The organism is Shewanella sp. NKUCC06_TVS, assembly GCF_019345515.1.
GTDB lineage: Bacteria > Pseudomonadota > Gammaproteobacteria > Enterobacterales > Shewanellaceae > Shewanella > Shewanella oncorhynchi.
In genome coordinates this window covers 1-57,671 of sequence record NZ_JAHKQX010000006.1, presented here as the reverse complement: position 1 = coordinate 57,671, position 57,671 = coordinate 1, and the positions used below count along the sequence as shown (strand labels likewise).

42 protein-coding genes, 6 tRNA genes and 1 riboswitch (1 of these 49 running past the window's edge) are annotated in these 57,671 nt (G+C 45.4%); of the genes, 17 read left to right on the top strand and 31 right to left on the bottom strand.

All coding sequences use genetic code 11. From position 1 onward, the window contains the following. Positions 1-1,253 carry the start of an amidohydrolase family protein gene (locus KO531_RS08395; RefSeq protein WP_219250896.1) on the bottom strand. Its footprint begins 1,837 nt before the window's first position, so only the first 1,253 of its 3,090 coding nucleotides appear in the window; its start codon is at positions 1,251-1,253; its stop codon lies off the left edge, out of view. Between the two features lie 215 nt (positions 1,254-1,468). Further along, a complete protein-coding gene (locus KO531_RS08390) occupies positions 1,469-1,861 on the bottom strand; it encodes an H-NS family nucleoid-associated regulatory protein (RefSeq protein WP_028761125.1) in 393 nt (130 codons plus the stop codon). A gap of 310 nt (positions 1,862-2,171) precedes the next feature. Between KO531_RS08390 and KO531_RS08385 the strand changes: the two genes are divergently transcribed. The 3 genes from KO531_RS08385 (at position 2,172) to KO531_RS08375 (ending at position 5,788) form a co-directional block, all read left to right on the top strand. Then, positions 2,172-2,921: an electron transfer flavoprotein subunit beta/FixA family protein gene (locus KO531_RS08385; RefSeq protein WP_028761124.1), complete on the top strand. Its 750-nt coding sequence runs from the start codon at positions 2,172-2,174 to the stop codon at positions 2,919-2,921. Further along, the gene (locus tag KO531_RS08380; RefSeq protein ID WP_028761123.1) at positions 2,922-3,848 is read left to right on the top strand and encodes an FAD-binding protein; all 927 of its coding nucleotides are present in this window, start codon (positions 2,922-2,924) and stop codon (positions 3,846-3,848) included. A gap of 95 nt (positions 3,849-3,943) precedes the next feature. Beyond that, a riboswitch (Lysine riboswitch) is annotated at positions 3,944-4,140 on the top strand. A gap of 79 nt (positions 4,141-4,219) precedes the next feature. Then, positions 4,220-5,788 carry a Na+/H+ antiporter NhaC family protein gene (locus KO531_RS08375; protein WP_028761122.1) on the top strand — a complete coding sequence of 523 codons (1,569 nt, stop codon included), beginning with the start codon at positions 4,220-4,222 and terminating at the stop codon, positions 5,786-5,788. Between the two features lie 144 nt (positions 5,789-5,932). On the opposite strand, the gene KO531_RS08370 is transcribed toward KO531_RS08375, so the two are convergent. Next, a complete protein-coding gene (locus tag KO531_RS08370; protein WP_219250895.1) occupies positions 5,933-8,083 on the bottom strand; it encodes a M3 family metallopeptidase in 2,151 nt (716 codons plus the stop codon). Positions 8,084-8,287: 204 nt separating this feature from the next. Continuing rightward, complete coding sequence (locus KO531_RS08365) at positions 8,288-10,387, bottom strand: cytochrome c3 family protein (RefSeq protein WP_219250894.1); 2,100 nt, start codon at positions 10,385-10,387, stop codon at positions 8,288-8,290. 541 nt (positions 10,388-10,928) lie between these two features. Between KO531_RS08365 and KO531_RS08360 the strand changes: the two genes are divergently transcribed. Beyond that, on the top strand, positions 10,929-11,525 hold the full coding sequence (locus KO531_RS08360) for a thymidine kinase (protein WP_028761119.1): 597 nt from the start codon (positions 10,929-10,931) through the stop codon (positions 11,523-11,525). Positions 11,526-11,894: 369 nt separating this feature from the next. After that, entirely contained in the window at positions 11,895-14,972 is a 3,078-nt protein-coding gene (locus KO531_RS08355) for a transglycosylase domain-containing protein (protein WP_219250893.1), read from the top strand. A gap of 154 nt (positions 14,973-15,126) precedes the next feature. On the opposite strand, the gene KO531_RS08350 is transcribed toward KO531_RS08355, so the two are convergent. The 12 genes from KO531_RS08350 to KO531_RS08295 form a co-directional block, all read right to left on the bottom strand. After that, a complete protein-coding gene (locus tag KO531_RS08350; protein ID WP_219250892.1) occupies positions 15,127-16,293 on the bottom strand; it encodes a PQQ-dependent sugar dehydrogenase in 1,167 nt (388 codons plus the stop codon). A 170-nt stretch (positions 16,294-16,463) separates the two neighbouring features. Beyond that, the gene (locus KO531_RS08345; RefSeq protein WP_219250891.1) at positions 16,464-17,222 is read right to left on the bottom strand and encodes a sulfite exporter TauE/SafE family protein; all 759 of its coding nucleotides are present in this window, start codon (positions 17,220-17,222) and stop codon (positions 16,464-16,466) included. 179 nt (positions 17,223-17,401) lie between these two features. Continuing rightward, positions 17,402-17,719, bottom strand: coding sequence for a cytoplasmic protein (locus KO531_RS08340; RefSeq protein WP_219250890.1), 318 nt, complete (start codon positions 17,717-17,719; stop codon positions 17,402-17,404). Positions 17,720-17,757: 38 nt separating this feature from the next. After that, positions 17,758-18,360, bottom strand: coding sequence for a DJ-1/PfpI family protein (locus KO531_RS08335; protein ID WP_219250889.1), 603 nt, complete (start codon positions 18,358-18,360; stop codon positions 17,758-17,760). Positions 18,361-18,724: 364 nt separating this feature from the next. Next, the gene (locus KO531_RS08330; RefSeq protein ID WP_006082325.1) at positions 18,725-19,381 is read right to left on the bottom strand and encodes a 3-oxoacid CoA-transferase subunit B; all 657 of its coding nucleotides are present in this window, start codon (positions 19,379-19,381) and stop codon (positions 18,725-18,727) included. 127 nt (positions 19,382-19,508) lie between these two features. After that, entirely contained in the window at positions 19,509-20,213 is a 705-nt protein-coding gene (locus tag KO531_RS08325; protein WP_006082324.1) for a CoA transferase subunit A, read from the bottom strand. 84 nt (positions 20,214-20,297) lie between these two features. Continuing rightward, a complete protein-coding gene (locus KO531_RS08320) occupies positions 20,298-21,221 on the bottom strand; it encodes a hydroxymethylglutaryl-CoA lyase (RefSeq protein WP_219250887.1) in 924 nt (307 codons plus the stop codon). Between the two features lies 1 nt (position 21,222). After that, complete coding sequence (locus KO531_RS08315) at positions 21,223-23,283, bottom strand: acetyl/propionyl/methylcrotonyl-CoA carboxylase subunit alpha (protein WP_219250886.1); 2,061 nt, start codon at positions 23,281-23,283, stop codon at positions 21,223-21,225. Next, positions 23,283-24,161, bottom strand: a complete 879-nt coding sequence (locus KO531_RS08310; RefSeq protein WP_219250885.1) for an enoyl-CoA hydratase-related protein — start codon at positions 24,159-24,161, stop codon at positions 23,283-23,285. Before KO531_RS08310 ends, KO531_RS08315 begins: the two co-directional genes overlap by 1 nt. Positions 24,162-24,210: 49 nt before the next feature. Beyond that, positions 24,211-25,818, bottom strand: coding sequence for a carboxyl transferase domain-containing protein (locus KO531_RS08305; RefSeq protein WP_105252050.1), 1,608 nt, complete (start codon positions 25,816-25,818; stop codon positions 24,211-24,213). 116 nt (positions 25,819-25,934) lie between these two features. Then, positions 25,935-27,104 (bottom strand): isovaleryl-CoA dehydrogenase, encoded by a 1,170-nt coding sequence (locus KO531_RS08300; RefSeq protein WP_028761106.1) that lies wholly within the window; start codon positions 27,102-27,104, stop codon positions 25,935-25,937. Positions 27,105-27,244: 140 nt separating this feature from the next. Beyond that, positions 27,245-27,652, bottom strand: a complete 408-nt coding sequence (locus KO531_RS08295) for a MerR family DNA-binding transcriptional regulator (RefSeq protein ID WP_006082318.1) — start codon at positions 27,650-27,652, stop codon at positions 27,245-27,247. 291 nt (positions 27,653-27,943) lie between these two features. On the opposite strand from KO531_RS08295, the gene KO531_RS08290 reads away from it, so the two are divergent. From KO531_RS08290 to KO531_RS08270, 5 genes are all read left to right on the top strand, one after another. Beyond that, positions 27,944-29,902, top strand: a complete 1,959-nt coding sequence (locus KO531_RS08290; RefSeq protein WP_219250884.1) for a propionyl-CoA synthetase — start codon at positions 27,944-27,946, stop codon at positions 29,900-29,902. Positions 29,903-30,212: 310 nt separating this feature from the next. Next, positions 30,213-30,527 (top strand): quaternary ammonium compound efflux SMR transporter SugE, encoded by a 315-nt coding sequence (gene sugE / locus KO531_RS08285; RefSeq protein ID WP_219250883.1) that lies wholly within the window; start codon positions 30,213-30,215, stop codon positions 30,525-30,527. Between the two features lie 426 nt (positions 30,528-30,953). Next, positions 30,954-32,480: an NADP-dependent phosphogluconate dehydrogenase gene (gene gndA, locus KO531_RS08280; protein WP_173243955.1), complete on the top strand. Its 1,527-nt coding sequence runs from the start codon at positions 30,954-30,956 to the stop codon at positions 32,478-32,480. Positions 32,481-33,311: 831 nt separating this feature from the next. Then, the gene (locus KO531_RS08275; RefSeq protein ID WP_168824331.1) at positions 33,312-35,438 is read left to right on the top strand and encodes a S8 family serine peptidase; all 2,127 of its coding nucleotides are present in this window, start codon (positions 33,312-33,314) and stop codon (positions 35,436-35,438) included. Positions 35,439-35,448: 10 nt separating this feature from the next. Further along, the gene (locus KO531_RS08270) at positions 35,449-35,916 is read left to right on the top strand and encodes a hypothetical protein (protein WP_168824329.1); all 468 of its coding nucleotides are present in this window, start codon (positions 35,449-35,451) and stop codon (positions 35,914-35,916) included. A gap of 46 nt (positions 35,917-35,962) precedes the next feature. On the opposite strand, the gene KO531_RS08265 is transcribed toward KO531_RS08270, so the two are convergent. Further along, a complete protein-coding gene (locus KO531_RS08265) occupies positions 35,963-36,862 on the bottom strand; it encodes a LysR family transcriptional regulator (protein WP_168824327.1) in 900 nt (299 codons plus the stop codon). 162 nt (positions 36,863-37,024) lie between these two features. Between KO531_RS08265 and KO531_RS08260 the strand changes: the two genes are divergently transcribed. Then, positions 37,025-37,501, top strand: coding sequence for a DoxX family protein (locus KO531_RS08260; protein ID WP_219250882.1), 477 nt, complete (start codon positions 37,025-37,027; stop codon positions 37,499-37,501). A 97-nt stretch (positions 37,502-37,598) separates the two neighbouring features. Beyond that, positions 37,599-38,414 (top strand): class III extradiol ring-cleavage dioxygenase, encoded by an 816-nt coding sequence (locus tag KO531_RS08255; RefSeq protein WP_219250881.1) that lies wholly within the window; start codon positions 37,599-37,601, stop codon positions 38,412-38,414. 135 nt (positions 38,415-38,549) lie between these two features. On the opposite strand, the gene KO531_RS08250 is transcribed toward KO531_RS08255, so the two are convergent. Further along, a complete protein-coding gene (locus KO531_RS08250) occupies positions 38,550-39,425 on the bottom strand; it encodes a 1,4-dihydroxy-2-naphthoate polyprenyltransferase (protein WP_028761099.1) in 876 nt (291 codons plus the stop codon). 342 nt (positions 39,426-39,767) lie between these two features. Between KO531_RS08250 and KO531_RS08245 the strand changes: the two genes are divergently transcribed. The 4 genes from KO531_RS08245 to KO531_RS08230 all read left to right on the top strand — a co-directional run bounded on the left by KO531_RS08245 (position 39,768) and on the right by KO531_RS08230 (position 46,850). After that, positions 39,768-40,706, top strand: a complete 939-nt coding sequence (locus KO531_RS08245) for an SDR family NAD(P)-dependent oxidoreductase (protein ID WP_173243966.1) — start codon at positions 39,768-39,770, stop codon at positions 40,704-40,706. Positions 40,707-40,943: 237 nt separating this feature from the next. Next, complete coding sequence (gene tesB, locus KO531_RS08240) at positions 40,944-41,810, top strand: acyl-CoA thioesterase II (protein ID WP_028761097.1); 867 nt, start codon at positions 40,944-40,946, stop codon at positions 41,808-41,810. Between the two features lies 1 nt (position 41,811). Further along, positions 41,812-42,213 carry a YbaY family lipoprotein gene (locus KO531_RS08235; RefSeq protein WP_028761096.1) on the top strand — a complete coding sequence of 134 codons (402 nt, stop codon included), beginning with the start codon at positions 41,812-41,814 and terminating at the stop codon, positions 42,211-42,213. Positions 42,214-42,953: 740 nt separating this feature from the next. Then, positions 42,954-46,850, top strand: coding sequence for a S8 family serine peptidase (locus KO531_RS08230; protein WP_219250880.1), 3,897 nt, complete (start codon positions 42,954-42,956; stop codon positions 46,848-46,850). 84 nt (positions 46,851-46,934) lie between these two features. Here the strand turns inward: KO531_RS08230 and KO531_RS08225 are convergent, their stop codons facing one another. Further along, positions 46,935-47,816 carry a LysR family transcriptional regulator gene (locus KO531_RS08225; RefSeq protein WP_028761094.1) on the bottom strand — a complete coding sequence of 294 codons (882 nt, stop codon included), beginning with the start codon at positions 47,814-47,816 and terminating at the stop codon, positions 46,935-46,937. A 162-nt stretch (positions 47,817-47,978) separates the two neighbouring features. Between KO531_RS08225 and KO531_RS08220 the strand changes: the two genes are divergently transcribed. Then, the gene (locus KO531_RS08220; protein ID WP_219234031.1) at positions 47,979-49,226 is read left to right on the top strand and encodes an MFS transporter; all 1,248 of its coding nucleotides are present in this window, start codon (positions 47,979-47,981) and stop codon (positions 49,224-49,226) included. A 16-nt stretch (positions 49,227-49,242) separates the two neighbouring features. Here KO531_RS08220 and KO531_RS08215 read toward each other — a convergent pair whose 3' ends face one another. The 12 genes from KO531_RS08215 to KO531_RS08160 form a co-directional block, all read right to left on the bottom strand. Then, positions 49,243-50,622 (bottom strand): sigma-54 dependent transcriptional regulator, encoded by a 1,380-nt coding sequence (locus KO531_RS08215; protein WP_028761092.1) that lies wholly within the window; start codon positions 50,620-50,622, stop codon positions 49,243-49,245. Positions 50,623-50,626: 4 nt separating this feature from the next. Then, entirely contained in the window at positions 50,627-52,423 is a 1,797-nt protein-coding gene (locus KO531_RS08210; protein WP_219250879.1) for an ATP-binding protein, read from the bottom strand. Between the two features lie 129 nt (positions 52,424-52,552). After that, on the bottom strand, positions 52,553-53,950 hold the full coding sequence (locus tag KO531_RS08205) for a TRAP transporter large permease subunit (protein WP_219250878.1): 1,398 nt from the start codon (positions 53,948-53,950) through the stop codon (positions 52,553-52,555). Then, positions 53,950-54,606 (bottom strand): TRAP transporter small permease, encoded by a 657-nt coding sequence (locus KO531_RS08200; RefSeq protein WP_173497702.1) that lies wholly within the window; start codon positions 54,604-54,606, stop codon positions 53,950-53,952. Before KO531_RS08200 ends, KO531_RS08205 begins: the two co-directional genes overlap by 1 nt. 59 nt (positions 54,607-54,665) lie before the next feature. Further along, positions 54,666-55,685, bottom strand: a complete 1,020-nt coding sequence (locus KO531_RS08195) for a TRAP transporter substrate-binding protein (protein ID WP_173497703.1) — start codon at positions 55,683-55,685, stop codon at positions 54,666-54,668. A gap of 473 nt (positions 55,686-56,158) precedes the next feature. Next, a complete protein-coding gene (locus KO531_RS08190) occupies positions 56,159-56,389 on the bottom strand; it encodes a hypothetical protein (protein WP_105252063.1) in 231 nt (76 codons plus the stop codon). Positions 56,390-56,555: 166 nt separating this feature from the next. Further along, positions 56,556-56,631 (bottom strand) — tRNA-Val (locus KO531_RS08185). 26 nt (positions 56,632-56,657) lie between these two features. Beyond that, positions 56,658-56,733, bottom strand: a tRNA-Val gene (locus KO531_RS08180). Between the two features lie 28 nt (positions 56,734-56,761). Next, positions 56,762-56,837 (bottom strand) — tRNA-Val (locus KO531_RS08175). A 48-nt stretch (positions 56,838-56,885) separates the two neighbouring features. Continuing rightward, positions 56,886-56,961: transfer RNA gene (locus tag KO531_RS08170), tRNA-Val, on the bottom strand. A gap of 37 nt (positions 56,962-56,998) precedes the next feature. Continuing rightward, positions 56,999-57,074 (bottom strand) — tRNA-Val (locus KO531_RS08165). A gap of 44 nt (positions 57,075-57,118) precedes the next feature. Further along, positions 57,119-57,194, bottom strand: a tRNA-Val gene (locus KO531_RS08160). Positions 57,195-57,671 lie beyond the last annotated feature (477 nt).

The following is a 57,671-nucleotide window of genomic DNA, read 5'->3' as shown; positions in this document are numbered from 1 at the left end:
TGGCCATCTTTAAAGATATTGCCTTTAGTGATAACAAAGTCAGCTATATAACCGGGCGCGAGTTTACCGGTAAAGTCGGCGGTGCCTGTCATCTCTGCGGCTTGGGTGGTGAGTGCCGCGAGAGCGTTTTCTTCACTTAAACCTTGGGCAATAGCCTGGCGTAGGCGTGGCCAAAAGGCATCTGTCTTAATCCCAAACTGCGTTAACGCAAAGGGGATACCCGCGTTAGCTACTGCTGCAGGGTTGGTTGGTGCACGTTCCCACTGTCTTAAATCCGCCAGTGATACTTCACGATCAGCGTCATCTGTGCCGACATCGGGTGCCTGCGGATAGTTTAAAGGCAAGATCAACGGATAGTTTAGCGCCTTTAACTCATTGATGCGTGAGTATTCTTGACCATTACCAAGTAGGTTGGCTGGCAGTTTATGTTCTTTAAGTAAATGGGCTGCACGTAATTGGTCGTTGAGATTTTTGGTTTCAAAGATAATTTGCTTATCGGCTAAATTATCTAAACGCTCAAAGGCGATATTAAATTCGACTTGATTGTTTATTGCGCCATTGGCAGGTTTGTTTTTATTTTGGTTATACCAATTTGCATCGGCAAAGGTTTGCCTAATAAGTGCAATGCTGCCCATTAATGATGAGGGATAATCTTGTTCAGACGAACCTTTATCAAATGCCATAAAAGGTTGACTGCGGGCGCGATAAATCACTTCATTAGCCGTTTTGTCTGCTAATGAAAGGCTGACACCCGTCCCACGGAAGATACCGTCGAGTTTGCTACTTTGCACACTGGTGAAACCATTATTAATCCACTCTTTTGCGCGTTCTTTATTGGGGTAAACGTAATTAAACCATTCTTTTTCAGAATGAATTGCACCATTTTCCGCATTACCACCGATACGCTTTATATCATAGACGGGGCGAGTGAGCTTAAGTTTGGGATATTCGAACTCAATCCCATAATCAGTAAAAGGATCGATAAATCCGGGATAAATTGTATAACCACTCAAATCGATTCTAAATGCGCCAGCGGGAATGTCGTTGTGCTCAATAATGGCTTTAATTCGATTATTTTCAATTAATAAAGTGGCATCGCTTAAACGCTTTCCAGGGGCAATAATTAATTCAGCATGGGTAAATGCAGTGAGTTTACTGGATGTTGTTCCAGTATTGAGCTGGGCAAATGTTGTTTGTGATACTAAGCTAGCGATTATGCTGCAGCTTATCATTATCTTATTGTTTATCTGCATTATTTTATTCAATCGAGTGAGGATGAACAAAGAGTAACTGAAAGCAGATGTAAATACTAAGGCTGAATTGTAACGTAATTTGAGCGGGAGTGAGGTGCGGAATTAACGGCTGTCGTTTAAGTTTGAAACGGTTGATGGATATAAAAAAGCTCGCAACTAATGCGAGCTTTTATGCAAACTTGTGTTGGCAATTAGCGCCATCACACTTGGTTGGATTAGATTAAGAAATCTTCCATAGAACGACCTTTGTTGATCTCGTTCTTAAATACGGTAGGCATACGGCCTTGGCCAGTCCATTGAACCATTTCACCGTCAACTTCAATTTGGTATTTGGCTGGACGAGGAGCGCGTTTCTTCGCAGCAGCTTTAACAGCTACGCCACCTAAGTCATCAATTGATAAACCAACGGCTTCCATTTGTTGACGGATTTCTTCAATCTTAGCATTACGAGCTGCCATGGCTTGTTCTTCTTCCTCAGCCATAGACTCGCGTTCTACTAAAATTTTATCTAATTTGTCGGCTAAATCACGTAACTCTTCAACGCTAAGTTCTTTTACTGCAGCTTTAAAACGACGGCCGTGAGTTAATATCTCTAAAAATTCGCTCATATCTATTTTCGTCCCACTCTATTTTTAATACAGGATAATGGTGAACAACACCTAAATGATAGAAACTAATATAGCTCGAATCAAATAAAATTATGCGTTTTAAGGAAATTAAATATTATTTATTTTTTGAACTTTTCTTATTCCCTCAAATAAGTGTCCAAAAAAGTGGCCGTTGCAGCGGATTAAAAAATACAAACAGGCGTTTGACTTTGGTTGACGTTAACGTTAACAGGACGTAAAGTTGCTCTATCCTGCATTGGTATTAACCAATGTTTTGTCCATGTACATGAAAGTGTAGGAAGGAAACCCTATGAAAGTATTGGTGCCCGTTAAGCGCGTTGTTGATGCCAATGTGAAGGTCAGGGTCAAAGCTGACAATACAAGTGTTGACACTGCAAACCTAAAAATGGCGTTGAACCCTTTTTGTGAAATCGCAGTAGAAGAAGCGGTTCGTTTAAAAGAAGCGGGTAGCGCTACTGAAGTGGTTGTTGTCAGTATTGGTAATAAAGCCGTGCAAGAACAACTGCGTACCGCGCTTGCATTAGGCGCAGATCGTGCAATTCATATCGATACTGAAGAAGAGCTCGTGCCAGTGTCTATCGCCAAATTGCTCAAAGCGGTACAAGACAAAGAACAAGCAGAGCTGGTGATTTTTGGTAAGCAATCCATCGATGGTGATAATAACCAAACTGGCCAAATGTTTGCCGCGTTAATGGATATGCCACAGGCAACCTTTGCTTCAGAAATCAAATTAGAAGCGAATACATTACAAGTCACCCGTGAAATTGACGGCGGCATGCAAACTCTTAAACTGCCTTTACCTGCTGTTGTGACCGCCGATTTACGTTTGAACGAACCCCGTTACGCTTCATTGCCTAACATAATGAAAGCTAAGCGTAAGCCATTAGAAGTATTTACTGTGGCAGACTTAGGCGTGACGTTAAAGAGTCACCAAACGATTGTGAAGGTCACTCCGCCAGCTGAACGTAAAGCGGGCATCATGGTAGCGTCGGTAGCTGAGCTAGTTGAAAAGTTAAAAAATGAAGCGAAGGTGATCTAAATGGCCATTTTAGTATTAGCTGAACATGATAATGCTGCACTGAAACTCGATACGGCAAAAATTGTTACCGCCGCCCGTGCCATAGGCGATGAAGTACATGTCTTAGTTGCGGGTCACCAATGTGGCGCGGTTGTCCAAGCGGCACAGGCACTACAAGGCGTTAGCCAAGTACTCGTTGCCGATGCCAGCGTGTATGAAGCGCATTTAGCAGAAAATTTTGCCAAATTGCTGGTGGACTTAGCGCCAAACTATGGTCACATTCTGGCCTCGGCTTCAAGTTTAGGTAAGGACACGCTTCCGCGCGTTGCGGCATTATTAGATGTCGCGCAAATCTCAGAAGTCATTACTGTTGTCAATGCAGATACCTTTGTGCGCCCTGTGTATGCGGGTAACGCCTTAGCGACAGTGCAAAGCCATGATGCCATTAAAGTGATGACAGTGCGCGCCAGTGCGTTTGACGCTGCGCCAGAAGGTAACAGTGCGGCTGTGACGACACTCGATAAAGTGTTTGAAGCGAGAACTCAGTTTGTTTCTCAATCGCTGACAGTTTCTGCCCGTCCAGAGTTAGGCAATGCTGGCATTATCGTATCTGGTGGCCGAGGCATGGGCAGTGGTGAAAACTTCGGCATGTTGGAGCAACTTGCTGATAAGCTCGGCGCAGCAGTTGGCGCATCACGCGCTGCAGTTGACGCAGGTTTTGTGCCTAACGATTTACAAGTGGGTCAAACCGGTAAAATCGTTGCGCCAAACTTGTATATTGCCGTCGGTATTTCTGGCGCGATTCAACATTTAGCCGGCATGAAAGACGCTAAAGTCATCGTTGCAATCAACAAAGATCCTGAAGCGCCTATTTTTCAAGTAGCCGATTATGGACTCGTTGCAGATCTGTTTGAGGCGGTTCCTGAGCTGATTACAAGTCTCAGTTGATTTTATCTGTGATCTAGGTCACATTAAGTGGCTTTGCGGTAGCATCTGCTAAGCCGCTTATGTTTTTATGTGCCTCACGCCCGTGCAAGGGCGTTCTTAGAAGTAGAGGCGCGCCAAATATTAGTAGTGATCAGTAGGGTGATTCCGTTGATCGATTGCGAAAGGATTTGGTGCCGAAGTGGTTCGATTTATCACGATCAACTGCTGGGGTTGTACCTAATAGGTGCAGCACTGCCATAGTATTTTCCGATATGGATATTGGGAATAGTTACTATGGAGCGCTACTGATAGGACAGGTGACCTTGGGTATCTATTGCCTTTTCCCACCAGTTCAGTCGCCCTCCATTCGTATTTAACGAAGATAATAATCAATGACTGTTATGAATTATGCCGATTCGGCACTTTCCTTGTTGCCGCCTGCGGTGGCTATCGTGTTGGCGATCTTGACTCGCCGTGTACTGCTTTCTTTGGGGTTAGGTATTTTAATTGGTGCTTTATTGCTCAATCAGTTTTCACCTTTAGCAACGGGTGAGTTTGTATTTAATGGCGTTAAAGGGCTTTTTTGGACTGATAAAGGTCTAAATTCGTGGAACTTATATATTCTCGGTTTCTTAATTGTACTGGGAATGATTACAGCGTTAATTACCGTAAGTGGCAGCGCGCGGGCTTTTGCCGATTGGGCTCGTTTACATATACGTAATAAACGTGACGCTAAACTATTGACCATGTTTTTAGGTTGCGTAGTTTTTATTGATGATTATTTCAATAGTTTAGTTGTTGGTTCGGTCGCTCGACCTGTTACCGATCGTTATTATGTTTCCCGCGCTAAGTTAGCTTATTTATTAGATTCTACTGCGGCGCCTGTGTGCGTTATTTCTCCAGTTTCGAGCTGGGGCGCTTATATTATCGCACTCATTGGCGGGATATTAACTGCCCATGGTTTTGCTGATACGGGTCATTTGAGTATTTTTATTCAAATGATCCCAATGAACTTTTACGCAATCTTCTCCTTGTTATTATTACTTTTTGTTGTCTTTATGGGATTAGATGTTGGGCCAATGCGTGAGCATGAGCTCAATGCCCAACGTGGTAATTTATACGATGAGTCTAAAGGATTACCGCCTGGGGCGAACGCGGATTTACCTGAAGCCGAAACCGGTAAGATTTTAGGTCTGTTCCTGCCGATTACCGTGTTGGTATTTGCAACCCTCTATTTTATGATTAACAGTGGCGCTCAAGTACTCGCGGCGGAAGGGATTGAATTTAATATTATTTCTGCTTTTGAGAAAACCGATGTCAGTTCATCACTTTTCTTTGGTGCATTAATTGGTCTAGCGGTTTCGCTGATATTGAATTTAGTGCAAGGCGTTGAGAAATTGATGATAGTCAAAGGTATAGTGCAGGGCGCTCGCTCTATGCTGCCGGCGATTTACATCCTGTTATTTGCTTGGACAATCGCAGGGGTGATTGGTCAACTCGAAACCGGTAAGTTTATGGCGAGTTTAGCAACAGGAAATATTCCGTTCGCGTTTTTACCCGCCTTAATGTTTGTGCTAGCAGGTATTACTGCGTTCTCAACCGGTACTAGCTGGGGGACGTTCGGGATCATGTTGCCGATTGCTGCTGATATGGCGATGGGAAGTCACACAGGCATGATGTTGCCTATGCTTGCCTCTGTGCTGGCGGGGGCTGTATTTGGCGATCACTGTTCACCAATTTCCGACACGACTATCTTGTCGTCTACGGGCGCTAGTTGCCACCACATCGACCATGTGGTGACTCAGCTACCTTATGCACTCATTGCGGCGTTTATTAGCTTAGTGGGTTATGTGGCACTTGGATTTACCGAGTCTGTTGTCGCGGGTTTAGTGGCTTGTAGTGTGGCATTTGTGATTAGTATTATCGTACTTAAAATCAAATCTAAAGGCGCAATTAGCTAGACGTTAATTGAAACCTTTCACTGCAAACGTTCACGACAAATAAGTCAAAATAAATCAGCCAGCATTATGCTGGCTGATTTTTTTGGTTAAGGCTGAGTTTGTCTTTATCTCTAGCCTATCGCATTAAGGCTATCAACTCTTAGCTTAGCGTGCTTGATCTAGACCGCGGCGTTTAAGTAAGCCTTCTGTGGTTGGCTCTTGTCCGCGGAAGTTTTTGTAGGCGTCCATTGGCGCTATGCTATTACCCACTTCACGGATCGTTTTGCGGTACTTCATGCCGATTTCACGATTGAGCCCGCCTTGGGTTTGTACATAGGCAAACGCATCCGCCGCTAAAATCTCACTCCACATATAAGCGTAATAACTTGCCGAGTAACCGCCGGGGAAGGCGTGGGCAAAATAGGTCGACTTATAACGCGGAGGTACGGCACTAATGTTTAAGCCGTGCTTTTTCAAGGCATTGGCTTCAAAGGTTGGTACATCTTGCAACGGCGTATCTGGGCTTAATGAATGCCATTCCATGTCTACTAATGCGGCGGCCATGTATTCCAGAGTGTCAAAGCCTTGGTTGAAGCTGCCAGATTTCAGCAGTTTTTGCAGCAGTTCATCGGGAATGGGTTTGCCCGTTTCGTAGTGTTTCGCGTAGTTCGCTAACACTTTTGGATGGGCGGCCCAATCTTCTTCAAACGTCGATGGGAATTCGACAAAGTCGCGTGAAACCGAGGTGCCCGCCAGACTTGGATAAGTCACTTTAGAGAACATGCCGTGGGTGCCGTGACCCATTTCATGGAACATAGTGGTGACTTCGTTATAGCTGACGAATGTGGGTTGACCTTCGGGCGCTTTCTTTATGTTCATCACGTTGACGACCACAGGTTTAGTGCCTTCGAGGAAGGATTGACCGACGAACGAACTCATCCAAGCGCCACCACGTTTACCTTCACGGGCAAAATAGTCAGCGTAGAAAATGGCCATGCTTGAGCCATCGGCATCAAACATTTCGTAGGCTTTCACATCGGGATGGTAAACCGGTAAATCTGGGCGTGGTTTTAAGGTGACGCCATAGAGTTCTTTGAGTGTGTAGAATACGCCGTCTTCGAGAACGCGGTTAAATTCGAAGTATGGGCGAATGCTATTGGCATCGAGAGCGTATTTTTCTTGGCGGACTTTTTCTGCGTAAAACTCCCAGTCCCACGGTGCCAGTTCAAATTTCCCACCGGTTTTAGTGATCATCGCTTGAATGTCGGCCGCTTCTTTCTCTGTGTTAGCAACTACCGCAGGCACCATTGAACCAAACATGCTGTAAACCGCTTCGGGTGTTTTGGCCATTTGCGGTGCTAATCGATAACTTGCCCAGTTTTCATAGCCTAATAGTGTTGCGCGCTCGGCTCTGAGTTTCGCTAAACGAGATACGAGTGACGCAGTTTCGTTTTCACCAGTTAAGCCACGGTTCGCTGAGGCTTCCCAAATACGCTGGCGTAGCTCACGGTTTTCCAGTGATGCCAACACAGGTTGGCGAGTGGTGTTGGTTATGTTAATCAGATACTTGCCATCGTGACCGGCCGCTTTGGCATCGTTCGCGGCCGAAGCTATTTCACCGTCGGTTAATCCAGCAAGTTCACTTTTTGAATCCACCACAACGGCGATTTCTTTGGTTAAGCGTAATAAACGCTGAGAGAACTCATTCGTTAGTGTTGATTGTTCTTCATTTAACGCGCGGATTTTAACTTTTTGTTCATCGGTAAGTTTAGCGCCAGCCATGATAAAGCGTTGGTGATATACCTCAACCAAACGTACGGCTTCTGGGGTTAACCCTAAGTTGGTGCGGTCGTTATAGATGGCTTCGATACGGGCAAATAGCGCTGGGTTTAAGTTGATATTATCTGAGTGGGCCGCCATTTTGGGCGCCATTTCGCCTTGGATTTTACGCAGTTCTGGATTGCTGTTTGACCCTGCTAAATTATAAAACACGCTTGATGCACGGTTGAGTAGGGTGCCGCTTTTCTCCATAGCCACAATCGTATTATCGAAGGTTGCTGCTGCCGGATTATTGGCTATTGCGAGAATTTCTTGGTACTGCTCTGCCATGCCTTGCTCTAGGGCTGGCGCGAAGTGCTCATTCTTGATGAGGCTAAAATCAGGGGCTTGATATTGCAGGTTACTGGCTTGGAACAGCGGGTTTTGGGTTTGTACCGAGATAACGTTAGGTGCTTTAGTTTCTGTGCTGCTGCAACCTGCCATGAATCCGGCGGTGAGAGTGGCGCCGATGGCGATGGCAATAAAACTTTTATGCATAATTGAGTGACTTCCTTTGAATTGTTGTTTTTTTAGGACTGTAACGTTAGTAACTTAAATAGGACTGAAAATGGCTTGTTATCGGGTAATGTCTAAGTAAAAAAGGAGCCTCGCATTAGCGAGACTCCTTTGGCTATTTCCTTGCAGGGAAAATAGGTACCGCTTTTTACTTACTTCTTAATCACGCGATGATGAGATGATTAATTAGCGAGTAAACTTGTGGTATTTATCAATACCAGAACTTCTACCTGTGTCATGACATACTGCACAGGATTCAGAGGTCGGTTGTTTAAACCAATCAGCCACACTTGGTACGCTGATTTCACCACCGTTGCTTGCCATATGCGCCTTAGCAGAATCGCTAGTGTGGCAGGCATAACAGTTAGCGGTGACAGGACTGGTCATTTTGTTACCTGGCTCAAGAATGTATTGATTGGGCACTTTGCCTAAATCAATCGCTTTTTCGTGACAGGCAACACAGCTAGTAGAGGCTTCAATTGCGCCTGCACCGTTTGCGGTTTGCGCTTGAGTTCCATCAGCTTTAACTTCACCGACTTTAGCGCCATTACCCCAGTGCCAGCTGTGTACCATAGGACCAAAACCTGCGCCTAAGGCTGCTGAAGTACGTGCCATGCCGTTGTCATGGCAGGCGATACAAGCATTACCACCTTCATCGAAGGCACCATTTTTGTGGAACGCAGTGGCATCATTGTGACAAGTAGTACAGCTGTTAGTGCTCGCTATCTCACGACGTTCGAAGCCAGAGACCTTTTGAGTGGTGACAGGGTTAACGACATCTGAGTAAGCCGTAAAGGATATACCCATAGAACCATCATAACCTGTCGCTCTTAGGCTACCATTACTTTGGTAACGTTGATTGCCATCATATTCCATCCAACCAGCGGTACTGAATGTCACGCGGGCAGAATAAACATAGTTAGCATTCACTGCGCTGATATCTGTCAGTAAATGACAGATATTTTTAGTGCCGTCAGTGTTGTAACCATAGTAGTAGTTAGTACGGTTACCTGGGCGACCCACTAAGCTGCCATTTTCATAGGAATGTAAATAAGCGCCCGCATAAACTACGGGTTTCTTAGCGTCATATACTAGCGGGCTAGAATAGTTAAAGTTGTCTTTAATGCTAAAGACGTTACCATCGGTGTCTTTCACTGTCAGTGTTGTACACCAGCCTGGGGCGGTTACTGCTGCCGCAGCACCTGTTGGCGCATAGTGGTCTGTCTTGGTAGAAATATCATCTACTTTAACAGGTGTTGATAGACTCAATTTATACTTAGCGCGAATCGCTTGGCGTTCGGTTATACCCGCTTTGCTTTCGTGCATAATGCGCAGATCCGCACCATTACTTGGGATAATAGCCCCTGGTACGCCACCACTGTCATGGCAATCAATACAACCGGGTCCGGCTACGTTGATGTTTTTAGGTGCTTCAACGTGACAAGATGTACAGTTTTGTACTGAAAAGTCTTTAGTAAAATCTTGGTGATTGATATGACCAATTTTAGATAGGGTGTTTGTCGCATAGCCACCCGTAGAGAAACCTTCAGCATTGACAACTGCGCGGCTGACTGAACCGTGACACACTAAACAGCCTTCCACGAAGGTGACTTCGCTGTCCATGCCAGTAGCGACATAGCTTGCATGACGACGAGGGCTTGTTGAGTAGTCAATATGGCAAGAGTAACAACTATCAGTTGTAGTTGAATGGGTGCCTTCAGGTTTGTTAACGACCAGAGGTTTAGAGGTCGCAATACCATTATTACCACCGACACGTAACCAAACGATACCTTCAGTGCTTGGATTAACCCCTTTCATTGGTACTTTAAATTGGTAATGACCATCAGCTAAAGCGGTCAATTCAGCGCCGACGGTTGCTTGAGTTGCTTCACCGCCAATATGGACGTTATCTGCAACACCATTTTTATCAGCTTCGGTGCGGTTAGTGATGAAGCCTTTATCTGTTAGTGCAGCCACTTTGGCTTGAGCATTTAACAGTCCGTTGATTAGGTTATTGTTTTCATCTGTAATTTCAAATTCGTAAGTGATACTGCCTTCGCCAAAGCTATAGTTGATCACTTTGACGTTAGTCATAGTAGAACTGGTGACAGGGGGCGGTGTTCCAGGCTCACCGGGTGTTCCAGGTTCACCGGGTGTTCCAGGGATACCGGGCGTTCCTGGTGCTCCATCTACACCATTTTTACCATCATCGCCACAGCCAACAAGGGCGCCAGTTAGTGCTAAGGCAACTAAATATGCCAGTTTTCTAGAGGTGAAAATTCTCATCATAATCTCCATTTGATCCAATATGCGAATAAAGGACGGAGTGGAGCACTAAAGTTTGCAGGGTAGATTAGTGCTTTGACCGTTGGTCTCAATTTGCAAGCTATCGAATACTTTTCTTTTTTTAATTGAGCACGTTTTGTCTCGAATGAAATATTACTGTTAACGCTATGTTTATTTTTTGAGCGCAAGCCCATTTATACCTATTACTTTGGAGGTAGATCGCACTTTTTAAATTTAACTTTTACTAATTTTTCCTTATGAAACAACATTTAAGTTTCAGTTAAGCTTTCATTAACAATTGAACGGCATCGGGACGTTTTTTATGTTTTTTGCAGGGAAGAGTATTAAATGAAGTGGACTAGAAATATTTCAGGAGGCGATTGGGGATTAAAATGATTGATAAGTTGGTGTCATTGCAGAATTTCATGATAAAAGCTTAGCGGCTGCTAGTGTTCTGATGTGAAGCGCAATGTTAGACTAGCGCTCAATTTGGCTCTGGTAGCAGACGCGTAAGCGCTAACGTTTTTAAAGGGTATAAGTCTTGGCTCAATTGTATTTTTATTATTCGGCAATGAACGCGGGTAAATCCACTTCCCTATTACAGTCATCCTATAACTACCGTGAACGCGGTATGAATACTTTGGTCATGACAGCTTCCATAGATGACAGGTATGGCAAAGGTAAAGTGGCCTCGCGTATTGGCATTGAAACCGAAGCACAGGTATTTAGTAGCCAAGATGATTTAACTCAAATGATTAGCGATGTGCATCAAGCTACGCCATTAAGTTGTGTGCTGGTGGATGAGTGTCAGTTTTTGAGTAAAGAACAGGTTAAGCAACTGACGCATGTGGTCGATAATATTGATATTCCTGTACTCTGCTATGGCCTAAGAACGGACTTTCAAGGCGAACTTTTTAGCGGCAGTCATTATTTATTAGCTTGGGCCGATAAATTAGTTGAGTTGAAGACTATTTGCCATTGTGGCCGTAAGGCTAACATGGTGGTGCGTCTTGATGGTGAAGGCAAGGTGATGCGCGAGGGTGAGCAAGTGGCTATTGGCGGTAATGAAAGTTACGAGTCTGTCTGTCGCAAGCATTTTCGTGAATTTATCTGGGATGCGCATGAATATGTGGGATGAGGCTTCGTTAATCACGTGTGATTATTGAGCGACTCATTCTTTTTATGCGACTTAAATTAGCTCGTTTTGTTTTTAAGTCATACTGTCTGTTGCCTTAATCGCTGAAAATACCTTGATATCAACAAATTAATATTTGGCAAAATGTACTATCAGCTTAACATAAGTATTGATTAGTGGCGGTTGTGGGTCACAGGCACCCTTCTTTACAGTGAAGTTAGGTTTGATAAAGTGTGGAACATAATGGGTACTAAGACTAATTAATAGAGCCGGATAATGGCTAGATGAGTTTGATATCTTGCTTTACTGAGTGGCAACGGATTTGCTGAGTTGCATGAAAGATGAATATTTTAGTGTTTTTTTGGAGCTGTTTTGCCTAATTCCACATCAGAGATGAAGTTCGAAAATTATCGTCCTCGTCCACCACAACCTGAGCCTAAAGCTAAGGTTAAGCCGCCGCGTAAAGCCAGATCAAAGGGCAGGGTCTGGTTCTTATTTTTCATTCTGATTTGCTGCGCTGCATTGCTGATTGGACTTGAGGTTAAAACTTCGTTTTATCAAGCAAAATTCATCAATCAATATGCTAAGACGCTCACCTATGAATTAGAAAGCTCACCGAGCCAAGCGGTTATTTATCCTAGTTATGGTCCTTTTGATGAGCGCCATGGCTACAGTAAGTTACCTCAGTATATTGATAGGTTATTGCAACGGAATTTTCAGGTAACGCAACAAGTGGCGTTTTCGCCAGCGTTGCAGGAATACGCTCAACTTGGATTTTTTCCGCCTTACCATGAAAAGGCCCAATCTGGATTGACGCTGCTCGATTGCCGCAATACCGATTTATACGAATTTGCCTATCCTAAACGGGTTTATCAGGACGACGATAAGATCCCCAATGAAATCGTTAATACTTTACTGTTTATTGAAAACCGCGAGTTATGGACGACGGAAGAGAAACTCAATCCTGTGATCGACTGGCCACGCTTTGTGGTGGCAGGTATGAGTCAAATTGCTGAAATGGTTGGTATGAATGTCTCTACCGCAGGTGGCAGTACACTCGCGACTCAGATTGAGAAATTCCGCCATTCTTCCCAAGGTTTAACCTTGAGCATTAAAGATAAGTTACTGCAAATTGGCTCGGCCAGTGTGCGCGTGTACCAACAAGGTGAAAACACTGAACCTGCTCGTAAGCGCATCGTTCAAGATTATCTGAATACCGTGCCATTATCTTCGGCGCCAAATCATGGCGAAGTTCATGGTATTGGTGATGGATTGTGGGCGTGGTTTGGTACCGATTTCGATACTGCAAATAAGCTGTTAGCATCGCCGCAGATCAAAGGTAATGCCACCAAGCGCGGACAAGTATTCCGGCAAGTAGTTGCCTTGATGATCGCCCAACGTCGTCCGTCCTACTATCTATTACAAGGTCATGAAGATCTTGAAAACTTAGTCGATAGCCATATCCGTTTACTCGGCCAGTATTATTTGATTGATCGTGGTCTACGTGATGCTGCACTCGCGCAGAAATTGCAGTTTAAGGTCGCTAAGCCGCAACGTAATACCCAATCTGGCGCAGATAAGGGCGTGAACACAGTTCGCATTCGCACCGCAGGCATGTTAAATGTGGGGCTGTATGATTTAGACAGGCTCGATTTGACGGTCAATAGTAGCTTACACAGTGACTTACAGCAGAAAGTCAGTCACTACTTACGCAGTCTGGCGCAAGTGCCTACCGCGGAGCAAGTGGGTCTGTTGGGTGAACGGTTACTCGACCCAAGCCAACTGCAAAACGTACTGTATAGCTTTACGCTTTATGAGCGCACTGAGACCGCCAACCGAGTTAGAGTGCAGACGGATAGTACCGATCAGCCTTTTGATATTAACGAAGGCAGCAAGTTGGAATTGGGCTCAACCGCTAAATTGCGGGTGATGGCGACCTACTTAGAAATCATTGCCGAGATCCACGACAAGTATTCCAAGAAACATGGGATTGAATTGGAATCCATCATTATCGAACCTAGGGATCATTTAACCCGTTGGGCGATTGATTACTTGATTTTAAATCCCGACAGACGTTTAGACCGCATGTTAGATGCGGCGTTACAGCGAGAATATTCGGCCTCAACCAGTGAACAGTTTTTTACTGGTGGTGGGTTGCATGTGTTTAATAACTTTAAAAAAACAGAAGATTTAAAAACGCCAACACTTTACCAAGCCCTGCAGGATTCGGTTAACTTGCCGTTTGTGCGCCTCATGCGCGATATCGTGAATTACAGCAGTAGTATGCAAAACGAGGGCAATATGGCCCAGTTGCTGCGTAATGATAAAGATCCGCGCCGTGACGAATATCTGCGGGTATTTGCTGATAGAGAAGGTAATACCTTCGTTACTAAGTTTTATCGCAAGTACAAAAAAGTGGCTGCGAATGAGCGTTTCGACATGTTTTTTGACGGTTTGTCCCAGTCGGAGCAGCAGTTGACGGCGGCGTATCGCTATTTACTGCCCGATGAACCTATGGCGGCATTTAAGGCTTTCTTGAAGCAAAGATTGCCGCAGGTGAGCTATACCGATGGTCGTATTAAGAGCTTATATAACAAGTATGGTCCGGATAAATATAATTTGCCAGATCAAGGCTATATCGCACGGGTGCATCCCTTGGAATTGTGGGTGCTGGATTACCTTAATCATAATCCTGATGCCAACTTGAACGATGTTAAGCAGGCGAGTGAAGCACAACGTCAAGAGGTTTACCGTTGGTTGTTTAGGACACGGCATAAAAACGCCCGTGACGTACGAGTGCAAGTGATGCTTGAAGTTGAAGCCTTCCTCGACATACATCAACGTTGGGCGCGTTTAGGTTATCCCTTTGATTCTATGGTGCCATCCTTAGGCTCAGCACTGGGTAGCTCGGGTGACCGACCCGCAGCCTTAGCCGAGCTGATGGGCATTATTCAAAACGACGGCTATCGTTTGCCCACAGTGCGTATCAATCAGCTGCATTTCGCCGCAGATACGCCCTATGAAGTGAGATTGCAGAATCAGAACACCCAAGGTGAGCGGGTAATGCGCCATGAAGTAGCACAAGCCTTAAAAGCAGCGCTGGCGAACGTAGTGCAAAACGGCACCGCACGTCGTTTAAAGGGCATTTTTACCGATGAAAAAGGTGGCATGTTAGCCATAGGCGGGAAAACCGGCACCGGTGATAACCGTATTGTGACTCAGATGCAGCAAGGTAAAAAAGTGGCGACTACGGCGATGAACCGCACTGCGACCTTCGTGTTTTATCTAGGTGACAAATACTTCGGTACTTTGACCGCCTTCGTGCCAGGCAGTAAATCCGATGATTTTAGTTTTACTTCGGCGCTGCCATTGCAGGTGATGAAGGGCATGATGCCTATTTTAGCTCCCTATGTACAAACCGAGCAGGGCATGTGTGTGGTGAACGAATAAAGGCATGAATTAATAAGTGCCACGCCAACGACAAAGAGTGTTCCAGATGAACACTCTTTGTCGTTTTAAGGCTTAAATTCTCTATCGATTGAGTTTATTGCTGTGGTTAACATGGTTTAGTTAAAGCACTGTGATAAAAGTGCAGCGATTAAGATTACTGCGGCGATAACTGGTAAATTTTTGATTTAGCTTCATCGGTTACGAGATAAATCAGTCCATCTGGCCCTTGCACGACTGAGCGCAATCTTTGCCCTAATTCAGTTTTCAGTAGCCGCTCTTCTTTAATAATCTTGTCGCCATCAAGTACTAAACGCACCAGTGTTTTTTCCTTTAGGCTGGCGAGTAACAGATTGTTTTGCCACTGTGGAAATTTGTCACCTGTGTAAAACATAAAGCCTGCGGTGGCAATCGAGGGCACCCATTTGTAGACGGGTTGCTCCATTCCCGTTTTATGGGTACCTTCGCCGATGTTGCCGCCGCCATAATTCTCACCATAGGTAATCACTGGCCAGCCATAGTTTTTGCCCGCCTCATCAATATTGAGTTCATCGCCGCCCTGGGGCCCATGCTCGCCAGTCCACAATACTTTGCTGATGGGATTAATCGCCGCGCCCTGCATATTGCGATGACCAATAGACCAGATCTCGGGTAAGGCGCCAGCCGTATTGACGAAGGGGTTATTCTTAGGCACTGAGCCATCGGCATGAATACGCACGACTTTGCCCAGATGATTGTCCAATGTTTGTGCGCTATCTTTTTCGCTATAGCGATCGCCGAGTGTGATAAACAGTGTGCCATCAGGCGCCCACACTAAACGAGATCCAAAATGGTGGCCGCTGTTGACTTTAGGTTGTTGACTAAAAACGCGGGTGAGATTTTCAAGCTTGTTACCATTGAGCGTGGCAAAACTGACCGCTGTGCTATTGAGCTCGCTTGCATCACCTTCAGCGGGTTCTGAATAACTGAAATAGATTTTTTTGCTGCTGGCAAAATCTGGCGCAAGCACGACATCAAGTAAACCACCTTGACCTTTGGCATACATCGGCGGTAAACCCGTTAAGGGTTCACCCACTTTGCCTGCCGTGCTGACAATGCGCATTCTGCCAGCGCGTTCAGTCACGAGCATACTGCCATCGGGTAAGAATGCCATACCCCAGACATTCTCTAACCCTTGGGCTATGGTTTTTACCTGAATATTACCCGTTTCCGTTTTGACGCTAATGGTTGCTGCGCTAGCGGTTTCGGTGTAAATAGCCGGTGAGCATGCAATAAGACACAGGGCAAGATTTAAGGTGCTTAGCTTCAAGGTCATCAGTTTCATCGCTATCCTTAATCACAGTGTTCTCCTATAGGATGGATCAGAGTAACAAGTCAGTCACATAAGGGCAATTTATCGGTGAGACCTTGTATCGAAAACTCGCCTGTCCAGCTTTTATGAGTTTAAGCTTCACAAATCAAAAGCCTAACGTATGAAAACTAACGCATGAAAAACTAGCGCATGAAAAAGCCTAAAGCCATCGCTAAACCGACGATCACAATAAAGCCGCGTAGCAAGGGCTGTGAAATACGGTAGGCCAGCGCCGCCCCCACATAACCACCGATAATCGCCATAACGGCAAGCAGCAACAGATATTGCCCATCGATAACATTACCCGCGGCATAAACCACAACGGCGATGGCGGTGAGCAGGGCTGAAATCAGACTTTTAAGTCCGTTCATCCCATGTAGATTGGTTTGCCCCATCAGGCCAAAGCTTGCGAGTAGTATGATGCCTAAGCCACCATTAAAATAACCGCCATAGATACACACAGCCGACAACATTATCAGTGCCGTTATCGGACTTAACATTGGCGTAGAGGTGTTTTCGCCTTGCTCAGCGATTCTTCGTTTGAGTAACCAAGGGCCAACAATAAAGGCCGCGGTGGCCAGTAGAATCAGCCAAGGGATCAGCTTTGCGAAGACTTGCTCGCTGGTGGTCAGCAAAATACCCGCGCCAATACTCCCGCCAATTAAAGCAATTAAGATCAGATTCTTAAGGCTAAGACTCGCCGTATATTCGATATCCTTTCTAAAACGCCATGCGCTGGCGATATAACCAGGCAGCAGCGCGGCTGTCCCCGTGGCATTCGCCGCAATCGGTGGAACCCCGACAAACACTAACGCTAAAAGGGTAATAAAACTGCCACCACCGGCAACCGCATTGAGCATGCCGCCTAAAAAGCCAGCGAGTGCAATAATAAGCCAGTCCATAGATACCGCTCCTTTGGGCAATAAGAGAGTTAAACAGAGCGCTAAAAATGTGTCTGTTATTATGCACTCACCCTAACAGGATGATTTCGATATTGAAAGTCGCGTAATGATTCGTTACATATCGCCATTTGTGAAGGTGAAGATATAGGATGAGTGAGCAGGCTTTTATTTGCTTAGTGCTAAGGGGCTTGCTCCCAAATGCCAGACATAAAAATAACCGCTGCTATGGCTGCACTTTGCTCGGTAAAAACATCTTCTCCCCAGCAGTTTTGTCCACGTTCTTGGTAATAAACATGAAAGGTACTGAGCATAGGTGTTCGAATGCAATACCAACCATCGAAGGTATTCTTAGCAAAATTGACCCAATACTGCGCATTAGCAGCTTGGATTTGCTGAATGAGTAATTCATTTTGCGATAGCAAGGCCACAAGCTCATTCTGGGTGGTTATTTGATGCTCGGCTTTTATAGCCTCGAGAAGATTTTTAAGTTTTATCATGGGATCTTTTTCATTCATCGAGAGTATCTACATCACTTTTAACGAATGGCCGCGGAGATGGAGGATTGGATTAATGCTTCAAAAATATCTGTTTGCCCGGCAGGAATAAGCTGCCTGTGAATTTCGCGGCGTTTCGCACTGTCGAATAAACGCTCCGCAACCCAACCCGTTAAATAGATTGAGGAAAGGCAGCCGCCCGCAGTGGCAATATTGCCATTAATCACGAGGGCGCAGTCTTCTACATCGACGCCCATGGCAACTAGGGCAGGTTTTGCATCGGGGTGAGTCGTTGCCGAGAGATTGTCGAGTAGCCCTAATTTGGCAAAGAAGAATGACCCCGCGCAGATACTGCCAAGCAATTGTCGTGTGGGATCTAATTTAAGGGCGGACATAAACTCAGTATCAGCAAGTGCCGCAGGTACGCCTTTGTAACCACTGCTGAATAATACCACGTCGGCATCAGCGACTTCGGCCACATGACCATCGGTTGCAACCGTCATCCCCAAGCTTGATATGTGGCTAGGTTTGGTCCCGAGTACTTTTACTGTCCAATCGGTTTTTGTACGGCCGAGAATATCGCGCATTAAGAAGAAATCGATATCGGTAAATTCATCAAATATAACAATCGCAATCTGGTACATAAGCTTTCCTCTGGCTTTGTGCGGATAGTTTTTAGGTGTTATTTTGGCATTGTTTAATATATACAATTAGTTAGTGTTTTATAGGACTTAAGGTATTCGTTCCGCATCCTTATCACGAACTGCAATGAGCTATAGCCTACAATTTGGCGCGTATTATCGCTTTTTCAAGAGGTCATTTGCTCAACTCTAATGAGTTAATCAGGTAATTCATATCTAATGAATGAGTTGTGCAATTGACTAGGATTAGCTCTCAAGTCGCAGCGTTAACTAATTGCTAGATAAACAAAAAGCTCAGAATTATCTTCTGAGCTTTAATATATAAAACTTGAGCAGTGATGTTAAGAAGCAAAGCTAAACTGAACGCTTAAAACACCATTTCTGGTACATGCTCTGGCACGATTAATTTGCCGGCGGTTTTGCTGACGATTTCTTCTACGCTCACGCCTGGGGCGCGCTCTAGTAGATGGAAAGCGCCATCTTTGATTTCGATAAAGGCTAAATCTGTGACGACGCGTTTAATGCAGCCGTAACCTGTTAGCGGCAATTCGCATACGGGCAGTAGCTTAGAATTACCGTATTTATCGGCGTGCATCATAGTCACGATAATGTTTTCGGCGCCCGCGACTAAATCCATCGCACCGCCCATGCCTTTGATGAGTTTGCCGGGGATCATCCATGAGGCGATTGAGCCATTCACATCGACCTCAAAGGCGCCGAGTACGGTTAAATCCACATGGCCGCCACGGATCATGGCAAAGCTTTCCGCCGAGGAGAAAAATGACGCACCTTTCACGGCAGTAACGGTTTGTTTGCCCGCGTTGATTAAATCCGGATCTATGGTGTCTTCGGTGGGGAATTCGCCCATGCCGAGTAGACCATTTTCCGATTGCAGCATGACTTCCATGCCGCTGGGAATATAGTTAGCGACCAGTGTTGGAATACCTATGCCGAGGTTGACGTAGTAGCCATCTTTTAATTCTTTGGCGACGCGCTGAGCCAGTTGTTCTCTTGATAATGCCATGATATCTATCCTTTCTATTTGGCTTTGACGCTTTGGCCTTTACTCTTAGGTTTTTACCCTTAGTTTTTACTTTAGGGAGCTAAGTGCCAATTGCGTTAACTGTGTTTCAAGGTTTTGCCAGCGCCTTTTATTTCGCGGCTTTTACCGTGCGCTGCTCGATACGTTTCTCGAACGTGCCTTGAATAACGCGGTCAACATAGATGCCCGGCGTGTGGATATGATCTGGGTCTAGCTCGCCTGGCTCAACAATAAACTCGGCTTCTACTACAGTGATTTTGCCCGCGGTCGCCATCATAGGGTTAAAGTTGGCGGCTGTTTTACGGAACACCAAATTACCCATGGTATCGGCTTTCCATGCGCGCACTAAGGCAAAATCTGCGGTCAGCGACTCTTCTAACACGTAATGGCGACCTTTGATTTCGCGGGTTTCTTTGCCATCAGCTACCGGCGTGCCGTAACCTGTTGCAGTGAAAAAAGCCGGAATGCCTGCGCCACCTGCGCGGATTTTTTCCGCTAATGTGCCTTGGGGCGTTAAAATTACGTTCAGTTCGCCAGAGAGCATTTGTTGCTCGAAAGTGGCGTTTTCGCCCACGTAAGAGGCGATCATAGTGGCGATTTGGCGATGTTTTAACAGTAAGCCAAGGCCAAAGTCGTCAACGCCAGCGTTGTTTGATATCGCCGTTAAACCGTTAACGCCCATCTTAACCATTTGATTGATTAAGCCTTCGGGAATGCCGCACAGGCCAAAGCCGCCGACCATAATGGTCATGTCGTTTGATAAGCCGTTTAACGCTTCTTCATAGCTGCTGACGACTTTATTGAGTCCTGCCATTGTGATGTCCTTTTATGCTGTATAAAACGCGCGGGAAATAACGCGCGTTTTCAATAACGGTTGTTGTCGTTAATTATTGTTGTTCTATTTTGCTAACAGGGCCGTGGCCACTTTCGAGCCGTTGTTGCGATTCAGCTGTGTGCTGATAGCTTGCCCTGCCAACGCTAGCTTGTTGAGATCGATACCTGTCTCTAATCCCATGCCGTGCAGCATATACACTAAGTCTTCGGTGGCAAGATTGCCCGACGCGCCTTTGGCATAGGGGCAGCCGCCAAGACCCGCAACCGAGGAGTCAAACACCCGCACACCTAAGTCTAAGCAGGCCAAAATGTTAGCTAATGCTTGGCCATAGGTGTCGTGAAAGTGTAGCGCCAGTTTCTCAATAGGCACTCGTTCACCCACAGTCTGCAGCATTCTACGGGCTTTTTGCGGCGTGCCGATACCGATAGTGTCACCGAGCGATATTTCGTAACAGCCCATTTTGTAAAGGATTTCAGACACGCGGGCCACTTCACTGACCGCTATCTCACCTTCGTAGGGGCAGCCGAGCACGCAGGACACATAGCCGCGCACCGGAATATTGTGTTTTTTTGCTAATTCCATCAAAGGGATAAAGCGTTCAATCGACTCTTCTATCGAGCAGTTTATATTGCGCTGACTAAAGCTTTGTGAGGCGGCGCCAAATATCGCTACTTCGGAAGCTTTTGCATCCAGTGCCAGTTCAAAGCCTTTGACGTTGGGCGTGAGCGCGCTATACACCACGCCGCTTTGACGCTGTATTTGCTTGAGCACATCGGCAGAATCGGCCATTTGTGGCACCCATTTAGGTGATACAAAGCTGCCCGCTTCGATGCGCTTAAGCCCTGCATCAGCCAGCGATTCAATCAAGGCGATTTTAGCTGCCGTCGGCACAGCGACTTCGTTTTGCAGGCCGTCGCGCGCGCCCATCTCGAAGATGCTGACCCTATCTTTGGCGTCCGCTGCTTGGCTTAGATTGACTAAAGACATCTTAGGCTTCCTTAGTCGCGGTTGGCTCGTCGTCAGATACGAGCGGCGCTTCACTTAGCGGCTCAACGTTGAGCAAGGTTGCGCCATCGGTCACTAGCTCGCCCGCCTTAAAGTAGAACTCAGTGACGATACCGTCAAAGGGGGCTTCGATGGTGTATTCCATCTTCATGGCTTCCATCACCAGCAAACCTTGGCCCGCTTTAACTTGTGTGCCGATATCGACTAAATGGGTCACTACCGTGCCGTTCATGGGCGCTTTTAACTTGTCAGCATTGCTGGCTTGTTCTTCGACCACGAGTGTTTGCACCGCTTTAAAGTGGTAACTGCCAGAGGATAAAAACAGCGTAAAGTCATCACCTTGGGCACTAACGGGCACTTTACTCTTATGGCCGTTGATTTCTGCGAGCAGTAAATCTTGTTTCAGCTCGCCATTTAGCAACCAATCTTGTCCGTGCAGCGGTAGCTGATACATGCCGCCTAAATCGAGCATCACTAACTGCTGCAATTCATGGGCATCATCGAGCAGGGCAATATTGTGCTGGCTGCAGCTGTTGAGTCTAAAGCCGCTGACTTGACCCCAAGGCGAGTAAGGATCGGCGCTGTTGACAGCTTGCGCTTTGGCGGCTTCTTTACGGGCAAGCACTTGATACAGCGCGGCAAAGGCAAGGGCAGTGTCAGCTTCGCTTGAAGCTGTGCCAATTAAGGTATCGCCATAACGGCCAATAAAGTCAGTGCTAAAGTCGGCATTGGCAAACGCTGGGTGTTCGGCAATGTTCGCTAAAAACTCAATGTTGTGCTTAAGACCGCTGATTTGATACGACTCTAAGGCATGCACTAAACGTTGCAGGGCGCGCGGGCGCGATTCATCCCAGACGATAAGCTTGGCAATCATAGGATCGTAGAAGTTACTGATCACATCGTTTTCACGAATGCCCGAATCGATACGCACGTATTTGCTTTGTTCGGGTTCACGTAAAAAGTTGAGCTTACCGCTGGCGGGTAAAAACTCATTTTGCGGATCTTCGGCGTAGATACGTACTTCAAAAGAATGACCGTGAATACGCACTTCATCTTGCTTAAGGGGGAGTGGCTGACCACTGGCGACCATTAACTGCCATTTTACTAAGTCTTGGCCTGTGACCATTTCGGTGACGGGATGCTCAACCTGCAGACGAGTGTTCATCTCCATAAAATAGAAGCTATTGTCTGTGTCGAGCAGAAACTCCACAGTCCCTGCGCCAACATAATCGATGGCTTTGGCTGCCGCGACGGCCGCTTCACCCATTTGGGCACGCAGTGCATCGCTTAAACCGGGGGCTGGCGCTTCTTCGACCACTTTTTGGTGGCGACGTTGAATCGAGCAATCGCGATCCGATAAATAAATCGCGTTGCCAAAGGTGTCGGCAAACACTTGCACTTCGACATGGCGCGGTTGGCGTAAATAACGCTCCATCAATAACTTATCGTTACCAAAAGAAGAGGCCGCTTCACGGCGTGCCGAGTTTACGGCTTCCATGATTTCCCCTTCATTCTCGACGATACGCATGCCTTTACCGCCGCCGCCATAAGCCGCTTTAATCAGCATAGGGAAGCCGATTTTCAGTGCCTCCGCTTTTAAGGTCGCATCGGTTTGGTCATCGCCGTGATAACCCGGCACTAAGGGCACGTTTGCCGCAGTCATAATAGATTTAGCGGCGCTTTTGCTGCCCATGGCATCGATAGCATCACTGCCTGGGCCAACAAAGGCGATGCCTGCTGCTTCACATTTACGGGCAAAGTCGGCATTTTCAGACAAGAAACCATAACCTGGGTGAATCGCTTGTGCGCCCGCTTTTTTGGCGATATCGATAATCAAATCGCCCTTTAAATAGGAGTCTGCCGGCGCGCTGCCGCCTAAATAGAAGGATTCGTCGGCCATGGCGACATGGCGCGCTTCTTTATCGGCATCGGAATATAGGGCAACGGTGCGAACACCCATGGCATGGGCCGTTTTGATGATCCGACAGGCGATTTCACCGCGGTTAGCAATCAATAGTTTGGTAAACATGTGCTTGGTCAACATCAAAGGGCTCCTTGGGTATCACTTGGCTTTTGCATGGGCTTGGAGGGCGTTGAGTGTGCTTGTTGCCAGTTAGGCTGACGTTTCTCAAAAAAGGCGTTTAAGCCCTCTTGGCCCTCGGTCGATACCCGAATGCGGGCAATACGCTCGCTAGTGTAATCAATGGTGTTTTGGTCTATCACGCCGTCTTCAAGATGCGACAGCAGTGTTTTTACCCACGCCATGCCTTGCGGGCTATTGGCTAGCAACGCGTCAATCATAGGCGTTGCGGCGGCGTCTAAGTCATCGCTGATCTCATGAATGACATTTAGCTTAAGGGCGGTTTCTGCACTAAAACGCTCGGCGGTCAGCATGTAGCGGCGCGATGCACGATTACCCATAGCGCGGGCAACGTAAGGGCTAATTACCGCTGGAATTAATCCGAGTTTCACTTCGCTCAAGCAAAAACTGGCGCGTGTTGTGGCGATAGCGATATCGCAGGTGCAGATTAACCCCAGTGCGCCGCCAAAGGCTGCGCCTTGCACTAATGCAATGGTGGGTTTTGGAAAAGTATCTAAATCTTGCATCAGTTTTGCTAAGGCTTTGGCATCATTTAGATTTTGCTCAAAGTCCATTTTGGCTTGTTTGCGCATCCAATTGAGATCGGCGCCGGCGCTGAAGTTTTTGCCGTTCGCTTTAAGCACCAGCAGTTGGCAATCCTTGTGCTCAGCAAAATAGCCAAGGACGCTAATCATCTCGCTAATCATCACTTCATCGAAGGCGTTGTGCACTTCTGCACGGTTAAGGATTAACTCGGCAACACCGTTATTGAGCGTGTAACTCACGTGCTGCAAGTTGCTTAAATCCTTTTTACCGCTAGCGCTGTTTAATGTGTCTGTCATTATTATTTTCCTATCTTCTTGTGTGACATATGCTTTTCACATGTGCCTTTTACATACGGAACACACCAAAGCGGGTGTCTTCGATAGGAGCATTTAATGCTGCCGATAGGGCAAGGCCGACCACATCGCGGGTTTGCGCTGGGTCAATAATGCCGTCATCCCATAAACGGGCGCTGGCATGATACGGATGACCTTCTTTATCGTACTGGGCGACAATTGGCGCTTTAAAGGCTTTTTCATCCTCAAGCGACCATTCTTCACCTTTACGGGCTAAACCGTCGCGGCGCACTGTGGCGAGAACGCCAGCCGCTTGCTCGCCACCCATCACAGAAATACGGGCGTTAGGCCACATCCACATCATGGTCGGTTCGAACGCACGGCCACACATGCCGTAGTTACCCGCGCCGTAGCTGCCGCCAATAATCACAGTGAATTTAGGTACATTGGCACAAGAAACCGCGGTCACCATCTTAGCGCCGTGTTTGGCTATACCTTCGTGTTCGTACTTTTTACCCACCATAAAGCCGGTGATATTTTGCAGGAACAGCAGTGGAATTTTGCGCTGGCAGCACAGTTCGATAAAGTGCGCGCCTTTTTGCGCCGACTCAGAGAAAAGAATGCCGTTGTTGGCGACAATGCCGACAGGATAGCCGTGAATACGGGCAAAACCGCATACTAAGGTTGCGCCATAGTTGGCTTTAAACTCATCAAAATCAGAATCATCGACGATACGGGCGATCACTTCTTTAACATCAAAGGGCTTTTTCAAGTCGGTGCCGACAATGCCGTACAGTTCGCTAATGTCGAACTTCGGTGGTTTGACAGGACTTAAGAGTGATTTGATTTCTTTTTGATGATTCAGGCGTGATACCGCGCGGCGTGCAAGCTCTAACGCATGCTCATCGTTTTGGGCTAAATGATCCGCTACGCCGGAAATTTTAGTGTGCACTTCGGCGCCGCCGAGTTCTTCGGCGCTGACTTCTTCACCTGTGGCCGCTTTCACTAATGGCGGACCGGCTAAGAAGATAGTGCCTTGATCTTTTACGATAATCGATTCATCCGCCATGGCCGGCACATAGGCGCCGCCTGCGGTACATAAGCCCATCACCACTGCAATTTGGGGAATGCCCTTAGCGGACATTTGCGCTTGATTGTAAAAGATGCGGCCGAAATGGTCGCGGTCGGGGAAGACTTCATCTTGGCGGGGCAGGTTAGCGCCGCCTGAGTCGACTAAATAGATACAAGGCAAGTGACAACGGCTGGCAATATCTTGGGCGCGAAGGTGTTTTTTAACGGTAATCGGGTAGTAAGTGCCGCCTTTAACTGTAGCGTCGTTGGCGATGATCATGCACTCAACACCGCTCACACGGCCGATACCAGCGATAATGCCCGCTGCGGGCACTTCTTCGTCATAAACTTCAAACGCCGCAAATTGCGATAGCTCTAAAAAGGGTGAGCCTGCATCAAGTAGCTTTTCAACCCGTTGACGTGGCAGCAATTTACCGCGGGATAAATGACGCTCTAGCGCCACAGGGCCGCCGCCGAGTTCGATTTTATTGAGTTTAGTTTTAAGATCGGCCACTAGGGCGGCCATATCGTCGGATTTTGCTTTAAATTCATCGCTACGGGCGTTGATACGACTGCTTAATTGCGTCACTTTGATTGTCCTTATAAAGCGGAAACTCGGTATCACCTTGCTCGAATGGGTGGCGCAAACTGTAAGTTACAGTGAGGTGCTACCCATTCACTTGTGAGAGATTATTTGAACACGCGTTATTTCGACTCATTGAACAGTTCGCGGCCAATCAGCATGCGGCGAATTTCTGAGGTGCCGGCGCCGATTTCATACAGCTTGGCATCACGCAGTAAGCGGCCAGTGGCGTATTCGTTGACATAGCCATTGCCGCCTAGCAGTTGAATGGCATCCAGTGCCATTTTGGTGGCGAGTTCTGCGCTATAAAGAATGGCGCCTGCAGCATCTTTACGGGTGGTTTCACCGCGATCGCAGGATTTTGCCACGTTATAAACATAGGATTTGGCGGCATTCATACCTGTGTACATGTCGGCTAACTTGCCTTGCACTAGTTGGAATTCACCAATCGATTTACCAAATTGCTCACGCTCATGGATGTAAGGCACAACGATATCCATACAGGCGTTCATGATCCCTAGCGGGCCGCCAGAAAGTACGACGCGCTCGTAATCTAGGCCGCTCATCAGCACTTTTACGCCGTTATTGAGGCCGCCTAAAATGTTTTCTTCTGGTACTTCTACATCTTCAAACACCAGTTCGCAGGTGTTAGAGCCGCGCATGCCGAGTTTGTCGAGCTTTTGCGCTTGGCTAAAACCTTTCGAATCACGTTCAACGATAAAGGCGGTAATACCGTGTGCGCCTTTGGTTAAGTCGGTTTTCGCGTAAATGACATAGGTGTGTGCATCTGGACCGTTAGTGATCCACATTTTGTTGCCGTTTAAGATGAATCGGTCGCCTTCTTTACGGGCATGTAGCTTCATCGAAACCACGTCAGAACCAGCGTTTGGCTCACTCATGGCCAGCGCGCCAATATGCTCACCGCTCACCAGTTTTGGCAGGTACTTGGCTTTTTGCGCTGAATTACCGTTACGGTTGATTTGATTGACACACAGGTTTGAGTGGGCGCCGTAACTTAGGCCGATAGAAGCTGATGCGCGGGAGATTTCTTCCATTGCGACGACGTGGGCTAGGTAGCCCATGTTCGCGCCGCCGAACTCTTCGGGTACCGTTACTCCGAGCAGTCCCATTCCTCCAAGCACAGGCCAAAGTTCATTGGGAAAGGCATTGTCGTGATCCACTTTCGCGGCAATTGGGGCGATTTCATTCGCGGCAAAATCCTGCACTGCATCGCGCAGCATATCGACGTCTTCGCCTAGGCCAAAATTTAGACTTGTGTAGAGAGAGTTCATTGCTTGTGTCCTTTCAGATGTTCTAATTTCAGATTGTTATAGTTTTTATGATTTTTAGGTGCTTGAGTCTTTTAAATCTTGTACTTAAATCCGTAGTCGTTATCGCCATCAAATTGATTTGATTTTGTGTCAACGGGGATTTAGGCTTTTGCCGTTTTGTTATCTTCTAAGGCTAAACGGCACTGCTGCTCGGCGGAATTGAGTTCCATCAATACGACTTTGATGTCGTCCATTTGCTGTTGTAGTGCGGACTTCTTTTCTTCCACTAGCGCCAGCATGGTATTGAGTTGTGAAGTGCTGCTCTTGTCGGCATCGTATAATTCGAACAAACGACGGGTTTCTGCCAAAGAAAAGCCCAAGCGTTTACCGCGAAGAATGAGCTTGAGACGCACCCTGTCTTTGAGGCTATAAATACGGGTTTGGCCGCGGCGTTTAGGTTTAAGCAAACCTTGGTCTTCGTAAAAACGAATACTACGAGTAGTGATATCAAACTCTTTTGAGAGATCACTGATCGAGTAAGTCGTTTGTGGTGTGTTCGTTGCGCTCATTCATGCACCCTAAATAATCAGTTTTAAGCAAGATATATGAAGTTTACGTAAAGGTAAAGATTTTGGCTTTTATTCTGTTGGCAAAAAAGTGTCAATCCCAATTGCCATAAGCCTGTGCAGCGAGATTAAAACGTGTGCTTTAAATTAGTGTTCTCACATAAAACCACAAATATCTTCTGGTTATAGGCTAACGTCTAATAGTGGGCTTTAGACCTCCTTGCTAATAATAGAAGCAGGAAGGGGTAGTTATTGCGGCTGACGATGTGAGTCGCAGTCCTGATTGGAGGACATATGTTGACCGAACAGCAAAATGCATCTGTAGCGCAAGCCACAAATCAAAAACAGAACCAACAAAAACATCAAGCGTTGCACCAAGCATCCTTGCTTAATAAAGCCGAATTCTGGGGAGAAGCGGCGAAGACGCTCGATTGGATTAAACCGGCGCAAACGGTGCTCGATGAATCGCAGGCACCGTTTTATCACTGGTTCGCCGATGGTGAGATGAACACTTGTTATAACGCCGTTGATCGCCATGTGTTGGCCGGACGCGGTGACCAAGTGGCTATCCAGTATGTGAGTCCTGTTACTGATACTGAATACGGCATTAGCTACGGGGAGTTACAGGCTCAAGTGAGCCGACTCGCGGGCTTTATGCAATCTATTGGTATAGGGAAGGGCGACCGTGTGGTGATTTATATGCCTATGGTGCCGGAAACCGCCTTCGCTATGCTGGCCTGTGCCCGCATAGGTGCGATTCATTCGGTGGTTTTTGGTGGTTTTGCCGCCAATGAACTCGCGACTCGGATTAACGATGCTAAGCCTAAATTGGTTTTGTCGGCATCTTGCGGCATTGAGCCTTCGGGTGTGATCCCTTACAAGCCTCTGTTAGATAAAGCGTTAGCTCAGTCAGTGCATCAGGTTGATCACTGCCTAATTTTGAATCGTAGCCAGTATCAGGCCGATTTGCTTGAGGGCCGTGACTTAGATTGGCAAGCCGCATTAGCAACTGCACCTAAGGCCGACTGTGTCGCGCTTAAGGCTACCGATCCCTTGTATGTGCTTTATACCTCAGGCACCACGGGTCAGCCTAAAGGTGTGGTACGCGATAATGGTGGCCATGCCGTGGCTCTGGCTTGGTCGATGCAGCATATTTACGATATTCAAGCGGGTGATGTGTTTTGGGCTGCGTCTGATGTGGGTTGGGTTGTAGGTCATTCTTACATTGTGTACGGACCGCTGCTGGTGGGCGCTACAACCTTAATGTATGAAGGCAAACCTGTAGGAACGCCAGATCCCGGCGCATTTTGGCGCACGATTGCCAAATATAAGGTCAAAAGTTTCTTCACCGCGCCGACGGCTATTCGCGCAATCAAGCGTGAAGATCCTGATGGTGAATATCTACAAGGTGTTGATTTAGCTTGTCTTAAAAATGTGTTTTTGGCTGGAGAACGTTGCGATCCCGATACCTTAGTTTGGGCACACACTAAGCTCGCTAAACCTGTTATTGATCACTGGTGGCAAACCGAAACGGGCTGGCCTGTCGCAGCAAATTTGATGGGCACAGCGCCCGTCGCCATTAAGCCGGGCTCACCCGCTTTACCTGTGCCTGGTTATGCGGTTGAAGTAGTGGATGAATTGGGTGAGCAAGTTGCGCCCAATACTTCGGGGAATGTGGTGATCAAGCTGCCTTTGCCGCCGGGAACCTTAACGACATTGTGGCAAAATGATCAACGCTATCAAGACAGTTACTTGTCTATGTATCCAGGTTATTACTTAACTGGCGATGCGGGTTATACCGATGAAGATGGTTATCTCTACATTATGAGTCGTATCGATGACATCATAAATGTGGCGGGGCACAGGCTATCGACGGGGCGCTTCGAAGAAGTGTTATGTCAACACCCTGATGTGGCCGAAGCCGCGGTAATTGGGGTAGATGATGCGCTTAAGGGCCAAGTCCCCCTCGGATTAGTGGTACTCAAGAAAGGCGTGACGATCAGTGATGAAGAGCTGCATAAACAGTTAATAACCCTGGTACGCCAAGAAATTGGTCCCGTCGCCTCCTTTAGGTTAGTGAGTGCGATTCAAAAATTACCTAAAACGCGCTCGGGTAAAATTTTACGCGGTACTATGCGAAAAATTGCCGATAATCAGCAATATACTGCGCCAGCGACCATAGAAGATCCACAGACCTTAGAGTTAGTGCGTACCGCGCTCACTCGCATGGGTTATGCCGATGCCTTAGTGTAAGAAATAGAGCGTAAAGGCTTTTATAGAAAGAGTGTAAAGGTCTTATAGAGAGTTGAAATATTAAGGCGATAGTAAACTGACCAAGCTTGCTATCGCCTTTTTGCGCATGGCATTTCTTATTTCGGCAAAATCAAAGATTGAAATTTCCACCTCAAATTTGCTAGTCTTGCAGGCTCATCACGCACAGCTATCACGTACTGTTATCACGTACAGCTATATCACCTACAGTTTTACTGTAATCAAATGGCTTAGGGACGACCCTAAATACGCCTAATCTAACATGGGGACGACCCCTTTATGGGAGTTCACTATGAGTTGGTTCTTATTAGTCCTTGCGGGTTTATTCGAAATTGGTTGGGCTATAGGGCTTAAATATACCGAAGGTTTCACGCGTTTTTGGCCAAGTATCTTTACAGTGGCGTCGATGGCTGTGAGTGTGTTGCTACTCGGACTCGCGGTTAAGCAACTGCCAATCGGTACGGCTTACGGTGTGTGGGTCGGTATTGGCGCTATGGGCACCGCAATTGCAGGGATTATCCTGTTAGGAGAAGGCGTTAGCTTACTTAAAATCGCCAGTTTGATATTGATATTACTGGGTGTTTTAGGGCTTAAACTTGCCCATTAATTGACGGTTCTACTAGGGCGTGTTGACGTTTCGAGATTAAATTTTGTTCGCACTGGCAAGCTCGTGATCACGAAACGAGGAGTGACGTGTAGTTATTCTACTCAAATGACGAGTGACAAAGAGCAAGAGCTTGCCAGACGAACCCTTCGGGCAGCGTTTGGCTGGCGTTTCTGCTGCGTTATCGCCCGTTTATGTAGAATAACTACACTGCACGGGCTTTGCCTTGCATAAAAGCCAGCCAACTCGCTGCAAAAACAACCCTGAAACGTCAACACGCCCTAGATAAAATGAGACCTAAACGATTGGTACTTTCGGCACAATCGAAATTGCCAATCGTATGTCTCTGGTAATTAAGTTACAAAGATCGGTATAATTACCCCTCAAAATTGGTTAGCTCTAACCTCTGTGACCCGTGGGAATAATATAATGCAAAACCACAGCAATCTTAATGATATCGGCGTAATTGGCCTTGGTGTTATGGGTAAAAACCTTGCGCTAAACATCGCAGATAACCAATATCACGTCAGCGCGTTTGACCTCGATCCTGTTAAAGTTAATGGTGTTATACAGCAAGAAAAACAGGAACGTGCTGGACTCGAATCTCGCATTCTTGGCTGTGCTAATCTTACCGAAATGTTAGCCAGTCTCACAAAACCCCGTATTCTTGTGCTTTCTGTTCCTGCTGGTGCGCCCGTCGATGGTGTCTGTAGTGCTTTGATTTCTGCCGGAATTGAGTCCGACGATATTGTCATCGACACAGGTAACAGCCTATGGACTGACACTGTTGAGCGTGAAGCGCGATACAAAGGGCAATTTGTGTTCTTCAGCTCGGCGGTTTCTGGCGGCGAAGTCGGTGCGCGTTTTGGCCCCTCACTTATGCCTAGCGGTGATATCGATGCATGGCACCATGTTGCGCCGATTTGGAAAGCGATTGCCGCTAAGGTTGATGCCAAAACTGGGCTACCTATCGAACGCTTCGAGCCGGGTAATCCAGTGACAGAAGGCGAGCCATGCACGACTTATATTGGCCCCGCGGGTGCTGGCCATTATGTGAAAATGGTGCACAACGGTATCGAATACGCTGATATGCAGTTGATTTGCGAAGCGTATCAAATGCTGCATGACGGCTTAGGTATGAGCGCTGCAGAAGTCGGCGATGTGTTTGAACGCTGGAACAAAGGCAGTTTAAACAGCTATTTGATGGGGATCAGTGCCGAAGTATTAAAACAGGCCGATCCATTAACGGGTAAACCGCTGGTGGAAATGATCTTAGATAAAGCGGGCCAAAAAGGCACGGGTTTGTGGACGGCCGTGAGCAGTTTACAAATTGGCTGTCCGGCGCCGACGATTGCTGAAGCTGTGTATGCGCGCGCCGTAAGTACCCAAAAATCCTTACGTCTACAACTTAGCCAGAAATTGGCTGGGCCAAATGCACCTGTTATCGATGATGCACAAAAAGCACTGTTGATTGAAGCCCTTGAAAGCGCGTTATATTGCGCGAAAGTGTGTTGTTATGCCCAAGGCTTCCAGTTGATGGCGATGACGGCTCATGAACAAAAATGGCAGTTAGACTTTGCTGAAATTGCAAAAATTTGGCGTGCGGGTTGTATTATTCGCGCGACTTTCTTGCAATCAATCACTCAAGCCTATGAAGACAAATCTGATCTTAGCAATCTGTTGATGGCGGACAGTTTTGCGTCTGCCTTGTCTGAAAAGCAAGGCCTATGGCGTACCGCAGTCGCGACTGCGGTGATGCAAGGCATCCCAGCACCTTGTATTAGCTCGGCTCTGGCGTATTACGACAGTTACCGCTGCGAAACATTACCGGCAAACTTGCTCCAAGGTCAGCGTGACTTTTTCGGTTCCCATACATTTGAGCGTATCGATACCCCAGCTGGCGAGAAATATCACTTAGATTGGAGCGCCAAAGAGCGCACCTTGGCTAAGGTTTAGTGAATGTGAAAATTCGTACGTAATATTATAAAAAAGCCCTCATAATTGAGGGTTTTTTTATGCCCGATCTACATCGATTTGAACTGAAAATTAACTCATTATCTCCAAAGATAATAGTTATGACTTTTTTATTATTTTTTCGCGACGGACCTTATCCCTAGAGTTACATTCTTAATTAGATTTAATAGTTAGTAAGATCATGTCTGTGGTTTTAATTTTCTGCATATATGGTTTTTCAGCGGTTCATTTTTAATATTTAATTTCAATACGCTTTAATGTTTTTTATAGTTTGAATTGCTACTCAATATTTAAATTCGTTATGTATTTATAAGATATTCAGAATTTTATTAGATTTAAATCGGTACGTCATGTTGTTATTTCTATCTCTTGTTAAAGTGTAACCATTTGTTTGAGGTTAAATTGGTACGTCATGTTTTATGTTTATTTTTTATGAAAGTGTAACAATATATTTTAAATTTTAAAATATAATCAAACAGATGTATTATTAATTGTAATCCCTTGAAATTACATTTAGTCTAATGATTTTATTGGTTAATTTTCTTGTGATTTAAAGGTTAAACTAAATTTAGTATGTCTATTTTTATTGGGTTTATAGCTAGGAGATATATATTCAATCTACCGTTCTGTTTATTGTCGTTTTCATTCTCATTATTCATATGTTAAAAGATGTATCACCAATAAATGCTAATGTTGGTTTTTGGTGTTCAATAATAATTAAAATAACAGTATTTAATGCGGATAAATAACGAGTAAATCCTAGTTATCCAATATTAAATAATAAAATGTAATGACAAGAAGGAATGTCTATCCATGCGTATGTCCATTGTTGCATTAAGCATCACGGCCGCCTTATTGACGGCTTGTGGAAGTGACAAAAAGGCTCCTGAGCCAGTTGCTAAGGTCAACACAGCACCAACAACTGTCGATATGACCATTGATGTGTCGCAGTCTCTATTATTCACCGGCAAATTAGATGCGACAGATGTCGAAGGTGGTTTGACTTACTCTTTAGTTGATCCTACTGATTTAAAACTAGGTACTTTTACTCTAGTTAATAAGAATACTGGTGAATTCACTTATTCTTCCGATGCGAGTGAAGGTACTGAAGTTGTCAGATTTAAAGTATCTGACGGTCAGTATCAAGCAGAGGCCAGCTTAACGATCCATATCAGAAATGGCGATCCATTATATGCTTACCAGTGGCATTTAAAAAATACAGGACAGAATGCTTTTGCGCTAAACCGTGGTGTCGCTGGTGAAGATATGAATGTGAGTGGTGCTATTTCAGACCAATTTATGGGACAAGGCGTGATCGTCGCAGTGGTGGATAGCGGCTTAGAAATTGCTCATCCAGATCTGATGAACAACAGTGTGAATGGTGGCTCATACAATTTAATTACTGGTACTGTTGACCCTACACCTTTCTCCGGTTCTGCTGATGCTGCTCATGGTACTGCAGTAGGTGGGATTATTGCAGCCGAAGGTTGGAATGGTATCGGTGGTCGCGGTGTGGCGCCTAAGGCAAAATTGATTGGTTTCAACTTCTTAGATTCTGACCCAACAGGCAAAGTTAAAAATGTTCAAACATTTGAAAACTTTACAAAATCACATGGTGCCAGTGCCTACAGCGACAGTGCGCGTGTCTTTAACCAAAGCTATGGTTACAGTGTGCCATTTCCCGATAAATTTAATGAAGATGAAACCGAAGTTTATCAAGATATTGCAACTCAAAGCTTCGATGGTAAAGGCAGTATCTTCGTTAAATCGGCAGGTAATGGTTATAAATACTACCGTTGGAATACTTTTTGGATACCGGGAGATTACTTCACGGCAACGGCGGAAAATCCGGCTAACCATGGTTTACCTTTCCATAATTCCAACATGTCCTCTGACAATGCTAACATTTATAACTTAGTCGTTAGCGCGATTAATGCTAATGGTGAACTCTCTAGCTATTCATCTGTGGGCTCGAATATTTTTGTAACAGCCCCCGGTGGTGAAGATGGGGGTGATGATCCTGCGATTGTAACAACGGATTTTATGGGGTGTAAGAGTGGTTCAGCGATTGCAGAAGATCGTCCAAGCACGCCGTTCCACGGTGGGTTACATCCTTTAAACTCAAATTGTGATTACACTTCAACGATGAACGGTACCTCATCCGCGGCACCAAATACTTCAGGTGCAGTCGCTGTGATCATGAGTGCAAATCCAGATTTGACTTGGCGCGATATACGTCATGTTCTAGCCAAAACTTCAACCAAAGTGAAAGCTGATATTGCGGCTAAAACCGTTACTATTGGTCAGGGTGAAGGTGCTCCAGAATATGCTGCTATTCCGGGATGGCAACAAAATGCTGCGGGTTATTCATTCCATAATTTTTATGGTTTTGGCCGTGTTAACGTCAGCGAAGCGGTAAAACTGGCTAAATCCTATGCTGAGGATTTAGGTGAATACGTGGTAACTGAATGGCAAGCAAGTCAAGAATTGGCAAAAACGATTCCTGATGCGGACGTCAATGGTGTCAGTGATACTCAAGTGGTGGCGGATGATTTAGTGATTGAAGCTGTACAAATCGAGTTAACGGCAGATCACTTACGCCTACCGGATCTGGCTGTTGAGCTAATATCTCCAGCAGGAACTAAAAGTGTGTTAATGACGCCTTATAATGGTTTGGTATATCAAGGTGTCATGGATAAAACCAACCCAGAAGATTTAGTAACAGGTTTCGATGCGACGCCTATGCTGTCTAATGCTTTCTATGGTGAATCATCAAAGGGGGAATGGACCATCAAGCTTATCGATGTAAATAGCGGGGACTACTCGTTTATTCAATTTGATAAAGGCCGTACTCCTATTTCTATTGCTAACGAAGCTGATGGTAAATTGAAAGGTTGGTCAATTCGTTTCCATGGCCACGCTGCCAAGTCTGCATCTTAAGGAGTATTAAATGAAAGCATTGAATCTATCATTAGTTGCAGTTGCTCTTATGTTATCTGCACAAGCTATGGCACATGACAAAATCGATTTGGATAAACCTCAGGAAGAAGTAAAAGAGGTTACTATGAGCCGAGCGCAATTCTTGAACTTAGACAGCCAATATTTTGTCAAAACTGACGCTGGCGTGGTGAAAGAAGCAAAACAGTTGACGAAAGGGCAAAAAGTGGTGACTCAGTCTGGTAAGCCATTTGCAGAAATGACAGGAAAATTGGTTGTTAAGCTCAAACCTGGTGTTTCTGCTGCGGATTTTGCAAAAGCTCATGGCCTGAAAGTGGATTGGCAGAACAAGAGTAATTTACTCTTGTTAGCCGCTGAAGAAGGCACAGATCTCATCAGCTTAGTGAACGCGATTAAGGCGTCACCCGAAGTTGAACGAGCTAAGTTAGATCGTGCCATTGCCAAACAAGAAATACAGTAGTTTTTGTTTGATTTAAAAGGGCCTGTTGGCCCTTTTTACTTTTTAATTATGCAAGTTCATCAGTAGCAAAGGCGATCAGCTTTTGCCAGAGTGCTTGGGCGACGGGGCCTAAAGGTGAGTGGGGTTTTCGCATCACATAGTAATCGAGTTGAATATTGTTTTGCCTTTCGCGTAGATCCAATGCAATCAATGCGCCTTGTTTGAGTGAATCTTCAATCATATAGTGCGGCAGCTTGCCCCAGCCCATACCACTTTGAATAAGCATTTTCTTGGTATAAAAATCATTAACATACCAACGTCGTTGCCCCGCCTGTACCCCAAACTCAATATTCGCAGTGCCTGAGCCCGTATCTTGGATCACGATTTGGTATTCATTAACGAGCTCTCGTGCGTAGGTCAGTGTCGGATGACGCTCAAGCATGCGCGGCGCGGCAACATCGAGAAGGCTACCGGAAAATAAATAGGCTAATTCTAAATGGCTCGAACGTATGGGTTCTATTCCGCCTGCGGAGATGATGATTTCGGCTTTATCTTGATTCAGCGCTTCGAGCGCACCAGTTAAAAACTCTTGTTTGAGAATAATTTGGGTATAGGGAAACTCATTTTGAGTCAGCTCTAAAATCGGCAAAATTCGAGCGAGATTAAAGGAGGCTTCAAAAGCTAAGGTGATGCTTGCTTCGTTACCTTTGGCTAAATGCTTCGCTACTTGCTTCATTTCTTGCGCTTCATTCAGTACCCGCAGGGTATGTTGCAGCAGTTTTCGACCTTGCTCAGTGATGGCGAGTCGATAACCTTCGCGATTAAACAGGATAAGATCGAGTTGGGATTCTAACTGTTTGATACTTTGGCTAATGGCGGGTTGGGTTTTATGTAACTTGTCACTGGCAGCTTTGAGTGAGCCCGCCTCAGCTACGGTTTTAAACATCAGCAGTTGGTCTAAGGTCACAAGGATTGCTCGCAAGTTATAAATTATTAGTTTATGAGATATTAGATTTTATTCCATATTTATTTATCTTTTATCGGCTCATAATCGATTCCATTCTCACTAGTCGTCTGCGAATTTATACCCAAGACTGACGGCAATATCACGTTTAATGGGGTGTGTGCGATGCGATTTTCAAACTTATGTGATACCAAGGGTTCAAGTATCAATGGCTTAGAGGTTGATACACAGAAGTTATTCCTTTGTGCCAATACACTCAATCGCGCCGCTGCAACCGTCACATTGGCGATGATCATAGTGTTTTTCATCTCGGGATTTGCCAAGTTATTTGGCATGTCTATGTTCCATGTTCCGTTCACATTAATGAATCTTCCCACCGGATTTGGCTATTTTATTGGTTTGATGGAAGTGATTGGCGCCCTTGGATTGTGTCTACGTGACTACCGAGTGCTATCGGCGAGCGGTTTACTGGCGATTATGCTGGGGGCGATTTATTTCCACTTTAACTATGAAGCGCCGATTAATGCACTGCCGGCATTGAGCTTATCGGCAGGACTCTTTCTGGTTATCAAACTGGATGAAATTATTGAGCGTTTAGTGCAATTTCAGCGGCAGTTGGTGCTGAATCGCTCCGCATTTTAAGCGTGCATTGAAGTGTTATGTAGAACAGTGAGTTAAGCGAGAAATGCTGAGTTTAAAGCCAGTAGTACAGATATAAGTTAATCAACACGAGAGGATTATGATGCAAGTTAACGCGAGTCGTATGCCAGTGCTATTTGTGCCCCATGGTGGTGGCCCTATGCCTTTGCTCAATGATGTTAATCACAGGGAGTTGCGTGCATTTTTAACTTCAGTAACAGCGCCAATGCCAACTCCGAAGGCGATTGTGTTGATCACTGCCCATTGGGAAGAATCTGTGGTGACTTTGTCGAGTAGCCCAAAGCCAAGTATTTTGTATGATTACTATGGATTTCCACCTGAGGCTTATCAGCTGACATATCCTGCACCCGGTGAGCCAGAATTAGCCGCACAGATTGCGAATATGCTAGCGGATAAGGGCATCGCCGCCCGCTTAGATAGTGAACGCGCATTTGATCACGGTACCTTTGTACCACTTAAGTTGATGTATCCTGAGGCGAATATTCCCGTGATGCAGATGTCGTTAGTCCACAGCCTCGATCCTAAAACCCATATAGCGATTGGGGAGGCTTTAGCGCCGCTGCGGGACCAAGGGGTGTTGATCGTGGGGTCTGGCATGTCGTTTCACAATATGCGGGCATTTTTCTCAAGCGATCTCACAGTGCAAAGCCGCAGTGCAGAATTTGATTATTGGTTGACGCAAACTTTAACGGCAAGTGTTAGTTCTGCCGAGGTAAAAACAGCGTTAACTCATTGGCAATCAGCCCCTGAAGCGCGTTTTAGTCATCCGCGGGAAGAACATTTATTACCGCTACATGTGTGTTTTGGTGCAGGCCATAATGGTTCATCCCATGCCGAACGCAACTTTAATGGTATTTTGTTAAACACGCTGATCTCTGGTTATATCTGGCAATAAATGGGGGGAGGATTGCCCTCGTCGATAATAAGCCAAATTGAAGTCGTGCAGCGGCCAATAAAAAAGGTTCGTATCTATCGAAGATATGAACCTTTTTTATTCAGGATCGTTTGTCCTAGCTTAATGGTTTTACTCTCATGCGGTAAAAACTAAACCCACGCTAAACAAGGTACTGAAAATCATGGTTAACTTAGCTGTACGGCCGAGTAACGGATTTAAGGCTTCACCAGAAACCGCATAAAAATCGCTACTGAGTTTGCGGGCAATAAGCAGAGATAATCCCGCAAGTAGTACTGGTAAGCCGGGTAAAATACCGAATAAAAAGCCAGCGATGACTAAGCCAAAGGGCAAATAGATTAAAGCTTGATAAAGCACTTTTGCCTGAGCTTCGCCAATACGTACCGCTAGAGTATGCTTGCCCGCTTGGGTGTCGGTACGGATATCGCGAGTGTTATTCACCAACATAATCGCAGCGTTGAATAAGCCAATCGCACAACCTAATAACCAAGCATTAATAGTCGTATCGCCCGCCTGCAAATAATAACTGCCCACCACTGCAACTAAGCCAAAAAAGACAAATGCCGCGACTTCACCGAGCCCATGGGAGGCGAGGGGATAGGGGCCACCACTGTAGCCAAGAGCACCTAAAATAGCGGCTGCGGCGAGAATGGCGATAGGCCAGCCTCCGTGCCAAATCAGATATGATCCCACGGCAAGCGCCATTAAGAGACAAAATATCATGGCATTGCGAACGCTTGTTGGTGAAATTAAACCACTTTGAGTCACGCGAACGGGCCCTAAGCGCTCGTCTGTATCTATGCCGTTTTTAAAATCAAAATAGTCGTTAGCGAGGTTGACGGCGATTTGTAATAAGACAGCACACAACATTGAAGTGGCAGCGATTAACCAGCTGTAACTCTCAAGATGCAGGGCGAGAATGTTGCCTATCAGTAGGGGACCTATGGCCGCGGGTAGCGTACGGGGTCTTATTGCTAAAATCCAAGGATTCATGGCGTCCAGTCGTTATTGGTAAATGGAAATGGTACCGAGCAAGGGCTCAATTAGCGCATAGCATAACAAGATTTAACACGAAAGTGAGCACTATCTAATAAACGCATTTAACAGAGTTTGAATTGGCGCACATATGTTCACTGATGCAGGATGAGATTTGTCGTTAAGTTCAAAGAAAATCAAAAAAGTCTGTGTTTCCATAGTTAATGTTGATGGAGGCTTTGTGCTGTCCATGACATAGGCGTAACGCTAAATACTCTGTTTAGTAGATAGCATAGGCGGTTGTTACCCTATGCTCGTTATTTTTTGCCGCTACAACAATGCCGATAAGGACATATTTGGATGCGTTTTGACAATAAGGTGGCATTAGTCACTGGGGCTGCGGCTGGGTTAGGTCGAGCGTATGCCATCATGTTGGCTGAACGGGGGGCAAAAGTGATACTTGTCGACCAGCCGTTATCGTCTTATGAGTCAATTTCCACCGACGGCGCTCAGACGAGCCAAGCCAATTTAGAATTAATGCAGACCTATTGCAGCATTATTAAACTTGGTGGAGATTGCATTTATTTTGTGCTTGATGTGAGTCAGCGAAATGAAGTGAATAGCATGATTGAAGAGGTGATCCTACGCTGGCATCGCATTGATATCTTGATTAATAACGCGGGCGTTTATGGTGCTTGTCCCTTTGAGCACATTAAACTTGAGCAGTGGCAACGGCAATTGGATGTCGATCTCAATGGCAGCTTTTATCTCACTCAAGCTGTTTGGCCTTATATGCAACAACAGCATTTTGGCCGGATAATGATGACAACGGGAGCCTCGGCCTTGTTCGGTGACTTGCATCAAGTTGGTTTTAGTGCGAGCAAGATGGCGCTGGTTGGCATGGTGAATAGCTTATCATTAGAAGGTGAAATTCATAATATTCGAGTCAATAGTTTATGCCCTCAGGCTGTAACTGCGATGACGGCCAAACATTTAGCGAGTGCGATTCAGCCGCTATTTTCCTTTGAATCATTAACGGCGACTACGGCTTTCTTGGTGAGTGAACAGGCGCCAAATGGTCAACATCTACTCGCCGGAGCGGGCAGTGTTAGCCACGGCATGTTTGTCGAGTTTCAGCCTATGTATTTTAATGAAGGTCTTTTTACGCCAGATAACCTCGCGCAGCAGTGGCCACAGTTACACCAATCCTTCCCCGTGACTTTGCACTCCTGTGGAGAGGATAAGGTTTTGTCTTGGTCTAAGTTAAGTGCGCTAGAACATCACATTAAAATCGATTGATTCATCATGCTTGTATTTGAACTAAGCCTGCATCTACAGCGATTTAAATGCAGTAAGTGGCTCAATAAAGCCGTAAATGCTAACCACAATAAATAACATAGACACTCCTGCGTGCCTCGTTTAATTCCTCACCGTTGGAGTGATGATTTGATTGTGAATAATCGATAGAAGACTGGTCAGCTTAAGGCTAACTGAGTTACCCTTTAAGATTAATTGCTAATTACGCAGTAGGATCCCATGAGTCAGGTATTAGACGATCTTTTATCATTACTTTCCCTTGAGCAAATTGAAATTGGCCTCTTTCGTGGTCAAAGCCAAGATCTGGGTTTTGGGCATGTGTTTGGTGGTCAAGTGATGGGCCAAGCACTGAGCGCAGCAAAACAGACTGTAGCTGCTGAGCGTAAGATCCATTCATTACACTCCTACTTTTTACGTGCAGGTGACGAGAAGTTGCCGATTGTTTATGAAGTAGAAAATATGCGTGATGGCGGTAGTTTTAGCGCTCGTCGGGTTAGTGCTATTCAAAAAGGTCGCCCTATTTTTCATATGACCTGCTCCTTCCAAGAACCTGAGGAAGGCTTTAGTCATCAAGCCGCTATGCCGCAAGTGCCCGGACCTGAAGGTTTGTTGAATCAGCAGGAATTGGCGCTGACGATGCGGGATAAAGTACCGCCGAGCATACTTGAAAAGTTTATGGCCGATGCGCCAATTGAGATGCGATTGGTCAATCCACTGCACCCTTTTGCGCCTAAAGAAACCGAGCCGTACCGTTATGTTTGGATGAGGGCTAATGGTCCTATGCCAAATGATGCCCATATCCATGAATATTTACTCGCCTATGCCTCAGACTTTAACTTTTTAGTCACGGCAGCTCAGCCCCACGGTGTATCCTTCTTAAGTCCTGGGGTACGAATGGCGACGATCGACCATGCGATGTGGTTCCACCGTCCGATTAATATGGGAGAGTGGTTGCTTTACAGTATCGATAGCCCTAATGCTAGCGGTGGCAGAGGTTACGTCAGAGGGCAGTTTTTCAATCAACAAGGCGAGTTAGTGGCTTCTTCTACCCAAGAAGGCCTGATACGCATGGTAAAAGGACGTTAGTATGTATCTGAAAATAAAATCGTTTATATTGTTCTCTCTCATGGCTGTCTTGCTCAATGGCTGCGTGACTGTAACACCTGATCAACCGATTATCATCAATGGCGCAGCTGGCTATCTAGAGAAGATCCCATTACCTCAAGGCTGCCAAATCATTATTGCCATTATTGATTTGAATACTCCAGGTGTCATCGTCGCACAAAAAACCTTCAATATCGCCAGAGCACCTGTGCCATTTAAATTTACATTGCCCGCTAAATCGATCGATAAAAGTATCCAATATGGCGTAGTGGCGATGATTAAGTTTCAAGACCAAGTGATCTTCCAAACCTATGACAGGTTCCCAGTTATCAATAATGATAAGTTCACGACAGAAGTGTTAATGAAGGCGGTGATGGCTAATTAACCACTGGCCACAACTGCAATAATATTGTTTTTATATTGATGAAGATTTAGCCCTTTCAATTCTATATTGAAAGGGCTTTTTTGTGGTCAATAATCCGCTTGCTATGCTGTAAATGTGAGATTAAGTATTAACTTGCTCTATACAGGATTAAGAATATTAATGCATAAGTTAGTTAATTTTTATAAGGGGTATCATTTTGTAAAATATCATACAAATACAATATGTATATATTTTGTTAAATTAATGATGTGATTTTTGTTGTTTGTTGTTTCGTAAAAGATCTTTTGCGTTTATTTTGTAACTAATGATATTTATAAAAAAGAATATTTATTTACGGGTATTCATTCTGTTTAACCTAAGAGTATTTTTGAGCTGACACTTAAAGGTTAAGTTTAAATATATGATTTAATGTTTATTATTTGTTTTTATCGATTTTTATACTACGACTTATCGTTGGGACATAAAATAGTCTGATAAAGGTTCTATGGATTTATTTTAACAAGGTATGAGCTTGTTCATCATTTACTGAATTACGTTCTGTTAACTTACTGTTTTAATTTGTATCATCACGTGTTACAAATTATCGCGATAAAACTCAGTGATCATCATCACAGTAAATTGAATGGTTATTCATAAAAAATGTCAGTTACGGGTGATGTTTTTGGTTGCCGCAGCGTTTTCATGCCACCCAAACCTGAGTTTTATAAATCATACAACTTATAAGAATTAGGGAAGTCACAATGAAAACTAAAATAGCATTAGCAGTGTCTATGGCACTGTTATCGTCGGCGGCAAATGCACAAACCGTATTATCACCTACGGGTGAAACCTTGCAGTTAGATATTCCAAGTGAATTACAAGTCACTTCATTACGCGGTAACGCTGCCGGAGCTGAGGTTAAGTTTGTACCAGAAGCAGATTTAGGTGAGGGTGAATATACTTATATCGTTCGTTTACGCGATAGTTCGGTTGCTAATTACCAAGGAACTATTCCAGGATTGAAAGCGACTAGTTCACAAAGAGTGCAGGTAAACGGTACTTCAAAAGTTGCTGTGAACGGTAAACTTGATGCTTCTAAAGCTGAAGTCAAAAGTTATGTTAGTTATTTGAAAGTAAAACAGAACCGATTTTTAGCTAACGCGAGTGCGGCTATTGGCACTAATCTGCAACCATTAACGACATATCAGTATGCGTTAAACGGTATGGCGGTTCGCATGACTCAAGCTCAAGCGAAGAAAATGGCTGAGTTACCTGAGGTTGCGTTTGTTGAGCGCGAGCGTATGGAGCAAATGGAAACCGATGTCAGTCAAGCGCTTATCGGTTCTCCTAATGTATGGGATGGCAGCGCGACGGGCACGAAAGCCATGGGGGAAGGCGTGATCGTCGGTATTATCGACTCAGGTATTAACTCAGATCATGCTTCATTCGCCGATGTTGGCCAAGATGGCTATGACCACACAAACCCATTAGGTCAAGGTATCTATATTGGTGATTGTAAAACTGATTTCGCGAGCATGTGTAATGACAAGTTGATTGGAGTTCGCAGTTACTCTGAGATAACAAATAACTACGACGATGCAAAAGTGTTTGGTGACACCCCTCCAGCTAAAAATGGTGAGGATTACGGTGGGCATGGTACTCACGTTGCGAGTACCGCAGCAGGTAACATCCTAGTGAATGTGCCTTATGTGCAAGGTGAAACAGGTAAGTTAGAAAGCGATGGCATTGCGACAGGCCTTGAATTTAAACAAATCTCAGGTGTTGCACCACATGCAAACATTATAGCTTATCAAATTTGTAATCCGGGTAATGCGGGCGACACTTATTCTGGCTGCCCGACCGCACCGATTTTAAAAGCCTTAGATGATGCGATTAAAGATGGCGTCGATGTGCTTAACTTTTCTATCAGTGGCGGTGGAAACCCGTGGAATAGTGCGACGGAACAAGGCTTTTTAGCCGCGCGTAATGCGGGGATTTTTGCTGCAGTGGCTGCGGGTAACACACGTGCCGCGACAAGCACGAGCCCTGCGATTAATCAAACACCTTACTCTACGCCTAAAAATGCACCTTGGTATACTTCGGTCGCTAACTCGACTCATAACCGTGACATAGTACGCGCCGTGGAATTTAATGGTAAAAACTATCATTACACTGCTGGTTCTGGTCCGGTTCAAACTGAAGTGCTCAAAGGTGTTCCCCTTTATGCTGGCGCAATCGATGCGACCAATTTTGAAGCCTGTAAACCGTTCCCAGCAGATGCCTTTAAAGACAAGATCGCCGTTTTAAGACGCGGTGTTTGCTCATTCGATATCAAAGTGGCCGCAGCAATGGCCGCTGGCGCTAAGGGTGTGATTGTTTTCAATAGAGATGGTGAAAATAATGCGCGTCTGACTATGTCGGGGCTGGATAAATTGAATATTCCAGCGGTATTTATTGGTGATATTGATGGCTTAGAATTGATTGCTGCTATGGCGGCAAATCCTGCTCTTGAAATCACGCTGTCTCCAACCCCTAAAGTTGCCAGTAAAGAAGCGGATGTTTTATCTGCCAGTTCATTGATTGGACCTAACCTGACTAACGATGTACTTGTACCCTATGTCGCTGCACCGGGCAGTGACATCTACGCAGCTTATTCCGACCAACAGTTTGGCCATGATGAAACAGGGACAGATCCTGCTGATTTCACTTTGATGTCAGGTACTTCAATGGCGAGTCCTCACGTTGCGGGGGCAGGTGCGTTACTTAAATCACTGCATAAGGATTGGACGCCAGACAACATTCGTTCTGCGCTAATGATGACGGCAACGACAGCCCAAGTCATGAAAAAAGCCGATGGTAAAACCGTTGCAGATCCGTTTGACGTGGGAGCTGGTCGTATTCGTGTTGATTTAGCGGCAAAAACGGGCTTAGTGATGGATGAAAGTGCCTTAAACTACGAGATTGCTAATCCTTCGACAGGTGGCGATCCACGTAAGCTAAACATTCCAAGCATGGCTGATTCACGTTGTATCGATACTTGTACTTGGACACGTACTGTCACTGCAACGGCTGATGGTAGCTGGACTGCAAAAGGCGTTTCCGCAACGGATAAATTCGCGTTAACTGTGACGCCAGAAAGCTTTAATCTCAAAAAAGGTGAAAGCCAAACGATTACAGTGACTGCGGATGTGACTGACGTCGGTGCAAGTTGGGGCTTTGGTAACTTAGTATTAACGTCCGATACTTTCCCAACGGCTAATATGCCGATCGTAGCTAAGATAGCTAAACGCGATTTACCTGCTTTGGTTAATGTTTCAGCCTCACGTGATGCAGATGAACGTAATTTGGCGCACTTGAAAGCGATTGATCTACCGGGTGTTGCGGCGACAGTGACTGCACTTAAGTTAAGCGCTACTTATGAATCAAGTGTGAAACAGGATTCAAATACCGGTAGTGCATTTGATGATTTGGCCGATGGCGTAAAAGTATTTAGCTTTAACGTTGAAGACAAAGCTTTATATTTCAATGCATCAATCGGTAATACAACCTCTCCTGACTTAGACATGTTTGTGATACTCGATAAGAAAGATGGTAGCAAGCTTTCAATTGCTGCATCTTCTGCTTTCGAGGGTTCAAAGGAAAGTGTATCTATTAAGAATCCAGTGAAGGGCGAGTATATTGTCGTTGTACAAAACTATCAGGCATCTGCAGCCGATGCGGATGATGCCTTTAGTTTAAAACAAGTAACCTTATACGATGAAGCGGGTGATAACTTAACTGCAAATCTTACGGGTGATCATAAAGATTTCAATGTCAACTTAGCATGGAAACAAGCGATGCTAGTGGGAGATGCTGGCATCGCTATGCTGACGCTGACCACCACTGATGACAAAGTCGCACCTGTTAAAATTCCGGTCGTATTTGAGCGCGTCAGTGATGACGTATTACCCCCTCTAGGCAGTACTGTTTCTGGTGAATTAACACCTGGCACCGCTAAAGTGATGAAGACACGTATCGAAGCGAACAAAACGCAAGAAACCCGTGTTTACACCCTAGAGGCGTTATTACCAGAAGGTCACGAAGTGGCTAATATCAGCCATCAAGGTGCGCAAGTGGGCAATAAGATCACTTGGACTATCGAAATGGCTTCTGCTGCTGCGGCATTAGATGTCACATTTGACTTAGTGCCACGTAAGGCGAGTCAAGGCAACATAGTGGCATTGACCAACAAAGTGAATAACGACTCGGCTGAAATCTTGAAGCAGGAGTATCAATTTGATGTTCCAGAAGTGGCGCCAGTCGCTGTGATTGAAGCTCCTGCCACTGTCCAAGAAGGTAAACCTTTGTTCATCGATGCGAGCAAGTCGTCGGATGCCAACAATGATCCTTTGACCTACAAATGGACTCAGTTAGGGGGCGCCAGCTTTAACTTTGACGCTAATGCGGCCAAGCTTAATCTCGTTGCACCAAACGTGAGTGGCTCTGCTCAGACTGTTTCATTCCAACTGACAGTATCTGATAACCACGGCAATAAAGATTCAAGTGTTGTGTCTGTATCTGTGACTGAAACACCAGCCAAGAAAGATGATGGTGGTGCCTTAGGTTGGTTAAGCTTGTTGTTGCTACCTTTTGCTTTTGGTCGTCGTAAACAAGGCTAAACCCTCAGAGAAAATCGGAAGGTTTAATGGTAAGAGAGAAGGGCTGATATTGATATCAGCCCTTTTTGTATTTGCTGGTTTGGGTTAGCGATTTGACATTAAAAAATCGACAAATGCGCGGTCTGCTTGGCTGACGGGGCGCTGCTTTTTCCATGCAATATGGAGGTTTAAAAATACCGGTGGATCGAAGGGTTTGGCTAAAATGTCATCTTTTGAGCTTATCGCCATCTCAAGTACACTGGTGATCCCAAATCCTTGGGAAACAATCTGTTTAATCAGATTAATCAAATTGGTCTCGAAGGCAATATTGGGCTTTTTGCCTAATTCTTTGGCTTGAGAGAGTATCCACTCTCGGTGGAAATAACCTGTTTTGAACATCACTAATTCATGGTCGAAAAAGTCATGTAGACTCACAGCGCTATGTTCCGCTAAAGGGTGTTCGGCACCCATAGCGATCACCATTTGCTCACGGATCAACAACTGACTATCAAATTCGGGCTGTAGGTCTTGGGCGGTAATGATCGCAATATCCACTTCTTCCTGTTGCAACATGCGCAGTGCATCCCGTGTCCCGCCTTCAAACAGTGATAGTTTCAATTCGGGGTATTTATGCCGAAAAGCCATTAAGCGCGAGGGGAGATAGAAAGAACCCAGCATGCCCGGCACGGCAATGCGGACCTCTCCCGAGGTGAGATTGGCCATGGCGCGGATTTGCGCTTCGGCCTGCTTAACTTGTTTTAGGATCAAAGTGGCGTGTTGATGCAGGACTATACCTTCGGCCGTGAGTGTGAGCAGTTTATCATTCTTGTTGCTCGTACGATTGACTAAGGTGACGCCGAGTGCGACCTCTAAGCGTTTAATACTTTGACTTAACGCGGGCTGAGCCATATTCAGTTTCTTGGCTGCGGCGGTAAAGCTGCCGGTATTGGCAAGGGCATCTAAATGTTTGAGTTGGCGAATATCCATTAATCGGGCTCGTACTATTTTATCAGTGGCAAGATGTGTACTTTTGGCGCACTATTTCTATAACAAAAATCAATGATTACGATAGATATTATCTATTATTGTTATGTTATGCCCAGTGATAATCTTTGTCTATCCTATGAGTGCTACTTGGTCGAGGCTCCCGTGCAAGCCGTATTAGATACTATGATTGACAATAAACAGCGTGACACCCGATTGATGTGGGCGCTCTGCGTCGCTTCAGTGGTGGTCTATATCAACTTGTATTTAATGCAAGGCATGTTGCCGCTGATTGCGGAACATTTTGCGGTATCAGGCTCTAAAGCAACCTTGATCCTGTCGGTGACCAGTTTTTCCTTAGCCTTTTCATTGCTCTTGTATGCGGTACTGTCAGATCGTATCGGTCGACACACTCCAATCATTGTCAGCTTGTGGTTATTGGCATTGTCTAACTTACTATTAATTTGGGCACCGGATTTTAATGGGTTAGTGCTAGTACGATTGCTACAAGGTGCATTACTCGCTGCCGTACCTGCGATTGCCATGGCGTACTTTAAGGAGCAATTATCACCAAGCACTATGCTGAAAGCCGCAGGCATTTATATTATGGCGAACAGTATTGGCGGGATTGTTGGACGTCTGCTCGGTGGTTTAATGTCGCAGTTTTTATCTTGGCAAGAATCTATGTGGTTGCTGTTTCTAGTGACGTTAGCGGGGGTGGCTTTAGTGAACTATTTGCTGCCTTCACTTGCCGATGCGCAGTCGATGTCACCCAGTAACACTGAGCCTTCCTTATCAAAACGCGCCCGTTTAGCGCAAGATCTTCATGGCTTTAGTCATCATCTCACCGATGCGCAAATGCGTTTGGTCTACGCAATTGGCGGCTTGACCTTTATGATGATGGTGAATCAATTTAGCTTTATTCAACTGCATTTGATGGCTCCACCCTATGAATGGAGTCGTTTCCAAGCCACCTTGATTTTTCTGTGTTATTCCAGCGGGACTATTGCGTCGTATTTCACTGCGAAATGGCTCGCCAAATTTGGTCAACATAAGTTGTATCAGTGGTCTTGGTGCGTGATGTTGCTCGGCAGTTTACTGACCCTGTTTGATACGACCTTAACCATCAGCTTAGGTTTTTTAATGACCGCCTGTGGGTTCTTCCTTACCCACAGTTGCTGTAATTCCTTTGTTGCAATGCGGGCCAGTCGTGATCGAGCTAAGGCAACATCACTCTATTTATGCTGTTATTACTTAGGTGCTGCGATTGGCGGCCCTTATTTGATGATGTTTTGGCACGAGGCACAGTGGCGCGGTGTGGTGATGGGATCGTTAACCTTATTAGCCTTGATCGCCTTAGCTATCACCCGTTTGCATTACCATCAAACTCATGTCAAACGGGCGTTGGTCTAAAGCTTAAATATGCCTTTTAGTCATCGGAATTAATGTACTGTTTGCGGTCTAAATCGTATTTACGCATTTTGTCGTAGAGGGTTTTTCGGGGCAGTTCTAGCTGCTCCATTGTCTGCTTAATACTGCCCTTGTTGTGGCTAAGTGCTTCTTCAATCAGTACCCGTTCAAAAAACTCTACCCTTTGTAGCAAGGACATACTCGAGTGCAGGCTTGGAGTATTGCCTAATGTGCCAGCAAAGGCGGCTTCTCCGCCCAGCAGCACAAAGCGTTCGGCGAGATTACGTAACTCACGCACATTGCCTGGCCAGTCGTGGGAAGTAAGTATTGCGTTTTGCTCCGCATTTAAGGCGATAAGCGCTTTGTGATAGCGTGCCGATGCGACGCGGGCAAAGTGTAAAAAGAGTAACGGAATATCTTCACGGCGATCTCTCAGGGGAGGGATGGGCACAGTCACCAGATTTAAGCGATACAACAAGTCTTGGCGAAATTCCCCGGTGTCACACAGACCTTTTAAATCGACTTTTGTAGCCGCAATCACGCGAATATCTAAGTTGATGCTCTTGTTAGAACCTAAACGTTCAACCTTACGGTCTTCAAGTACCCGCAGCAGTTTTACTTGCAGCGACAGTGGCGTACTTTCAATTTCATCTAAAAATAACGTGCCACCATTGGCATATTCAAATTTGCCAATGCGCATCTTATCGACGCCAGTAAAGGCCCCCGCTTCGGCGCCAAAGAGTTCACTTTCAATCAGGTTTTCGGGAATTGCACCACAGTTTATGGCGACAAAGTTGGCTTGGCTGCGGCTACTGTGGTCGTGTAAATAGCGGGCAACAAGTTCTTTACCTGTACCGGTTTCGCCTTCAATTAACACATCCGCAGGCGTATCTATCACTTGCGTTATGATGTGGCGCATACGGTTGATGCCGACACTGTTACCCAAAATACGAGGGCCCGGTACGCTTTGGCTTTCGAGATCCTTTTTAAGCTTGCGGTTCTCTAAGGTCAGACTGCGTTTTTCTAAGGCGCGTTTAACCACATCGAGTATATGTTCGTTATTAAAGGGTTTTTCGAGAAAGTCGTAGGCGCCTTGTTTTAAGGCATTGACTGCCATGGCAATATCACCAAAACCAGTGAGTAGGACGACGGGGAGATCGGGATCTTGCAGACGGATTTGTTGCATTAAGCTGATGCCGTCTAATTGTGGCATGTTGACATCCGATATCACCATTCCCGCCCAATCTTTATGCAGCAACTTAGCGATACCTTTGGGTTCTGTGGTGGCGAGCGCCTTAATGCCCTCCAGTTCAAATAGTTGAACGAGAACTGTGCCTATGTGCGGCTCATCGTCGATGATGAGAACAGAATAATCTTGAATTGAATTGGGCACACTCATAAAACTAACGTTCCTCGAGCAAGTAAATAGGTAAAATAATCTGGAAAATAGCGCCACCCTCTTCGGCATTGGCAACGTTAATTTGGCCTTGCATGGATTCGATAATACGTTGTGAAATCGATAAGCCTAGCCCCAGTCCGTGCCGTTCGTTGGTGGTAAAGTAGGGTTCGAAGATTTTCTCCATTTGGCTTTCACGTACACCCGGGCCTGAATCTTGGATACTGATGCAAAACTTATCTTCACTGGTCACGCGGATAACCAATTGGCGTTTAACCGATTGTTGCATAGCGACAATAGCGTTGCTCATAATGTTGACAAACACTTGTTGTAATCTAACCTTATCGCCCCAAACCTGATAGTTGCCGTTGGGTAATTGCACATCGAGTTCAACACCCTGTTTATCAATTGCAGGTTGAACTATGGTCAGGGCTTGCTTGATACAGCGGCCAATATCGGTTGCGCTATCAGCGCCTTGGCTCTTGCGGGTAAAGCTTTTAAATTGCCCAACAATATCGGCTAATCTGTCGGTAAGTTCAATAATAATCTTGATATTATCCAGTGCCTTATCTTGCATATCACGGGCGAGAAAAGTTTGGGTATTTTGGGCATAGCTGCGAAGTGCCGCGAGTGGTTGATTGAGTTCATGGTTAATACTGGCGGATAAACTGCCTATCACTGTCAGTTTTGCTGCTTGGATCAGCTCATCTTGAGTATCTTTGAGTTGATTGTTGGCCTGCTGTAAGTCCTGAGTACGTTCTTCAACTCGCTGTTCTAAAAGGCTTTGCGCTAGTTGCATTCGGTGTAGATTGCGACGGCGCTCGGCGTTAAATAGGATGCTGAGTGCAAGCAAAAGATAAATACTAGCTGACAGTAACATCAGCGCGGGCAAAGAGGTCAGTAAAGGTTTGATTGGCGCTAAGATGTGTACTCGCCAGCCTGCCTTAGCCATTGATTGGTGGATGTCCATGTATTGTTCATGGTCTGTACCCGTTTGTAGTTGGTAGAGCATAGCTTGACTACCACTTTCATAGAGTGGCTTCATCAACAACTCTCCTATGGGACGTTCTGCATAGCGTTTAGAGGCATTAAGGGCATATTGCTTGGCTTGGGTAAGCGGGGTTAGTGATTTTAACCGCCATTCATCGATACTGGAAATAAAGACGATATCTTCAGGATCACTGATAAGGAACTGATACTGACCCGCAATTGCGATACTGGTACTTTGTTGCTCTATGTCGGCAATGTTAACTTTGACTATGATGGCCCCAAGTATGCCTTTACCACCTTGTTGATAAATAGGGTAAGAGAAATAAAATCCGCGCTTATCTGAGCTGGTACCCACTGCATAATAACGGCCTAGATTGCCCGAGATAGCATCTGTGTAATAGGGTCTAAAGGAGTAGTCCTTGCCAATAAAGGAAAAACTTTGTTGCCAGTTACTGGCGGCAATGGCGATACCTAAGGCATCAATCAGATAGATATCGGATGCTTCGGTGACATGCTGAATTTCTTCGAGATATAAATTAAGCTCTTGAACTTTATCTAGATTCTGCTGGTCGTTCAGGACATTGGCGAGCATTGGGTTAGTCGAGAGCACGTGGGGAATACTTTCGTAGCGCGATAGTGCACCATCGAGAAAACTGACTAATTCCTTTAGTTGTTTCTCCGATTGCTTTTGGATCTCGATTTTACCTTGATGCAAATGCACCCAGTAGGTCAGTTTGAGGGTTGCAAATAGGCCTGCAAGTAACACAACGGTCAGAAAGAGGCGTTTCTTGGCCTTAGGCGTCATGGGCAACATGGTGGTTATCCTGATAAAGCAACGGGATCAATAACTGATACTGCGCATAATAAAACAAAGCGAGCCTGACTAGGCTCGCTTAAAATCTATCTGTAATCAAGGGGTAATCTCACAACCTTGAATTGCAGACTAATATCCACGCATCGAATCCAACCATTCAGGTAAGAAGAGTGAAATCTGTGGTACGTAAGTAATCAGGACTAAGAAGGCTAGCATCACGAGTAACCAAGGCAGAACCGACTGAATCACCCAACCAATACTGCGCCCCGTGATCCCCGCGGTGACAAAGAGATTGAGTCCCACCGGCGGCGTTAGCATACCGATCTCCATGTTCACGACCATTATGATACCTAAGTGGATAGGATCTATGCCTAATTGCGTTGCAATAGGGAACAGAATTGGCGCCATAATGAGTACAATCGCCGATGGCTCCATAAAGTTACCGGCAGCAAGCAACAGTAAGTTAACGATGATCAGGAATCCCCAGGCGGGTAAACCCATGCTAACAATATACTCAGCAATAATGTGAGGGATACGTTCTGTGGTTAATACATGCGCAAATAGCATAGCGTTAGCTATGATAAACAGCAGCATGATACTGACCTTGGCACCATCGCGCACAACATGACGTATATCTTTGTCGATAGGCGTTTTAATCAGTCCTAAGAACATATGGCCTAAGTTACGCGCAGTTGCTTTGGCTAAGTTTTCACCTTGATTACGCCATGCTACGTCTTTTAATGGCCCGATATCACGGTAGCCAAATACCGCAATAAGGTAAGCATATACACAAGCCACAGCTGATGCTTCGGTTGGGCTAGCGACGCCACCATAGATAGAGCCTAATACGATAAAGATGAGTGCTAATCCACCCATTGCCTTGGCACTTGAAATCCCCAGTTGTTTAACGCCAGGGAAAGGACGTGAGGGCAAGTTTTTAAAGCGGGCAACGATATAAATGACGATCATCAATATAAATCCCATCATTAAACCTGGGATTAAGCCTGCCATAAACATTTTTGCAGCCGACACTTCAGTTGCTGCGGCATACACTAACATGACGATTGAAGGTGGGATCAAAATCCCGAGAGTGCCAGAGGTCGTGATCACGCCTGCAGCAAATTTTTCGGGATAACCTGCTTTTACCATGCCGACTATGACGATAGAACCAATTGCAGCAACAGTTGCAGGAGATGATCCAGAAACTGCAGCAAACAGCATACACGCCATAACGGATGCCATTGCTAATCCACCACGGACATGTCCAATACTGTCCATGGCAAAATCGATAATCCGTCTAGCAACACCACCCGTTGATAGGAAGGCGGATGACAGAATAAAGAAGGGGATAGCGAGTAAAGTGTAATGCTCTGATGAAGACTCATACAGCTTGAGTGCAACTGAAGCTAAGGAGTCATTCGAGAACAATAAAATCGTCAGCATGCTGGAAAAACCTAATGCGATAGCGATAGGCATACCGAGAAACATACATACGAATAGGGCGGTAAATAGGGTTGCAATAGCCATTATTTAGCCTCCTTTTGGTCAGAGACTGGATCTACTTTAGCGTTTTTAGCGCTCTCATCGATTAAATGCATACTTTCTTTCGCTTCATCGGCAAATTGGAAGCCTGAGACTTGGTCACGCAGAATGGCGATAAAGAGTTCGACGAAACGCCAAGTCAACATAAAAAAGCCAATGATTAAAATACTTTGAGATAACCAAATCGGTATTGCGCCGTCTTCAATATCGATTTTTAAAGTGTTCCAAGCAAAATCTGGATCAAGGCTTTTTAATATAAATTGTGGGAAATGAATGTCTTCCATAGGCAAACCGATTTGATACATCTGGCTTAAGTAATCCCAACTGCCTTTTAAAAAGAGTCCGCAGTAGACGATACAAACAAAGGCAGTAATAAGAGATACTATCTTTTTAGCCTTTGGCGCTAAATTTTTAACAAACGCATCGACACCAATATGGGCACCGACTTTAACCCCATAGGACATACCAAATAACACAAACCAACCGCAAAAGGTTAATGTAAGTTCTTGGATCCAAAGAAAACCCGTGTTGAAGAAGAAGCGGGCGACGACTTCTGAAAACACTAACAGCGTCATCAGAGTGATCAATAAATTGAGCACACCTTCTTCAATATAACCAAATATTCGCGATATCACAGCCATAATCCCCTCGCTGAAATGGCCGCCTAAGCTCGGTTGAGCTTAAGCGGCTATCATCATTATTATTTATTTGCAGCAACAGCAGCATCAATCACATCTTTACCGATTTGATCTTCAAACTTAGCCCAAACAGGTTTCATTACCTCAACCCATTTTTGACGTTCAGCAGGAGACAGGGTCACTAACTGTGAACGTTTAGAATCAAGGATTAACTTTTTGTCTTCATTGTCTTTTTCAGCAGCAATCTTGTTACCTAATGCGATAGATTCGTCTAAAGCTTCTTTGATGATCTTACGTTTGTCAGCTGGTAGACCTTTCCAGAAAGTGTCAGAGGTCACGACCATATAGTCGAGAACACCGTGATTACTCTCAGTGATTTGGCTTTGCACTTCATAGAACTTTTGTGAATAAGTATTTGACCAAGTGTTTTCTTGACCATCGATAGCGCGGGTTTGCAGCAGGGTAAAGACTTCAGAGAAAGGTTTTTTCACAGGGATTGCACCAACAGCATCAAACTGGGCTGCTAGAACATCAGATGCCATAACGCGGAATTTTAAGCCTTTTGCATCAGCAGGATTTTTAAGTGGTGTGTTAGATGAGAACTGTTTCATACCATTGTGTAAATAACCCAGACCGACAATCCCTTTACGGCTCATGGAGTTCAGTAATGTTTGACCAGCTTCACCTTGTTGGAAACGGTTCACGGCATCCATATCATTGAATAGGAAAGGTAAATCGAATATTTGTAGACGTTTAGTGTAACGCTCAAACTTTGAGAGTGAAGGCGCGACAAATTGTACGTCGTTTAACAGCAGTGCCGCTAGTTCGTTGTTATCCCCAAATAACTGTGAGCTAGGAAATACACTGACTTTGTATTCACCTGGTAAACGTTGTTCAACGAGTTCTTTAAATTTAAGTGCCATTTGGCCTTTAGGTGTGTTTTCTGCCACTACGTGTGAAAACTTAATTTCAATCGGTTCTGCAAATACGTTAAAACTGGTCGCAAATACGGAGGCAACAGCGAGCATTTTGACTAAGGTTTTGAGTGGACGGGTCAATCCAGTTTGTTGATTCAATATCATCTTGAGTTCCTTTTTCTGTTGTTAGGATTTGTCCTCAGTCTTGGTTAGTTTGTTACCAAGTTTGAGTAGGAATACAGCCTTGATTTCCCTGAGGTCTGTCTTACTAAAGGCAAATACCACGCCAACTTACACTGGCTTCTGTAAGTGTTTGGTTACTAAAGTGTAGTTCATTTGATGTTTGTCACACTTTTAGTTTGGTGGGTGAGATCTCGCTCACAGTGATTTTGTGTTTGGGTGGAAACCCACCCATAGTGAAGATCGGCCCCAAATTGACGGCTCTTGTCGTTGCAGATAAATTAAACAAACTTAGTTATTTTGAGATCAAAAAAAACCGTAAAAGTATGCGATATAACGACAAATACAAATATTGTGGTGAGCTGCTTTAGGAGAAGAAGTGTAGGTGAGATGTGAAGTCTAGGGAGGTTAAGTCGATAGCTATCGTAGTCAATTAAGACACAATTCATTTGATGCTGTTAGTCATCCTCTAAAAGAATACGTTTAAGGATAGCATCGCTAGGTAACAAGGCTAAATGGCCTTGTTCATCAAAGTACCAACCGGTAATAAAGCCTTTTTGGCGCATGCTGACGAGATTATGCATGACTTCCCGCGCTTCTTTTAGAGCCGTTTGCTCATCGCAGGCGTGGGTATGCTTTAAATAAGTGGCGATATTGGCAAGAGAAGCGGATTGACTGACACTGGCCATAATGTTGATCTCCAAAAATGCTAAAGCAGAATGAAATCAGGCTGAGTGTCGATAGTCTTAGTATTTAACGAAATATAAAATGCCGAACAGCATAATTTATCACTCGCTGATTGAGATCAAGCATAGTTTAGTAAGCGCGTGGGTAAAGTTTATTGGGGGAGAAATATGGTGGTCGCTACTGGGCTCGAACCAGTGACCCCCTCCTTGTAAGGGAGGTGCTCTCCCAGCTGAGCTAAGCGACCTGGGATATAACGTGTGTTGCAGAATATGGTGGTCGCTACTGGGCTCGAACCAGTGACCCCCTCCTTGTAAGGGAGGTGCTCTCCCAGCTGAGCTAAGCGACCTGGGATATAACATGTGTGTTGCAGAATATGGTGGTCGCTACTGGGCTCGAACCAGTGACCCCCTCCTTGTAAGGGAGGTGCTCTCCCAGCTGAGCTAAGCGACCTGGGCATTCTTAAATTACACATTTTTTAAGTCATTCTTCACTAAATAATGGTGGTCGCTACTGGGCTCGAACCAGTGACCCCCTCCTTGTAAGGGAGGTGCTCTCCCAGCTGAGCTAAGCGACCTGGGAATGACTTTTACACATTAATACATTAAGTTATATGGTGGTCGCTACTGGGCTCGAACCAGTGACCCCCTCCTTGTAAGGGAGGTGCTCTCCCAGCTGAGCTAAGCGACCTGGGATACAACATTTTGTATGCCATAATTTCTTTGTAGAAAATATGGTGGTCGATACTGGGCTCGAACCAGTGACCCCCTCCTTGTAAGGGAGGTGCTCTCCCAGCTGAGCTAATCGACCTCGCTGTGTGGAGCCGTATTATAGGGAGGTTCGATCTAGTGTCAACGCTTTTTAGTGAAAAAAGCATTGGTCGCGCTATTTTTGTCCACATTGGCTTAATGCTAATCACGCCGCCGATCAAAGTGTTATTTAATTCGCCAGTCAATGGTACGTAATTCGGACGCTCGCGATTAAATATGGGTTGAACTCATTCCATTCACCGGACTTTTTTGTGGTAAAAGTGCTGAGGAAGTGAGTGATTTTTAAAAATTAGTGCATTAATGGCATGAGTGCATTAATGGTATGAGTGCATTGATAGTGTATAGATGCGCGTGTTCGATGGCGCAGATATTTATAGTCGAAGGAATATAGGTGTAGAGATTTAGGGGTTGAAATATAAAGCCTGAAAAATCATCTCAAGTGTTAGCATTTATCAATGGTGGTGATCGCAATAGTGCCACCTTTATATATCGCTTTATATTGGCTTCCCTATAAAAG

Bases quoted from the DNA above. Each gene is read 5' to 3' on its own strand.
- KO531_RS08300 (WP_028761106.1), bottom strand. From the start codon at position 27,104: ATGAACTCTCTCTACACAAGTCTAAATTTTGGCCTAGGCGAAGACGTC.
- KO531_RS08320 (WP_219250887.1), bottom strand. From the start codon at position 21,221: ATGTCTTTAGTCAATCTAAGCCAAGCAGCGGACGCCAAAGATAGGGTC.
- KO531_RS08385 (WP_028761124.1), top strand. From the start codon at position 2,172: ATGAAAGTATTGGTGCCCGTTAAGCGCGTTGTTGATGCCAATGTGAAG.
- KO531_RS08310 (WP_219250885.1), bottom strand. From the start codon at position 24,161: ATGACAGACACATTAAACAGCGCTAGCGGTAAAAAGGATTTAAGCAAC.
- KO531_RS08260 (WP_219250882.1), top strand. From the start codon at position 37,025: ATGCGATTTTCAAACTTATGTGATACCAAGGGTTCAAGTATCAATGGC.
- gndA (WP_173243955.1), top strand. From the start codon at position 30,954: ATGCAAAACCACAGCAATCTTAATGATATCGGCGTAATTGGCCTTGGT.
- KO531_RS08190 (WP_105252063.1), bottom strand. From the start codon at position 56,389: ATGGCCAGTGTCAGTCAATCCGCTTCTCTTGCCAATATCGCCACTTAT.
- KO531_RS08370 (WP_219250895.1), bottom strand. From the start codon at position 8,083: ATGCATAAAAGTTTTATTGCCATCGCCATCGGCGCCACTCTCACCGCC.
- KO531_RS08390 (WP_028761125.1), bottom strand. From the start codon at position 1,861: ATGAGCGAATTTTTAGAGATATTAACTCACGGCCGTCGTTTTAAAGCT.
- KO531_RS08195 (WP_173497703.1), bottom strand. From the start codon at position 55,685: ATGATATTGAATCAACAAACTGGATTGACCCGTCCACTCAAAACCTTA.
- KO531_RS08225 (WP_028761094.1), bottom strand. From the start codon at position 47,816: ATGGATATTCGCCAACTCAAACATTTAGATGCCCTTGCCAATACCGGC.
- KO531_RS08345 (WP_219250891.1), bottom strand. From the start codon at position 17,222: ATGGACTGGCTTATTATTGCACTCGCTGGCTTTTTAGGCGGCATGCTC.
- tesB (WP_028761097.1), top strand. From the start codon at position 40,944: ATGAGTCAGGTATTAGACGATCTTTTATCATTACTTTCCCTTGAGCAA.
- KO531_RS08290 (WP_219250884.1), top strand. From the start codon at position 27,944: ATGTTGACCGAACAGCAAAATGCATCTGTAGCGCAAGCCACAAATCAA.
- KO531_RS08270 (WP_168824329.1), top strand. From the start codon at position 35,449: ATGAAAGCATTGAATCTATCATTAGTTGCAGTTGCTCTTATGTTATCT.
- KO531_RS08275 (WP_168824331.1), top strand. From the start codon at position 33,312: ATGCGTATGTCCATTGTTGCATTAAGCATCACGGCCGCCTTATTGACG.
- KO531_RS08375 (WP_028761122.1), top strand. From the start codon at position 4,220: ATGACTGTTATGAATTATGCCGATTCGGCACTTTCCTTGTTGCCGCCT.
- KO531_RS08200 (WP_173497702.1), bottom strand. From the start codon at position 54,606: ATGGCTGTGATATCGCGAATATTTGGTTATATTGAAGAAGGTGTGCTC.
- KO531_RS08210 (WP_219250879.1), bottom strand. From the start codon at position 52,423: ATGTTGCCCATGACGCCTAAGGCCAAGAAACGCCTCTTTCTGACCGTT.
- KO531_RS08205 (WP_219250878.1), bottom strand. From the start codon at position 53,950: ATGGCTATTGCAACCCTATTTACCGCCCTATTCGTATGTATGTTTCTC.
- KO531_RS08250 (WP_028761099.1), bottom strand. From the start codon at position 39,425: ATGAATCCTTGGATTTTAGCAATAAGACCCCGTACGCTACCCGCGGCC.
- KO531_RS08380 (WP_028761123.1), top strand. From the start codon at position 2,922: ATGGCCATTTTAGTATTAGCTGAACATGATAATGCTGCACTGAAACTC.
- KO531_RS08350 (WP_219250892.1), bottom strand. From the start codon at position 16,293: ATGAAACTGATGACCTTGAAGCTAAGCACCTTAAATCTTGCCCTGTGT.
- KO531_RS08255 (WP_219250881.1), top strand. From the start codon at position 37,599: ATGATGCAAGTTAACGCGAGTCGTATGCCAGTGCTATTTGTGCCCCAT.
- KO531_RS08340 (WP_219250890.1), bottom strand. From the start codon at position 17,719: ATGATAAAACTTAAAAATCTTCTCGAGGCTATAAAAGCCGAGCATCAA.
- KO531_RS08325 (WP_006082324.1), bottom strand. From the start codon at position 20,213: ATGGCAGGACTCAATAAAGTCGTCAGCAGCTATGAAGAAGCGTTAAAC.
- KO531_RS08335 (WP_219250889.1), bottom strand. From the start codon at position 18,360: ATGTACCAGATTGCGATTGTTATATTTGATGAATTTACCGATATCGAT.
- sugE (WP_219250883.1), top strand. From the start codon at position 30,213: ATGAGTTGGTTCTTATTAGTCCTTGCGGGTTTATTCGAAATTGGTTGG.
- KO531_RS08215 (WP_028761092.1), bottom strand. From the start codon at position 50,622: ATGAGTGTGCCCAATTCAATTCAAGATTATTCTGTTCTCATCATCGAC.
- KO531_RS08295 (WP_006082318.1), bottom strand. From the start codon at position 27,652: ATGAGCGCAACGAACACACCACAAACGACTTACTCGATCAGTGATCTC.
- KO531_RS08315 (WP_219250886.1), bottom strand. From the start codon at position 23,283: ATGTTGACCAAGCACATGTTTACCAAACTATTGATTGCTAACCGCGGT.
- KO531_RS08365 (WP_219250894.1), bottom strand. From the start codon at position 10,387: ATGAGAATTTTCACCTCTAGAAAACTGGCATATTTAGTTGCCTTAGCA.
- KO531_RS08245 (WP_173243966.1), top strand. From the start codon at position 39,768: ATGCGTTTTGACAATAAGGTGGCATTAGTCACTGGGGCTGCGGCTGGG.
- KO531_RS08230 (WP_219250880.1), top strand. From the start codon at position 42,954: ATGAAAACTAAAATAGCATTAGCAGTGTCTATGGCACTGTTATCGTCG.
- KO531_RS08330 (WP_006082325.1), bottom strand. From the start codon at position 19,381: ATGGCATTATCAAGAGAACAACTGGCTCAGCGCGTCGCCAAAGAATTA.
- KO531_RS08235 (WP_028761096.1), top strand. From the start codon at position 41,812: ATGTATCTGAAAATAAAATCGTTTATATTGTTCTCTCTCATGGCTGTC.